Source organism: Planctomycetaceae bacterium (assembly GCA_041398825.1).
Lineage (GTDB): Bacteria > Planctomycetota > Planctomycetia > Planctomycetales > Planctomycetaceae > F1-80-MAGs062.
The window spans coordinates 173015-230685 of the sequence record JAWKTX010000010.1 but is presented as its reverse complement, the minus strand read 5'-3'; the positions used below and the strand labels follow the sequence as shown (position 1 = coordinate 230685).

The 57671-nt window shown below is 54.8% G+C and carries 48 protein-coding genes and 1 pseudogene (2 of these 49 running past the window's edge); 25 read left to right on the top strand and 24 right to left on the bottom strand.

The features are described 5' to 3' along the window. The 4 genes from R3C20_18680 to R3C20_18665 form a co-directional block, all read left to right on the top strand. Positions 1-191: the 3' portion of a hypothetical protein gene (locus R3C20_18680; protein MEZ6042530.1), read on the top strand. The gene continues 550 nt to the left of window position 1, outside the view; the window shows 191 of its 741 coding nt (coding positions 551-741); its start codon lies beyond the left edge, outside the window; its stop codon occupies positions 189-191. Further along, positions 192-1487 (top strand): YkgJ family cysteine cluster protein, encoded by a 1296-nt coding sequence (locus R3C20_18675; GenBank protein MEZ6042529.1) that lies wholly within the window; start codon positions 192-194, stop codon positions 1485-1487. It begins immediately after the preceding gene. 302 nt (positions 1488-1789) lie between these two features. Then, positions 1790-2176 (top strand): VOC family protein, encoded by a 387-nt coding sequence (locus R3C20_18670; GenBank protein MEZ6042528.1) that lies wholly within the window; start codon positions 1790-1792, stop codon positions 2174-2176. A 40-nt stretch (positions 2177-2216) separates the two neighbouring features. Then, the gene (locus R3C20_18665) at positions 2217-3173 is read left to right on the top strand and encodes an amidohydrolase family protein (protein MEZ6042527.1); all 957 of its coding nucleotides are present in this window, start codon (positions 2217-2219) and stop codon (positions 3171-3173) included. Between the two features lie 47 nt (positions 3174-3220). Here R3C20_18665 and R3C20_18660 read toward each other — a convergent pair whose 3' ends face one another. From R3C20_18660 to R3C20_18650, 3 genes are all read right to left on the bottom strand, one after another. Further along, a complete protein-coding gene (locus tag R3C20_18660; protein MEZ6042526.1) occupies positions 3221-3619 on the bottom strand; it encodes a hypothetical protein in 399 nt (132 codons plus the stop codon). Further along, entirely contained in the window at positions 3619-4590 is a 972-nt protein-coding gene (locus R3C20_18655; GenBank protein ID MEZ6042525.1) for a TIGR01777 family oxidoreductase, read from the bottom strand. The genes R3C20_18660 and R3C20_18655 overlap by 1 nt, the downstream gene beginning before the upstream one ends. A gap of 82 nt (positions 4591-4672) precedes the next feature. Continuing rightward, the gene (locus R3C20_18650) at positions 4673-6142 is read right to left on the bottom strand and encodes a DUF1501 domain-containing protein (protein MEZ6042524.1); all 1470 of its coding nucleotides are present in this window, start codon (positions 6140-6142) and stop codon (positions 4673-4675) included. Between the two features lie 528 nt (positions 6143-6670). Here R3C20_18650 and R3C20_18645 point away from each other — a divergent pair. From R3C20_18645 to R3C20_18635, 3 genes are all read left to right on the top strand, one after another. Continuing rightward, positions 6671-6877 carry a hypothetical protein gene (locus tag R3C20_18645; GenBank protein ID MEZ6042523.1) on the top strand — a complete coding sequence of 69 codons (207 nt, stop codon included), beginning with the start codon at positions 6671-6673 and terminating at the stop codon, positions 6875-6877. Positions 6878-7338: 461 nt separating this feature from the next. Continuing rightward, the gene (locus R3C20_18640) at positions 7339-7800 is read left to right on the top strand and encodes an alpha/beta hydrolase (protein ID MEZ6042522.1); all 462 of its coding nucleotides are present in this window, start codon (positions 7339-7341) and stop codon (positions 7798-7800) included. A gap of 505 nt (positions 7801-8305) precedes the next feature. After that, positions 8306-8626 (top strand): hypothetical protein, encoded by a 321-nt coding sequence (locus R3C20_18635; GenBank protein ID MEZ6042521.1) that lies wholly within the window; start codon positions 8306-8308, stop codon positions 8624-8626. Between the two features lie 141 nt (positions 8627-8767). Here R3C20_18635 and R3C20_18630 read toward each other — a convergent pair whose 3' ends face one another. After that, positions 8768-9454 (bottom strand): FHA domain-containing protein, encoded by a 687-nt coding sequence (locus R3C20_18630; protein ID MEZ6042520.1) that lies wholly within the window; start codon positions 9452-9454, stop codon positions 8768-8770. A 118-nt stretch (positions 9455-9572) separates the two neighbouring features. Beyond that, on the bottom strand, positions 9573-10163 hold the full coding sequence (gene def / locus R3C20_18625; protein MEZ6042519.1) for a peptide deformylase: 591 nt from the start codon (positions 10161-10163) through the stop codon (positions 9573-9575). Positions 10164-10368: 205 nt separating this feature from the next. Between def and R3C20_18620 the strand changes: the two genes are divergently transcribed. Next, positions 10369-11109, top strand: coding sequence for a DUF1080 domain-containing protein (locus tag R3C20_18620; GenBank protein ID MEZ6042518.1), 741 nt, complete (start codon positions 10369-10371; stop codon positions 11107-11109). A 27-nt stretch (positions 11110-11136) separates the two neighbouring features. On the opposite strand, the gene R3C20_18615 is transcribed toward R3C20_18620, so the two are convergent. The 4 genes from R3C20_18615 to R3C20_18600 all read right to left on the bottom strand — a co-directional run bounded on the left by R3C20_18615 (position 11137) and on the right by R3C20_18600 (position 18729). After that, the gene (locus tag R3C20_18615) at positions 11137-12624 is read right to left on the bottom strand and encodes a hypothetical protein (GenBank protein ID MEZ6042517.1); all 1488 of its coding nucleotides are present in this window, start codon (positions 12622-12624) and stop codon (positions 11137-11139) included. A 226-nt stretch (positions 12625-12850) separates the two neighbouring features. Further along, complete coding sequence (locus tag R3C20_18610; GenBank protein MEZ6042516.1) at positions 12851-13927, bottom strand: agmatine deiminase family protein; 1077 nt, start codon at positions 13925-13927, stop codon at positions 12851-12853. Positions 13928-14187: 260 nt separating this feature from the next. Continuing rightward, entirely contained in the window at positions 14188-17322 is a 3135-nt protein-coding gene (locus tag R3C20_18605; GenBank protein ID MEZ6042515.1) for an efflux RND transporter permease subunit, read from the bottom strand. 78 nt (positions 17323-17400) lie between these two features. Then, positions 17401-18729, bottom strand: coding sequence for an efflux RND transporter periplasmic adaptor subunit (locus R3C20_18600; protein MEZ6042514.1), 1329 nt, complete (start codon positions 18727-18729; stop codon positions 17401-17403). Between the two features lie 401 nt (positions 18730-19130). Here R3C20_18600 and R3C20_18595 point away from each other — a divergent pair, with 401 nt between their 5' ends. Together R3C20_18595 and R3C20_18590 are read left to right on the top strand one after the other, a co-directional pair. After that, a complete protein-coding gene (locus R3C20_18595) occupies positions 19131-20777 on the top strand; it encodes a TolC family protein (protein MEZ6042513.1) in 1647 nt (548 codons plus the stop codon). Between the two features lie 258 nt (positions 20778-21035). Further along, positions 21036-22568 carry a hypothetical protein gene (locus tag R3C20_18590; protein MEZ6042512.1) on the top strand — a complete coding sequence of 511 codons (1533 nt, stop codon included), beginning with the start codon at positions 21036-21038 and terminating at the stop codon, positions 22566-22568. Between the two features lie 127 nt (positions 22569-22695). Here R3C20_18590 and R3C20_18585 read toward each other — a convergent pair whose 3' ends face one another. The 8 genes from R3C20_18585 to asnB all read right to left on the bottom strand — a co-directional run bounded on the left by R3C20_18585 (position 22696) and on the right by asnB (position 34515). Further along, complete coding sequence (locus R3C20_18585; GenBank protein MEZ6042511.1) at positions 22696-24396, bottom strand: response regulator; 1701 nt, start codon at positions 24394-24396, stop codon at positions 22696-22698. A gap of 270 nt (positions 24397-24666) precedes the next feature. Next, a complete protein-coding gene (locus R3C20_18580) occupies positions 24667-25728 on the bottom strand; it encodes a FemAB family PEP-CTERM system-associated protein (protein MEZ6042510.1) in 1062 nt (353 codons plus the stop codon). 57 nt (positions 25729-25785) lie between these two features. Then, complete coding sequence (locus R3C20_18575; protein ID MEZ6042509.1) at positions 25786-25917, bottom strand: hypothetical protein; 132 nt, start codon at positions 25915-25917, stop codon at positions 25786-25788. A 7-nt stretch (positions 25918-25924) separates the two neighbouring features. Beyond that, positions 25925-27007, bottom strand: a complete 1083-nt coding sequence (locus R3C20_18570) for a glycosyltransferase (GenBank protein ID MEZ6042508.1) — start codon at positions 27005-27007, stop codon at positions 25925-25927. A 49-nt stretch (positions 27008-27056) separates the two neighbouring features. Continuing rightward, positions 27057-28418: a glycosyltransferase gene (locus R3C20_18565; GenBank protein MEZ6042507.1), complete on the bottom strand. Its 1362-nt coding sequence runs from the start codon at positions 28416-28418 to the stop codon at positions 27057-27059. Then, positions 28415-29626: a glycosyltransferase gene (locus tag R3C20_18560; GenBank protein ID MEZ6042506.1), complete on the bottom strand. Its 1212-nt coding sequence runs from the start codon at positions 29624-29626 to the stop codon at positions 28415-28417. Before R3C20_18560 ends, R3C20_18565 begins: the two co-directional genes overlap by 4 nt. Before the next feature lie 64 nt (positions 29627-29690). After that, positions 29691-32411 carry a hypothetical protein gene (locus tag R3C20_18555; protein MEZ6042505.1) on the bottom strand — a complete coding sequence of 907 codons (2721 nt, stop codon included), beginning with the start codon at positions 32409-32411 and terminating at the stop codon, positions 29691-29693. Between the two features lie 136 nt (positions 32412-32547). Continuing rightward, positions 32548-34515, bottom strand: coding sequence for an asparagine synthase (glutamine-hydrolyzing) (gene asnB, locus R3C20_18550; GenBank protein MEZ6042504.1), 1968 nt, complete (start codon positions 34513-34515; stop codon positions 32548-32550). A 467-nt stretch (positions 34516-34982) separates the two neighbouring features. Here asnB and R3C20_18545 point away from each other — a divergent pair, with 467 nt between their 5' ends. Further along, positions 34983-36578 (top strand): MlaD family protein, encoded by a 1596-nt coding sequence (locus R3C20_18545; protein ID MEZ6042503.1) that lies wholly within the window; start codon positions 34983-34985, stop codon positions 36576-36578. Positions 36579-36655: 77 nt separating this feature from the next. Further along, entirely contained in the window at positions 36656-37324 is a 669-nt protein-coding gene (locus R3C20_18540) for an ankyrin repeat domain-containing protein (GenBank protein ID MEZ6042502.1), read from the top strand. 299 nt (positions 37325-37623) lie between these two features. Here R3C20_18540 and R3C20_18535 read toward each other — a convergent pair whose 3' ends face one another. After that, positions 37624-41526, bottom strand: coding sequence for a VCBS repeat-containing protein (locus R3C20_18535; protein MEZ6042501.1), 3903 nt, complete (start codon positions 41524-41526; stop codon positions 37624-37626). Positions 41527-42194: 668 nt separating this feature from the next. Between R3C20_18535 and R3C20_18530 the strand changes: the two genes are divergently transcribed. The 10 genes from R3C20_18530 to R3C20_18485 all read left to right on the top strand — a co-directional run bounded on the left by R3C20_18530 (position 42195) and on the right by R3C20_18485 (position 50895). Further along, positions 42195-42572, top strand: coding sequence for a hypothetical protein (locus tag R3C20_18530; protein MEZ6042500.1), 378 nt, complete (start codon positions 42195-42197; stop codon positions 42570-42572). Between the two features lie 166 nt (positions 42573-42738). Continuing rightward, on the top strand, positions 42739-43446 hold the full coding sequence (locus R3C20_18525) for a hypothetical protein (GenBank protein MEZ6042499.1): 708 nt from the start codon (positions 42739-42741) through the stop codon (positions 43444-43446). 217 nt (positions 43447-43663) lie between these two features. Further along, positions 43664-44968 carry a Gfo/Idh/MocA family oxidoreductase gene (locus tag R3C20_18520; GenBank protein ID MEZ6042498.1) on the top strand — a complete coding sequence of 435 codons (1305 nt, stop codon included), beginning with the start codon at positions 43664-43666 and terminating at the stop codon, positions 44966-44968. 109 nt (positions 44969-45077) lie between these two features. Further along, on the top strand, positions 45078-45851 hold the full coding sequence (locus tag R3C20_18515; GenBank protein ID MEZ6042497.1) for a DUF1559 domain-containing protein: 774 nt from the start codon (positions 45078-45080) through the stop codon (positions 45849-45851). Next, positions 45845-46417, top strand: coding sequence for a hypothetical protein (locus tag R3C20_18510; protein MEZ6042496.1), 573 nt, complete (start codon positions 45845-45847; stop codon positions 46415-46417). Before R3C20_18515 ends, R3C20_18510 begins: the two co-directional genes overlap by 7 nt. A 108-nt stretch (positions 46418-46525) precedes the next feature. Then, positions 46526-46777, top strand: a complete 252-nt coding sequence (locus R3C20_18505) for a hypothetical protein (protein MEZ6042495.1) — start codon at positions 46526-46528, stop codon at positions 46775-46777. 355 nt (positions 46778-47132) lie between these two features. Beyond that, positions 47133-47786, top strand: a complete 654-nt coding sequence (locus R3C20_18500; GenBank protein ID MEZ6042494.1) for a transposase — start codon at positions 47133-47135, stop codon at positions 47784-47786. 1003 nt (positions 47787-48789) lie between these two features. After that, positions 48790-49287 carry an IS30 family transposase gene (locus R3C20_18495; protein MEZ6042493.1) on the top strand — a complete coding sequence of 166 codons (498 nt, stop codon included), beginning with the start codon at positions 48790-48792 and terminating at the stop codon, positions 49285-49287. A 205-nt stretch (positions 49288-49492) separates the two neighbouring features. After that, positions 49493-49972: a transposase gene (locus R3C20_18490; protein MEZ6042492.1), complete on the top strand. Its 480-nt coding sequence runs from the start codon at positions 49493-49495 to the stop codon at positions 49970-49972. Further along, a complete protein-coding gene (locus R3C20_18485; GenBank protein ID MEZ6042491.1) occupies positions 49948-50895 on the top strand; it encodes a transposase in 948 nt (315 codons plus the stop codon). Before R3C20_18490 ends, R3C20_18485 begins: the two co-directional genes overlap by 25 nt. On the opposite strand, the gene R3C20_18480 is transcribed toward R3C20_18485, so the two are convergent. From R3C20_18480 to R3C20_18465, 4 genes and pseudogenes are all read right to left on the bottom strand, one after another. Continuing rightward, positions 50892-51287, bottom strand: a complete 396-nt coding sequence (locus R3C20_18480) for a hypothetical protein (GenBank protein MEZ6042490.1) — start codon at positions 51285-51287, stop codon at positions 50892-50894. The two genes, R3C20_18485 and R3C20_18480, sit on opposite strands and share 4 nt — an antisense overlap. Before the next feature lie 125 nt (positions 51288-51412). Then, positions 51413-52576, bottom strand: a complete 1164-nt coding sequence (locus tag R3C20_18475) for an RHS repeat-associated core domain-containing protein (protein MEZ6042489.1) — start codon at positions 52574-52576, stop codon at positions 51413-51415. Further along, a complete protein-coding gene (locus R3C20_18470; protein MEZ6042488.1) occupies positions 52576-53358 on the bottom strand; it encodes a hypothetical protein in 783 nt (260 codons plus the stop codon). The genes R3C20_18475 and R3C20_18470 overlap by 1 nt, the downstream gene beginning before the upstream one ends. Beyond that, positions 53338-53877 (bottom strand): annotated as a pseudogene (locus R3C20_18465) (hypothetical protein). Before R3C20_18465 ends, R3C20_18470 begins: the two are co-directional and overlap by 21 nt. 74 nt (positions 53878-53951) lie before the next feature. Here R3C20_18465 and R3C20_18460 point away from each other — a divergent pair. Then, positions 53952-54110: a hypothetical protein gene (locus tag R3C20_18460; GenBank protein ID MEZ6042487.1), complete on the top strand. Its 159-nt coding sequence runs from the start codon at positions 53952-53954 to the stop codon at positions 54108-54110. A 178-nt stretch (positions 54111-54288) separates the two neighbouring features. After that, positions 54289-54516 carry a hypothetical protein gene (locus R3C20_18455; protein ID MEZ6042486.1) on the top strand — a complete coding sequence of 76 codons (228 nt, stop codon included), beginning with the start codon at positions 54289-54291 and terminating at the stop codon, positions 54514-54516. Positions 54517-55563: 1047 nt separating this feature from the next. Here the strand turns inward: R3C20_18455 and R3C20_18450 are convergent. Then, positions 55564-55872, bottom strand: a complete 309-nt coding sequence (locus R3C20_18450) for a hypothetical protein (protein MEZ6042485.1) — start codon at positions 55870-55872, stop codon at positions 55564-55566. Positions 55873-55965: 93 nt separating this feature from the next. After that, complete coding sequence (locus R3C20_18445) at positions 55966-56190, bottom strand: transposase (protein MEZ6042484.1); 225 nt, start codon at positions 56188-56190, stop codon at positions 55966-55968. A gap of 497 nt (positions 56191-56687) precedes the next feature. Here R3C20_18445 and R3C20_18440 point away from each other — a divergent pair, with 497 nt between their 5' ends. Then, on the top strand, positions 56688-57671 hold the 5' portion of the coding sequence (locus R3C20_18440) for a sigma-70 family RNA polymerase sigma factor (protein ID MEZ6042483.1). It continues 555 nt past the right edge of the window; the window shows 984 of its 1539 coding nt (coding positions 1-984); its start codon is at positions 56688-56690; the stop codon falls past the right edge of the window.

Genomic DNA, 57671 nt, shown 5'->3' with positions numbered 1-57671 from the left:
TCGATTTGGCACTTGATGATTGGCATCAGCTGTCGGTTCAGATATCCGGAGACCAGATGACTGTGACCATCGACAACAAGCTGGTGGGTAAATTTCAGTCGGAAGGTATTGGTCATCCAACCAAGAGTCGATTGCGGCTGGCGGTGAACAAAGCCGCGTGGGTAGACGACGTTCGAATCACTGGAAGGTAAATGGCACGCAATCCATTGCAATTGCCTGTGATTCAAAACTGGAGCTGCCACAACTGTGGTGGCTGCTGTCGCGAACACATGATCGAAATCACTGAGGACGAGAAGAAACGCATTGATCGTCAGGGCTGGACGTCCGAAGATGGCATACCAGCCGGGGTTTCTGTCACACAGTCTGTTGGGAAGGGCCGCTACCGTCTAACTCATCAGGCCGATGGGGCGTGCATCTTTCTGGATTCGGATGGGCTTTGCCGTATCCATGCAAAGTTTGGTGAACCTGCGAAGCCGCTGGCCTGCCGTGTCTACCCCTTTGCGTTTCATCCCGCCGGCAATCAGTTGGCTGTAGGGCTGCGATTCAGTTGTCCGTCCGTCGTTCAGAATCTGGGACAACGTGTCGTCGATCAGACCAGGGACTTGCAGCACCTGGCCTCACAGGTTGTTCCGGATGGGCATCGTATGCCTCCGCCTCCGGCAATCCACGGTGATCAATGCGTCGAGTGGCCTGACTTTCATCGCTTCATTGTCGCCTTTGACGAGAGTCTTACGGACGACGCCGTGGACTTCGCCACCCAGCTGATGCGAGTGTTGTCCTGGCTGGAACTGGTTGAACAATCGCAGTTTGAAACAATTCGAGGGCCGAAGCTTCAGGATTTTCTGAACCTGGTGACCAAAGCGGCTGCACGTGCGCAGCCGGACAGTGACTTACCTGTGCTTCAGCCGTCGCGCACAGGTCGAACCATGTTTCGTCAGATCGTTGCTCAGTTGCTTCGCCACGATACCGAAGCGACAGTGAAGGCCGGAGTGGGCGAGCGGTTCCGGCAGTTGATGAATGGTATCCGGTTCACAACTGGCATTGGCAGTATTCCCCCTTTACCGGATCCTGTATCAGCACGTGAAGTGTTCGGAACTCACAACGGCAGTATTCGTCCGGGGTTTGCTGCGGCAGAGCCGGGAATGAAAGGGCGAACGCCGGAGATTGATCGACTGATGTCACGATATTTTCGCGTGAAGATCCAGGCGCTGCATTTCTGCGGTGCGGCAAACTTCGGGCTTTCTCTAGTCGAAGGTTTTCGCTCACTCGCGCTGATGTATCCGGCTACGCTGTGGGTCGCCCGTATTCGCGCGTTGAGCCATGGTCGTGACGTAATTAGTCCTGAAGATGCTCAGGCGGCTCTTACCACAGTAGACCACAACTACACGTATTCACCCGTCTTTGGTATGTCCGCGTCGATCAGGCGTCTCAGGATACTTGGGGAATTGCAGCAGGTCACCAGACTTTGCGGCTGGTACAGCCTGTGACAGACGGTGTTTTTATCCACGCGAAAGAGTTTTTGGTCGCTCAGGACAGGTCTGAATCTGAGTAGCAGGGGACACGTTTTGTATGTCGGTGATTCCAGTCGCTTCGCAATTCGGTTAGCGTTTGCAGATGTTGGTTTAAGACTCGTCTTTTCGTTCATTCAAAACGCCAATCGGCAGTGCACGCAGATGGACTGAAAGGGGGATTCTGAAAGTGTTGGAACGTGTACGACGCGGTTTGAAATGACGATGAATTCTTGCATCAGATCACCCGAAATACCTTTGCCTTTTCCGATAGTAAAAGCATGAAGATAGAACACCTAGCAATCAATGTACCAGACCCTCTGAACGCTGCTCGCTGGTATGTCGAACATCTGGGACTGGTTGTAAAGCGGCGAATGATGGAAGCTCCCTGGGCGCATTTCCTCGCAGATGACAGTGGTACCGTGATGCTTGAAATCTATGGCAATACGGAAGCTGCTCTGCTGGATTTTCCATCAATTCAACCAGCTGCCATTCATCTGGCGTTCGTGTCAGCCGACCTTTCTGCGGATGTTGCCCGACTTCGAAAGGCGGGTGCTACCGTGGTCACTGACGTTCATTCGATGCCAGGTGGAGATACATTTGCCATGCTGCGGGATCCCTGGGGCGTTCCGGTGCAGTTGGTCAAACGTAAAGAGCCAATGATCTGAAAGCAGACAAATCCAGTGATTGATTGAGGAGCCAGGTCGCATGACGTTCAGTCGAGCAATGAATCGCCGAGAGGCTGTAGTAACCGCCACCGGAATCGCAGCCGGGATCTTGTCACACATGTCTCTGACTGCTGATGAAGGTAACCAGATTCCGGGTGACTTACCCTGGATCGATGCCCATTCGCATATCTGGACGTCAGATACAAGTCGTTTCAAACTCCGTGAAGGGGTGCGCGTTGATCAGTTGGCCCCCCGCAGCTTCACGGATGATGAGCTGATGGCCGTCGCTATGCCAGAGGGTGTGGGACGGGTTGTGCTCATACAGCACTATCCTTACCACGGTTGGGATAACGGCTATCTGATTGATGCCTGGACCCGACATCCGGATCGTTTTCGGATTGTCGGAATGATTGACGACTCGCTGCCGGATGCCGATCTTCGCATGAAGGACTTGCTTCAAAAAGGTGTGACGGGTCTTCGTATCGGCCCCCGCGACAACAAGACTGAGTGGCTCAGTTCACCGGGAATGAAGTTGATGTGGAAAACGTCGGCAGAGACCCGGCAGTCAATGTGCTGCCTGATCAATCCATCGGATCTGTCATCTGTGGATGCAATGTGTGCTGCTTATCCGGACACCCCAGTCGTGATCGACCATTTCGCGCGAATTGGGATCAGCGGAAACGTTGAAGAGAGCGACCTGGTTTCTCTTTGTGGGCTTGCCAGGCATAAACACACGAAAATCAAGATCTCTGCCTACTACGCATTGGGCAAGAAACAGTCACCACACCACGAATTGATACCGATGATCAGACGCTTGTTTGAAGTGTTTGGTCCGGACCGACTGATGTGGGCGAGCGATTGTCCATATCAACTGGGGCAGGGCAGCACTTACTCGTCCTCGATTCGCCTGATCCGGGATCACATCGATTTTGTGACAAAAGAAGATCGCCGAAAGTTACTTTGCTCAACTGCTGAGACCACGTTTTTCTTTCGATGACGAAGAGAGAATCTCTTCAGTATCCAGCAACGGCGTGATGCATGGCTTCACGATTGAGGGAGCGTTCCGGATACATGATCGCTGTGAATACCCTGTCTCACGATGACCGCGAATGGGTAAATCCAGATGAGGTCGTTCACCGGGATCAGGTAGAGCGTAGATACCGGGACCTCACCCTGAAATGCAGAAAGAGCCAGTCCAGCCGGGCCAAGAAGTTTTGCTGCCAATCCAATGGCAACCGAAAGCCAGTGTTTGCGGGGATCCGTCGAAGCAACTCCATATCCGACCCCCAGCAGGAAAATGATCAGCCCGGTGCCCTTCCAGAGGAAGATGTCGGTCAACGGTTCGGTGAACCCGTAAACACGCGCCGCAAGCTCTGGGAGAAGAATGATGAACCCTCCCCATAGGCAGGAGTGAATGCAGGACAGCTGCAGGACTCGCTTCATTAACTCTCCTTCAATTGCAATTCATGCTTCAGGCAGGATGCCAGTTCGGGGTGCTCGAACTTGAAACCAGCTTTCAGAAGTTTCTGTGGCACAACGCGTGCGCTGGCAAGCAACAGTTCGTTGGCCATTTCTCCCAGCACCAGTTTTGCCATGAATGCGGGCAGCGGAAAGATCGTGGGGCGATGCAGAACGGCTCCGATATTTCGGGTGAATTCTGCATTGGTCAGTGCGTTCGGGCTCACTGCGTTAACGGGGCCGGTCAGCTGCTGGTTATCGACACAGAACTCAAGGACTCTGGCCAGGTCGTTCAGGCCAATCCAGCTCCAGAACTGGTCGCCAGCGCCGATATTTCCCCCGACCCCAGCCTTGAATGGCAGCATCATTTTCGCCAGCGCGCCGCCTTTCGGTGAAAGGACGATACCGATGCGAACGCAAACAACTCGCATGCCCAGTTCTTCGGCTTTGATCGCTTCAGCTTCCCAGTCGCGGCAGAGATCCGGCAAAAATCCATTGCCGGCGCTGGCATCTTCGGTGAGTGCTGCGTCGCCCCGATCTCCGTAGTAGCCGATGGCCGATGCACAAACCAGTGTGCGTGGTCGGTGCTTAAGTTTGCTCAGGGATTCGACGAGGCTCCGCGTTCCCTGAATCCGACTTGATCGGAGCCGCTTCTTGAGACTGTCTGTCCAGCGTCCGCCGGCGATGTTTTCCCCGGCCAGATGGACCACTGCATCAATGCCCTCCAGCCGGGCTGGATTGACGAGCCCGGTCGATGGATCCCAGCGTACAGAATCGTCAAAGCCGTCTCCGTCGCGTCGCGTGATCGAAAGTACCCTGTCGCCTCGCGACTGAAATCGCAGAGAGAGTGCCTGTCCGACAAGTCCTGTTGCCCCCGAGATCGCCACTGTCATTGTTGTTGATGAGTTCTCATTCACAGTTGTTTCTCGCAGGGTTGAATCGGTTGCAACGCTCATGATTTGTCGCTCCTTTTACGTGTTCCGTGATTAGATGCACGTCAATCGAACCGCAAAAGAACGGGCGTATTAACTCTGTGGGTCAGGCCAAAATGTCTTCAATGACGCGCCCGGCAACGTCCGTCAGGCGGAATCTGCGACCGTTGTATTTATATGTGAGTCGCTCGTGGTCGATTCCCAGCAGGTGAAGGATGGTGGCGTGAAGGTCATTGATATGAACTTTGTTGTCTGCGGCTTTGTAGCCGATTTCGTCACTTGATCCGTAGTCCACGCCACCCTTGACACCGCCTCCGGCCATCCATGCACAAAAACTGTGCGGGTTATGGTCGCGCCCCGGTCTGGCTCCCGTCTGGGCGATCGGCAAGCGGCCAAACTCCCCACACCAGATCACAAGTGTGTCGTCCAGCATACCTCGCATTGAAAGATCGGTGAGTAAGCCTGCCACAGGCTGGTCGGTTTCGCCTGCAAACTGACGGTGATTTCCCTCGATGTCCGAATGTCCGTCCCAGGATCGCTGGTTTTCCATTCCACCCGAATAGATTTGAACAAACCGCACGCCTCGCTCGACTAACCGCCGAGCCACGAGGCATTGCCGGGCGAAGTGATCACACCGTTCTTCCCCAATTCCATACAGCTCCTGAATGTGTTTTGGTTCGGAAGCGATATCCATGGCTTCCGGTGCGGAAGACTGCATTCGATAGGCCAGTTCGAAGCTTTCGATCCTTGCGGCCAGCTCTCCCTCTGCCGGGTGCTGTGCCAGATGCAGCGCATTAAGGTTGCGGAGCAAATTCAGCTCGTTTCTCTGGCCGGACTCAGACATCGTCAAAGGGCGACCCAGATTGTCCACAGGCTCGCCCGAAGGCTTCAGCCAGGTTCCCTGGTAGGCGCCTGGCAGAAAGCCGGCGCTCCAGTTGGCCGCATTTCCCTTGGGGAGGCCTCGTCCTTTAGGATCGCTCATGACGACAAATGCAGGCAGATTGTTGCTTTCGCTGCCCAGTCCATAGGTCACCCAGGATCCGACACACGGAAACCCCATCCTCGCGAATCCGGTGTTCATCGCGAACAACGCGGGAGAATGGTTGTTGGATTCTGTATAGCCGGACAACAGGAAAGACATCTTGTCGACGTGTTCGCCCAGACACGGAAAAATTTCGGGCACCATTTTTCCGCATTCGCCTCGGGGAGTGAATGAGAATGGTGATTGCATCAGGTGCCCGACGGCGTTTTTGAAGAAACCCGTTTCGTTGCTGAACGTCGGATCAAAATCCCGGATCGATTTTCCGTTCCACCGGGTCAGTTCGGGACGGTAGTTCCAGGTGTCCACGGGGCTTGGCCCGCCATTAATAAATACCCAGATGACACGTTTGGCTCGAGCAGCGAAATGGCCATCCTTCGATGCAAGTGGGTTCAGAGAAAGTCCGTCGTCCGCGACGGCTGACGAGCCTTCCAGCCACCCTTGTTCTTCCAGCAGTTGAATCAGGCCAAGTGTTCCGAATCCGCACCCGGCTCGGTTCAGCAATTGCCGGCGTGAATGAAGTGAAAAGCTGTCCATACGGGAATCTCGGTTTCTGATGGCGGGGGAATTCCTGTGATCGGGCTAACGGATGCAAAGCCCCGCGTGAATACCGGCGATCCCCAACTCGTGAAGTCGGGTCGCCGGAAGCCGCTCCAATGCCTCTGCGGGGGCCGTTTTACAGAGAAACTGATTTGTAAGGTTATTCCCCGGAATTGTCAGAGTTGCACACGAAAGATGCTCTGGATGGCAACTTATTCAACCAAATGAGCACTGCGCGCCGTTGGTGGCCAGGAACGGCGAACCTTCCCCAAAAAATGCTGTCCGGATGATGACACGTGATCTCAGGCTGATGACAAGAGTCTTGCAGATTGTCTGCTCCGTGGCAAAAGCTGCCGCTGCAGATACTGCCGTATTTCGTTGTTTTGTCGAGACTTATGACCTGGCAAGAGATTCTGTCTTTGCGGGTCCGGCTTCGGCGCGCGGTATGCGAATCTGTAACACATCGTCCCAGAGTTCGCTCAGGCTATGAACAGCCGCAGAAACGGATACGAAAGGAATTGACCAATGGGAATCGGCAATATTCAACTGGAACAGACACTCCTTGAAACTTCCGCCGGTCAGGCAGTTTACGATGCACTCGTTCAGGCAAATGTCGACTTACGCACGGTTTCGCTCGAACTGGTCAAGGATATGCTGACCGCTGAGTGCAGGCACCGCCAGATGCTGGGAATGCCCTGTAATCGAAGCGCGGCCTTCGCCTTTGTTGTCTGAGAATCTGTGCCGTCTGAGAATCACGCACTTTGATTCGATCTTTTGCAGCCGGTTGAAAACGGGACTGGCTTGAGCAGGAGACCATAAAACACGATGGTTTCCAGTCGTTCTGCATGCCTGTCCCGGTTTTTCAACGGACAGGTGGCAGACGCCTCCGGTTCCGGATTTGGGCACGGCGACGCGTCAAATGTCAGCAGAAACGCCGGCCATCAATGTGCATTGCCGTGCTGATGAAATGCCCCGATAATGCGTCCCAAGTTTCCGGCTCGCTGGACCATTGTAAGGAACGGGGGAACGCATGCGATGGCGCTGCGTCGGCAGAAAACTTGCGTTTCGGTCGTTTCTGATTGTGGCGTTGCTTGCCACTTCGCTGGTGATTGTTTCGTGGTTGACAGGTTCGTACCTGACAAAACCACGACGACAGGTTATCGGCGAAGCGCCAGCAGACTTGCCCATCGTTCATGTTTCTTTTCAAAGCGACTCGGGCGAAACAATTAAAGGGTGGCACTGCCGTTGTCCTGATAGCCGGGGCATTATCGTGCTGGTGCATGGCATACGAGATTGCCGAACCCGAATGGTTGACCGCGCTAGACTCCTGCAGGCTTGGCAAATGGCCTGGCTACATCCCGGCTGAATTGTTGTTGCTGCAGCTGGCGCCTCGTCTCGGAATCTCTCGTGACGATCTACGGCCAATTGATCGGATCGGTGAAGCAGGATGCCCCGTCTTTGTGATATCCGGAAGTGATGACCCCCATACGACACCAGCAGAAACGGTCAGTCTGTTCAACGCGGCCAAAGAGCCCAGGAGAATCTGGCTGGTGGAGGGGGCCGGGCATGTGGACTTGCTGGCCGCCCATCCCGGCCAGTATGAGCAGCAAGTTCTTACGTTTCTAAACCTGCACCTGAATCAGTCGAATCGCTGACGCTGATTTTGTTGCTGGTACAGAATGTGCGGAATAACATATCTGGATGGATTATGCTGGCTGTGAGGGTGGTGTCGCCCCCGCAGAAATCCAAGTCGCCGCAGGAATTAGGCTCTGTGCAGGCACCCAACTGCAAAGATCCCCTGGCAGCCTGAGAAGACGTTTTGTAAACGTCGCTTTACACTCAGGACTGGCTTTTTGTGCGCTTGCTGTTCGTCGCAAAAATAATCAATCATTGCAACTCCCGCATTGACAGAGACTTACGCCCGCCGCGCCTCGCCGTGGCCGTTGTGGCATTGCAGCAACAACCCGTGCGGACTGTTGCTTGCAATCAACACATGCGTTCACCGAGTGAAAAGATCGAGGTCCACGAGCCTGATCTGCACTGAAGCCAATCGGTGTTCCACTCACTTCCGTGGGTGCTTCGCGGCCGCGAACTCAGCGAATTTTCATATTCGCAAATCTCTCTCTATCTCTCTCAAAAAAATACAGAAAGAAATCAACAATGCTGAAGTCTCTTTGGAACGACGAAGCTGGGGTTATCCTGTCAGCTGAGCTGGTTCTCATCGGAACAATTCTGGTTCTGGGTATGATCGTTGGTTTGGTTGAACTGCAGTGTGCAGTCGTTGCTGAGCTGAGCGACCTGTCTTCTGCTTTTGGCAACTTCAGCCAGAGCTACCAGACAACTGGTTTCATCAGCCGCAAGGCAACCGGCGGAATCAAAGCCCGAACCTATGGTGCGTCTTACAACGATCAGGCTGACGCTTGCGACTGTGACGCAAACTTCGGTCTGGTTTGCAACGACGCTGGCGAACAGGCTAAGTAATCCGCCGCGTGCAGTCGGCACGCACCGGATCAAAGTCATGGAAAGGGCCGCGAGCAAAAGCTCGCGGCCCTTTCTTCATTTGTCGAACGAATATTTCTGCCGTGCGATTGTGTTCTGGGTTCCGGACCTAAGGACTGGACTCTAATCCTCGGGGTTGGCTACCTGTTGCAACCATTGAGCGAGGTCTCGCTGAAGAAGCAGGAGATTCTGCCAACGTTCCCAGGGGACATGCATTTGTCCCTGACTGGGTTCGTCCGCTTCCCGACCTGTTTGCACGATGCAGTTCAAATGTTCATGGATATATGTCAGCACATCGGATAACCGAGCACGCTGTGATGTTGAAAGTGCATCCGGAAGCGGTGGTCCTTCCCCGAAGAACAGTGGAGCCATCATGTTATCGATGGTTAAATTATCAGAGAGGCTGAATTCCGCATCGGGCAGTCCCCCCGCCGGGACGGACCCATTCGGTGGTCCCTGCCATGGCAGAAGTGCGCGAACATCCACTCCCAGCCGCTTAGCGCGGTCTTCGATTTCTTCGTCACTGCCGTAAAGAAGTGTACAGCGGCCAATCTGGATATGATCGCCGGCCCGCAGGACCCGAAGCTGCACCGGGTGACCATTCACTCGACTCCCATTTGTGCTGTGCAGGTCGGTGAACAGAACAAGCCCTTGATCTTCCTGTAGTTTCGCGTGAAGTCGGCTGACGCGTTCGTCATTCAACTGAATGGAATTGTCTTCTTCGCGACCGATGCTGATGGGGGTTTCGAGGTTGCGATAGACGCGCCCCCGTTCAAGACCTTCCAGCACCGACAGTGTAACGCGGGCCATCTCTGATTCCCCACCCTCTCCAGTGATTGACTGCGCCCACGAACAGCCGCGGGCGGGCACTATTCTCACAGGCTTATCGAAAAAATGCGAAGGATCTTCGGGACGTTTTGTCCGCTTTTCAGGTCCGCGCCGCCTCCAGTTCAATCAGCTGCTGTTTCAGTTTCTCGTCGGAGAGCACTTGTCCCGCCTGTTGCCGCTGTCGAAATTCCCGCTCCAGAGCATCCATCAAAGGTGCGATTTGCTTTTGTGATTCGGGGTTGATTCGATCCGGGAACAGTATGCCGTCAAGGTGGTCATTTTCGTGTTGTACAACACGTGCATCCAGCCCGCCCAGTTCCATTTCGAATTGCTGACCGTCAAGGTCAAATGCATCCACGACAATCCGGGTTGCTCGGGGGACAAGACCATGAATCTCTGGAAGACTCAGGCATCCTTCTTCTGATTCTTCGCTGCCATTACGACGGACAATCTCCGGATTGATGAAAACAAACTCTTCATCCTTCAACGCCGGATCTCCGGAGGGGTTGATCACGAACAGGCGGTATGGCAGTGCAACCTGATTGGCAGCCAGACCGATGCCTTTCGCTTCGTACATGAGCTCAAACATCTGCGCGACCATGGTCTTCAGGTCGGTGTCAATGCGGCGAAGTTCTTTCGATTTCCATCGAAGTGCAGGATGCGGATGCGGAACAATTTGAAGTGACGACATAGGACAGACTTCGCACGGTGAGTGATGGATTTGGCGACTTCGTTGCGCCCATCATTGCTATGGCTGCGGAAGTATGTCAGCCTGCGGTGAGAGGGCAACCTAGCAGCCCTCATTTTCCTGATCCTCGCCAGATTCCCTGACCTTTATTCTGATGGAGCTTTCGACCATGACTTTTGGGTTCGATCATTCGTTTCAGTGGTGCAGAATGGCGTCCCCGAGCGCCTCCGGTTCGTGGATACCGTTGATTCTCACCTGGTGGATTGTTGCCAGTGGTGATTCCATCGTTGTCGGGCAGGATTTGGCCGTCGCCTCGGCACGAATCAACGGAACGGGGCCGGGTTGGGTGTCATGGCATCAGGAGGACTTCATCAATGCAAACTGCAACGAGGACACCTGGACCTGGAAGGACGGAGGCATTCAGTGTACCGGACAGCCCGTTGGGGTCGTGCGTTCTGTTCGGCCGTTGACTAATTTTGAGCTTGTGATTGAATGGCGACATCTGAAATCGGCTGGGAATTCCGGGGTATTCCTTTGGGCAACCAAAGAGTCGCTGGACTCGCTGGTTCCGGGCCAACTGCCAATGGGCATTGAAGTTCAGATTCTGGACCATGGGTATTCGGACCAGTATCGTCAGCGCACCGGAAAGGAACCCGACTGGTTTACAACCAATGGTGACGTCTTTCCGACAAAGGCTGCGACAATGACACCTTTTCCACCCGTCGCGCCAAATGGCAAACGCAGCTTTCCCACGAAGAACCTCAGCCGTGGGGTTGGCGAATGGAATCACTACTATGTTCGAGCTATCAATGGCGAAGTGCGATTGTGGGTGAATGGCGAGGAAGTCTCCGGAGGCACAGGTTGCTCTCCGGCTTCCGGGTACCTGTGTCTGGAATCCGAGGGTTCACCAATCGAATTTCGTAACCTTCGTATCCGCGAGTTGCCATGATGCTCTGGCAGTGCTGAGAACGGTAAGTCAGGAACGTGGAGTTCGATTGGGCGGGCTGTAGACCGCAGCAAAACCAATTTCTGTTTCCAGTGGTTCTGCTGCATCAGATCGCCGCGCTTCGATGCGAATTCCGTAGGACTGGCGTACCGGTACCTTCAGACGAAGTACATCGGATCCGACAGCTTCACATTCCACTTCCGGAATACCCGGAAGTGGAGGTGAGAATGGGACGTGGACGTTGGCCTTTTTCTGCCCTGCAAGAAAGTTCACCCGCGCCGTGCCCTCCACCATCTCGCTGCCGTATTCGTCGGTCATTCGCTCAAAATGAATGCCCGTCAACAATTGATCATCGACGCTGCGAAGTTCACGAGGTTGCGATTGTTCCGGTAGTATGACCGGTGGTGGGTCTCGCCTTTCCGGAACGACCGTTTTACCATCCGGAATCCTTGGCCGCGTACTGCCGCGGTGAGATTCCGAATCGAATGATTCACGCTGGAATGCCGCCGCACCTCCGGTAACGGGCGATGCGAGGTTGTTCTGCGCGATCGATTTCAAATCCTGTGTCTTACTGTCCTGTGTCCCCCAGTCGGCAAATGCCGAATCATTGACTGCATCACGGTCGATTTGTTCACTTCGGGGGGATCGGGTAACTTCTGGTGCAGCAGATCCGGCTTCCGGTGGCCTGAATCCGAACGGTGCTGCGGGCGGGTAAGCCTGTTTTGTATGAATCGGTCGTGAAGGCGATTTCAGACCGGACTGAACACTCGTAGTTGAGCCCGTTTTATTGACTGCTTCTTCGTTTGAAGGATAGCGTGCCGAACCCGGGTGCGTTTCGGATACGTTTTTCTCAGCAGTGCCGTTCGAAGAACGATTCCGTCTTCGGGCTCGGGCTCCTGCGACGACCGGCGCAATTCCTGTCCCGTAAAACGGATCCTGCCAGGGATCGCGTCCATCTGTTGGCCACGATGTCGGAGCAGGTGTCGTGGGCCGCGGTTGCGTTTGGCGTCGGGCCGGGACTTCAGTCAGTGCTTCGAATGACGTCGCCGGATTATGAATTGTCAGGCCCGCGAATGCGGCATTCGAGATTGGTCTCAGGTAAGTTGCCCGATCGCGGGGCACGGCAAAGAATTCCTGAGGCACTGGCGTTGTAACCGCAAGCATCGCCAGACAAAAGACGCCCAGGGTCAGCCATCCTCGAAAAGCAGATTCCGGAGGCAGCAGGCAGAATGCAATGATACAGGGTGGCAACAGAGTGAAAGCTGCAGAAAGGAATAGAGCGGGGGACTGTTCTGAAGATCGTCGATTGGGGGAGTAAAGCATCCATGCAAAAATGCTGGAGAGCGTTGCATACGCTGCTAGAAGGAATGCTACGGGTTCAGCAATCGACGAGTTCGGCATCCCTTTTGCGCGGCCGTACCAAAGAAATGCTGCTCCCAGTGTCAATCCCGACCACGTCAGTGTGGCAATGGTTCGACGGCTGCGTGAGCCTTTGGTTGTGATGACAGGTTCTCGCATGACTTCGTGTCCTTAACAGCCCGTTGAACAACCTTACGAAACGTATCCGACGCATTCGCGAGGGACGTTTTCCAAGGCTTTCACGGGCCATCAATCCCTCGCAGATGCGTCGGGTTCCTTTTTTCACGGGCTGTTAGCGTTCTGTTCCGTCAGAACAGGCTTCACTGAAACTTCAAGATGGGCAATTTCAGTGGTTCGGCGAATCTTATCTCGTTCGGCCGCATTTTCACAAGCCGAAGCGAGGCTGTTGCTGGCTCATACAATGAATCGCTCCAAGTCCCCAGACCAGATCGAGAGCGTCGACCCCGACAACGGTGCGATCGGGATAGCAGTCCTGCAGGACCTGCAGGGCCGCATCATCGGCAGAAGGGTCCTGAAAAGTAGGGACAATCACGCCGCCGTTTACCAGCGCGTAGTTGCAATAACACGCCGGAAGCCGACTCCCCTGCTGAAACTTTGGTGATGGCATCCTGAGCGGGATTGGAAGCAGTGATTCGCCGGACTGGTTTGTGCTGTTTGCCACAGCGAACCAGTTGGCCCGAAGGTCTTCGGCTTCCGGTGCATCCTCCTGCCATGGCGTTGCGAGCAGCACGCGACGTTCGTCAACAAAACGGGCCACCTGATCGATATGACCGTCGGTGTCGTCTCCGATGATTCCTTCACCCGGCAACCAGACGACATGCCGAGCCTGCATGTAGAAACACAGTGCTTCCTCCATGGATTGCTGAGTTGCCTGCGGGTTACGGTTGGGATTCAACAGGCAGCTTGTTGTCGTCAGAATTGTGCCGTTCCCATTGCCTTCAATCGCGCCACCTTCCAGAATCAATCCGGGTCGAATTGTCGGTACCTGCAGCATCTGGGCGACGCGACGAGCGACGAGGGCATCATCGTCCCATGGCGGATACTTTCCGCCCCAGGCGTTGTAGTCCCAGTCGATGATCACGGCATTTTTCGCTTCGGGCGAGCCCTCTATGCCTGTCAAAAAAACCGGGCCGTGATCCCGGCACCAGGAATCGTTGACGGGGATATCAATGAATTCAACCGCAAATGCGCTGCCTGATGCTTCACAGGCTTCGTAGACCAAAGGGGCGGCGGATGCCAGCACACCGTCACCGCCAGCAAGGAGCTTGACGGGTTCGAATCGTGCAATCGCAGCGACCAGCTTTGCATAAGCTGCCGGAATTCGTTCAAAGATCCCCGGCCAGGTTTCTTTGCTGACAGGCCATGCCAGCCAGGTTGCGTCGTGTTCTTCCCATTCAGCTGGCCAGCGGTAATTCGGGAGTCGATCACTAACAGACGGCATTGCACGAGACCTGGACGCGAAAGTTCGAAAGAGGGGTTTCCGATTGCGCGGAAGTCTATCGATTATCAGTCTGTCAAGAAATCAGCCGCTGCTGATCGACGTTGATTTCATTGGAATTGAATGATGCCGTGTGGAATCGGGGTTTGCCGGTTGAGTTTCGATTGTTACCACATCAGCCTGCTGCCACAGCAATCTGTTGACGGCCAAGGCCTTACGGCAATGCCTGAAGCGAACAGTCTTTCTGCCCTGCTGACCGACGACTATCCGGCTGACGGCAGCAGCTTTCGGTTGCGATGGACGATGGCGTAGACGCATGGAACCAGCAGCAGTGTCAGGCCTGTCGAAACCACCATGCCCCCAACGAGTGCCCGAGCCAGCGGGATCATGGCTTCGTTGCCGGGGGCCAGCTGAATAGTCAGCGGCAGCATCGATGCCACCAGTGTCAGGGATGTCATCAAAATAGGTCTTAACCGTGTCTGCGCGGCGGAAAGAGCGGCTTCGCGGGATGAGAGGCCGAGCGCCATCTGTCGATTTGCGAATTCCACCAGAAGGATGGAGTTGTTGACGACGACGCCGATCATCATGAGTGTGCCAATCAATGACTGGATGTTGATTGTTGTGTTTGTGAAGTACAGAACCAATAGCACCCCCCCAATACCCAGAGGGACTGCCAGCATGATGATGAGAGGATCGACAAAGGATTTGAATTGCGCCATCAGCACGAGATAGACCAGCAGCGAACCGACGGCGAGTCCGGTGCTCAGCATGCGGGTTCCCGATTTCATGGTATCGACGGGGCCGCGGATTCGCAGGCTGACTCCTTTGCCTGTCTCAATGCCAGCCAGCGCAGCTTCAACGTCTTTCGCAACAGATCCCACATCGCGGCCACTGGTGTTGATGTGGATGTCGTGAACCGGGCTGATGTTGTATCGGGCGATTTCTCCCGGGATGGTAATTCGCTTTACCTCGGCGATGTTCGACAGCGGAATCGTCACCGGACCGTTGCTGGTCTGGAGGGACAGCGGAATGTTTCGAATATCCTCCAGACTGTCCAGTTGATTGGTTTCATATTGCACACCCATGAAAAAATCCGTGCCGCTCGGATCAATCCAGATCGTGGAGGAATAACCCAGACTCGAACCCAGTGATGTCAGAATTGTTTCTGCAACCTGTTGCTGATCGATCCCCAGGTAACGAGCTCGAGTGCGATCAACCTGAATATCGAACTGAGGGTATTCCAGCGACTGAGCAATCTGGACATCGACGGCTCCTTCCACGTTCTTGATAGCCGCAACGACGCTCTCCGCCGTCTCACGCATGACGGCTGCAGAGCCTCCGGAGACCTGAACGCTGATTGGCGCGGGAATGCCTTCGCTGAGGGCCATGTTCACGATTCCGCCCGAGACAAACAGGAACTGCTCCATCGGAAATTCGGCCTGCAGTTTCGTTCGCAGTCGGTCAACATAAGTCGTTGTGCTGGTCTGACGTCCCTGCTGTTTCAGGTTCACTATCAGGTACGCTGTGTCGGGCCCCGAGTTGGAACTCAGCACTGTGGAAAACCCGGCACCCTTGCCGACGGGCAAACCGATATTCGCAATCAGGGCCTCAATTTCGTCTTCGGGGATGATTTCCCGGATGGCTGATTCAAGCTGAATGACCAGCTCTTCTGTTTTCTCCAGCCGCGTTCCTGGCAGCGTCTTAATGCGTAATTCGAATGAACCAGAATCCACTTGTGGAAACAGTTCTGAACCCAGCATCGGCCACAGCAAAGCGCAAGCGCCAGTTCCCAGCAGCAGCAACGTGGTCACCAGCACTGGTACCTTCAGTGCGGCGGAAAGCAGATGACCGTAAAGGCCTCGAGGCTTCGCCGATTCAGCAGGTGCGTCCGCGGGTTGGTCCGGCTGTACCTTCTCCCGAATAAACGATGCACAGAATGCGGGGACCACCGTCAGCGCCAGAATATATGAAGCACCGATAGTAAAAGTTGCTGCAAAGGAGAGCGGTTCAAACAGGTACTTGATGATGCCTGTCAGGAATACGGCCGGCAGAAAGACGGCCAGGGTCGTCGCGGTGCCGGCCAGAATGGCCCCGGAAACTTCCTGTGTCCCTTCGGCGGCAGCATGTAATGGAGTTTTGCCCATGCGCTGATGACGGATAATGTTTTCTACAACCACAATGCCGGCATCGACCACAGTGCCAATGGCAAGAGCCAGCCCGCCCAGCGTCATGACGTTGATGGTGTTGCCGGTCAGTGCAAATCCCAGTGCACCGATCAGAATACTCAAGCCAATGAGCGAGACGATAACGATCGTAGGCACGACGCGGCGAAGAAATATCAATACAACGACTGCCACCAGAATGGCGCCCAGAACAATTTCGTTGTAAAGGTTCTTCATTGCGTTGCGAATATAGCCGGACTGATCTGCGACCATGGCAATTTCTGTGGCTTCCGGGATGTCCCCGTTGGCTTTCATTTTCGGGATTTCGCGCTTGATGCCTTCGTAAATCCGATCAACAGTCTCAATGGTGTTTTGACCGGGTTCCCGCAGCAGTGGGCAGTAAACACTGCGAACACCGTTTACGCGGACAATGTTGTACTGAAGCGCGGCATCGTCAACGGCTCTGCCGATATCACGAATGAAGATCGGCTTCTGATTGCGAACGGCAACGACGATGTTTTCAATGTCGGCTGTTGTCGGCAGCGTGTTCACGGGATGGATCTGATAGTCGATGTCACCGATTTCTGCCGTCCCCGCTGCCAATACCAGATTGGCCTTCCGCATAGCGTCAACAACGTCGGTTGCGCTGAGCTGGTGGGCCATCAGTTTCACGGGGTCGACATAGACCATCATCTGACGAAACTTGCCACCGAATGGATGCGGAATCTGAACTCCCTGCAGCCCACCCATTTTGTTTCGAACGGCATAGTAGCCAATCTTGTACAGTTCGGTTTCTGACAAACCTTCGCCGGAGATGGCCGCAAGTACAACAGGCAGATTGGACGGTTCGCTGCGCAGTGTGAATGGCCATTCAATGCCTGGTGGCAGATGGAACATGTCACTGGCTTCCAGATTTACGATGTCATTCATCGCGGAGCTTGGATCTGTCCCGGGCTGGAAGAACACTTTGATCACTGCAGCACCGGAAACAGTTCTTGACTCCTGATGTTCGATGTGTCCGGCCAGAGTAAGCGCGCGTTCAACGCGCGCGGTCACGGATTTTTCCATCTCCGGAGTTGGAAGCCCGGGGTACGAAAAGAAGCTGACCACAACCGGTTTTTTGAAGTCGGGAAGAATGTCAACAGTGATTCCCGGGATGACGGCTGCTCCCAGTAGGCAGAGTGCGATGGTCGCAGCCAGAACGGCAAAAGGATTTCGCAGCGAAAAATTGATCATGAATGGGCGGCCGACGATGGAAATGGTTGACTGTGTTGCGGATTCGAAATCGGTCTGTTGCAGCCGTTTGTGAAGCGGCTACGGGCTGAGCACCCGAACCTGTTGTCCGTCCACAAACCGCTGCAGATGCGCATCAATGACTCGCTGGCCCGGTTCGACTCCTGCAACCTGAAGCATCTGGCCGTCGTCCGACAATATCTCAATCTCCCTGACCGCGACGATGTTGTCTTCGCTGATCAGGAAGACTCGGGCGTTTCCCTTTGCATCAAACCGAACCGCTCGAGATGGCAGGACACTTACGGTTGCGGGGGCCTGCAACGAAAGAGTGGCCTGTCCAAACATACCCGGCAGCAACTTTCCATCAGGATTCGGTATTTCTGCCTCCACAAGCATTGTTCGAGTTTCGTGGTCGAGGCTTTGATTCGTTCGCGTGACTTGTGTTTCGAATGTTTCACCGGCGAATGAAGGTAACCTGAGCAAAATCCTGTCGCCGCGACGAACGAAGGCTGCATCTCGCTCAGGAATAGCAAGGTGGCATCGCACCTTGTCAATCTGGTTGATCACGAATAAGGGCCTGGCAGAATGGGAACCGTTTCCGGAACTGACCAAATCTCCAGGATTGACGTTTCGTTCAGTGACGATTCCCGAAAACGGCGCCTTCAGTTGAGCAAAGTTCATCGTTACCTTCAGTCGGGCAAGTTCTGCGATCGCGATTTCTGTTTCGGCTCTCGCGACATCATCGCTGGCCTGGGCCGCCGCTTTTTTCGATTCAGCCACAACGACATTCGCCTGTGCGGAGGCAATGGCGGACATTGTCGCTTGTCGGCTTGCGTTCGCGGCATCACGTTTGCGGACAGCTTCGTCGAGTAGTCTCGGTTCGCTGGCTCCGCGGCTGACCAGATCTTTCATACGGTCCGCTTCGGCAGTCGCTGCCTTCAGCAACGCATCATCCATCGCAACCTGTGACTTTGCCTGTTCCAGCAAAGCCAGGGCGGATTTGATCGACGCCTCTGCCATTGCGATACCGGCTGCCGCGCTCTGCTCTTCTGCCCGCAGCCGCCTGATGCGAGCCTGAATGATCTCAGCCTGCTTCGACATTTCGGGAATGTCCAGCGTGGCGAGAACATCGTCTTTCCTGACGACGTCTCCGATGTCCACTTTGACTTCCAGAACGTATTCGGCCAGCCTGGACCGAATCTCTGCCTGATAATACGGTTCGATCGTAGCTGGTTGAGTCGTCGTGCGGGTCACTTGTTGCCGAACAACAGCCACGGCTCGAACTGCCACAGTTTCCGGTTTTACTTCCTGTGCCTGCGAAAATGACGGCGTTGTCGCGAATGACAGCGTTGTCACAGCCACCACGAACGACCACAGTGCATTGCACAACCATCGCCATGCTGACGACATTGGGGACTTCCCTGCGAAGTCTTGGGGAATGTACATGTCTCTCTGCGATCCTTGGCTGAAAAATGAACTGTACCCGGCTTGATCCTGTCTGGCTTCGCCCGGTTGTACCTGACCTCACACACTCATTCTGTGTGTCGGCTGGCGGTATTGTATTGCCTGTCAGCAGCATGCCGAAAGAATCAAGCCGGATTCAGCCCGTACATTTGATGCAATCGGTCTCGCCCGGTTCAGACCGGTGCAATCGTCAAGAGTGTCAAATTTGCATTGCCTGACGATACCTGTTCGAAGGGGTAAAAGGTTGGGCTGTTCGGACGCAGCTTCTGCCTGCCGATTGCCGATGACGGTCGAAACGCGTCAAGGAATGGACGCCGCGTGCCCAGGTCGGACGGAGTCGAAAGCGAATGTCACGAATACTCAAGCAACGCCCGATCCCTGCGAGTTTGGTTTCGTTTTGCCTCGTTTTCTGTTCGCTGGCCGGTTGCACAACTCGCAGGCAATTTGCGTCCACTCCGGCCCTGCAGGGGCATCAACAGGCCCAATCCAGCGCAACGCCGTCCCTGACGGATACCTATCCGGATTCTGCAACAGCAAGCGACGCCGACAGCAGTAAAAATGTCGATGGTCGCGATGCCGGGGACCTTGTCCCAAGCGGTCAGGTGGGTGCGAAGTACATTCAACTGGTCTCAGGCAGTGTTGAGTTGCCCGGAACAGATAGTGGAACGGCGGTCTCATCTTCTCACGGCTCAGGCAGCACCCGCGCGATGGATCTGGGGACGGTACTCTCGGTTGTGGGGGGCCAGCACCCGGCTGTCGGGTTTGCTCGATGGAGAGCACAGGAAGCCTATGCCGAACAGTTGCGTGCTCAGACACTCTGGTTACCTTCGATTCAGGCCGGTGTAAGTTTCCATCAACACGATGGCAATTTGCAGGCCAGCAACGGCACCATTCAGGACGTGAATCGTTCGTCGCTTCAGGCTGGTCTGGGGGCTGGAGCTGTTGGTGCAGGAACGACACCCAATCCGGGGATCGTCGCCCGCTTTCATGTGGCCGATGCAATTTTTGCTCCTTCCATCGCGGAAAAGAGTTTGTGGGCGAGCAATCATGCCGCGACGGCAGCGGTCAATGATCAACTACTGAGTGCGTCTCTGGCATGGCTCGAACTTCTGACGGCCGAACAACGTGTTGCGATCCTTTCAGATTCGATGGGAAGAATTCAACAGCTTCATAAGATCACCGCAGATTTCGCGGAAGCCGGGCAGGGACTTCAATCGGATGCCGACCGGCTTGCCACCGAACAAACTCTTTCTTCATCGCGTGTTCTTGTGGCAAAGGAACAGGCGGAAGTGGCAAGTATTCGGCTGGTTGAAGCCATCAGCGCTTCCAGCAGTCAGAGAATCGTGCCGGCTGAGACAGCGTTAGTGCCAATCCAACTGGTGAATGCGTCCGATGATCCGGCCAGTCTGATTAGTCAGGGGCTGCATTATCGGCCGGAGCTAAAGGAGGCCCAGTGCCTGGTTGCGGCCGCCTGTGAACGTTTTCAGCGTCAGAAATACGCACCGTTTGTTCCGAGCGTCCTGCTCGGACTGAGCCACTCCGGTTTTGGAGGTGGGCAGGGCATGACGAGCGGCAACTTTGATCATCGGATGGACATGGACGCGGCAGTCACCTGGGAGTTACGAGGGCTCGGCTATGGCGAACAAGCGGCACGCAGAGGTGCGGTTGCTCAGGTCGAACAGGCTCGCTTTCGACAGGTTCGGCTGATGGATCAGGTCGCTCGTGAAGTCAATGAGGCCTGCATGCAGGCCAGGTTTCGGCTGGATCGGATTCACGTGGCGGAGCAGGGTATTGAATCTGCCGAAAACTCGGTCGCCAGGAACCTTGACCGAATTCGCAATGGGCAGGGGCTTCCAATCGAAGCTCTTCAGTCAGTTCGGGCGCTGGAAGATGCAAGACTGGGATATCTTCAAGCGGTGTTTGACTACAACGAAGCCCAGTTCCAACTCCACCGCGCTATTGGGCAGCCGGTTTTTTCACCGCTCGATCGTTAACCCTGAAGCGGAAAATTCCGGGGATTCGTGAACAAAGTTTGTACGCAGAACGTCATCCAGGCCCCGTGTTGGTCAGACTGCCTCCTCCTGGACCCGGCATCTGATGGTCACGAATTTGTGGTGATCTCATTACGATTTCCGCCGGGTGCTTTGATGAGTCGTGCCACGCTGCAATAATTCCCGCTGCAAAGTGAATCCAACTTTATCCTGCTGTCCCGGAATGGTGATACGCGGGAGACCTGCAGGGAAACTTGTCGAATGAAATGGCCAATCGTTGTTTCCGTTGTCTGCTTCTGTGTGGCTTTCTCGAACCAGCCCCTTCTGCACGCTCAGAAAATCGATTCTCCCGACGGTGCAGAATCATCGACAGCAGCGCCCACTGAAATGTCGCAACCGGTTGAAACAGACTTTTATCCGGCGGTTCGTTATACGGTGCCGAAAGACATTGTGCTGGAGGCAGGCGCTGTCGAACCTCTGCCCGACGGGACGCTGGCCGTCTCAACTCGTCGAGGCGACATTTACCGGATTCACAATGCCTGGAGCGGTGATCCTGATGCAGCTCGATTCGAGTTATTTGCCCAGGGGTTGCATGAAGTCCTGGGATTAAGTTTCAAAGATGGCTGGCTGTACGCGACGCAGAGATGCGAGGTAACGCGACTTCGAGATACAGATGACGACGGCGTGGCGGATGAAATAGAAACTTTCAACGACAGTTGGGGAATCAACGGTGACTACCACGAATACGCGTTCGGTTCACCATTCGACAAAGACGGCAACATGTGGGTTGTTCTGTGTCTGACAGGTTCGTTTGGAAGTGATTCGCCGTGGCGAGGCTGGGCTCTTCGCATTGACGAAAGTGGTCGGATGATTCCCACCTGCAGCGGCATCCGTTCTCCCGGAGGTATTGCCTTCAATGCAAAAGGCGACGTCTTCTACACGGACAATCAGGGACCGTGGAACGGGACATGCAGTTTGAAATGGTTAAGACCCGGTTCGTTCCAGGGACATCCCGCCGGCAACAAATGGTACGCCCGTACCGAAGGAGGTGCAGATTCTGCACCAAAGGAACCGGACAGCGGCAGCCGTATCATGATCGAAGCAGACAGGATTCCTGAATACGAACCTCCTGCAATTCTGTTCCCGTACCAGAAGATGGGCCAATCAGCCAGCGGAATTGCCTGCGACAACAGTGATGGAAAGTTCGGACCGTTCAGGGAACAGTTGTTTGTCGGGGATGTTACCCATAGTACCGTTATGCGCTGCTTCCTCGAACAAATCGACGGGCATTATCAGGGCGCTTGTTTTCCATTCCGCGAAGGCATGGCGTCAGGAAGTCTCGCTCTGCGAATGACGGATGATGGCAGTTTGTTTGTTGGTGGAACAAACCGTGGATGGGGGTCCCGCGGGACAGCTCCATTCGCGCTGGAGCGTTTGCACTGGACCGGCAGGATTCCTTTCGAAATTCAGGAGATGCGTGCACAGCCCGACGGATTCGAACTGAGCTTCACGCAGCCCGTAGATCCCGTGACAGCTGGCGCGGTTGAATCATACAGCATGGAAACATACTGCTATATTTTTCAGTCTTCCTATGGCAGCCCGGAAGTCGATCACACGAAGCCAACAATCACAAACGCTGTCGTTTCTGATGATCACCTGAAAGTGAAGCTGACCATCGATGGATTGCAGCGGGGCCACGTACACGAACTTCGTGCGGCTGGTCTGCGAAACATCAGCGCCCAGCCACTGCTTCACGACGTTGCGTACTACACGCTGAATTACATCCCACGTTGATATCACGAACTGTGAAACCACCAGCCGTGAAACCACCAGCCGTGAAACCACCAACTGTGATACCACGACCCCGGTTCTTCCTTGTCCGAACAACTGCTCGGCATCGGGGTTAAAAGTTTTCTCGCAGTCAGGCCTCTTTGAGTGAATTTGCTGCGACCGATTCCCATTCGCTTTTCGGAATGCGGTCTTCTTCATCCATGAGCAGCAGCTGGACTTCCACGATTTCCTCGGCACACGCAAAAAATGCGTCAAGTACCGCCGGATCGAATTGATTTCCACGGCCTTCGGCCAGAATATCAAAGCACTTTTGTCGAGGAAACGGCTCTTTGTAGGGCCGACGGCTGGAGAGTGCATCAAACACATCCGCAACAGCCACAATGCGTCCTTCCAGTGGAATATCTTCGCCCTTCAAGCCGAGCGGATAACCATTGCCATTCCAGTGTTCGTGGTGCGTCTGCGCGATGCGGGCCGCCAGCATCAACAACGATGAAGATCGCACATGCAGCATGCTTTCGCCGATGCGAGTATGCGTCTTCAGGATGCTCCATTCCTTCTCCGAAATCGGTTCGATGATCTGCTTGCCCAGAGCACAATGTCGCTTCATCAGGTTGTATTCATCCTGATGAAGCTTGCCCGGTTTAAACAGGATAGAGTCAGGGATCCCGATTTTTCCGACATCATGCAGCTGTGCCGCTTGTTCAAGCATCTCAAGCTTGTGCTCGGCATATCCCATTTGTTTTGCAATGATTGACGTGTATCGCCCAACGCGGATCACGTGGTTTCCTGTGTCATTGTCTCTGTGCTCGGCCGCACGAGCCAGGCAGAGGATCAATTGTTGTCGGGTTGCTTCCAGCTGACGAGTTCGCCGTTCTACCTGAAGTTCCAGCCGCGCAGCCTCACTGGCAGCCATGTCATAGTGTTTCTTGATAACGATGGCGTTGCGAACCCGGGGCAGAAGCTCATTCGGATCGATCGGCTTTTGAAGGAAGTCACTTGCCCCCAGATCCAAAGCCTGTTTTCTTGTTTCGGGATCAGTTGCGGCCGTCAGGATCAGCACAGGAATGTGCTGAAGAATCGGATCCAGACCGATGACTCGCAGAATGTCGAGTCCACTGATCTCAGGCATTCTGATATCGAGCAGCATGACATCCGGTTGCTCGGTGCGAAGCAGCCTCATCGCTTCCCGAGGATCACTGGTCGTAATGAAATTCTCATAGCCTTCCATCTTCAGATGCTGGCGGAACGTCATCAGGTTCAGAGGTTCGTCGTCAACAATCATGATCTTTGCTGTTTTGTCGACGGCCCGCAAACTGACGTTCGGAGTAATGATCGGCTTCGGCGTTTCTTCCTGACCTTTTTCCACAGCCTCTTTGTCCGCCGCGCGAGCAGGCTCTTTCGAAGAATGTTCAGCGGGCGCCTTCACAATCGGATCTGTTGCGTCCTGCTCGGCGTTGATGTTCACCTGTGCGTCCTGGCGATCAGGTTTGGTTTCTTCCTCGGTCAAACTGGAGCTGGCTGCAGATTCATGCAGTGTCGCTTTTCGAATGGTCGTGGGAATGGTGGGCATCTCACTAAAGACTGATCGAACTGGGGGGGCGACAGTCTTTCGAACTGCTTGAGCAGCCGCAGGCTGAGTTGCGGACTTCTCTTCCACTTTCTTCGGTGCCGTAATCTTAGCGAGCAACTGTGGAGCCGAAGCTCCACTGGAACTTCCCGGCTGTTCATTGCGACGCGCGCTGGCCGCACTTCGCAGAGATTCGAAGGATGCAATCGTCGATCGAATTTCTTCCAGGACAGAGTCTGTCGATCCTGATGAAAGAGGAGTCATGGTGAATTCCTGCCGGAGGGTGACACCCTCCTGCTCAAATATTGTGGCCGCCAGAAGAACGACAGCGTTGCGGTTGCGGACCGGGTGCCGCCATTGGTTCGTTCTGGAAGCATAGGTCGATCCGATCCAGCTGTGTGAGAAATGGACTCTTTGTCCGGTTCACGGAGGGCTTGAAACACCTGGAAGATGGAAAAATGCTTCCGCCCTCAAAATCTCTTTCTCTGAATGAATCGCGCAAACCGATGCGATCAGCGGTTCAGGACATTCTGTTTATGGGATTCCCCGCACGATCGTGGGGCCAATCACCCGGGTGAACCAAACAGGAAGTCGTTTCCAGATTTCAATAACGCGATTGAATCGCCCACTGCCTGGTCGCATGTCCCCGGCATCCCCGCGACGGCTGTAGTACTGCCAAATAGCGGGATATTCGTCAGAACCCCACTGCTGTTTGAATTTGTACGTCCCGCTGTTTTGAGAACTTCGTCCGAAGTCAAACACTTTCTGTCCACGCTCCACCGCGCGACTCAAAACATGCCAGTACATCAACAAGTTGCAACTGGTTTGATTGTATTCACGCAATGAACTGGCACTTGGAATCAGCGTGACTTCGGGGCCGTGCAACAGAAAGCCAGAGGCCACGGGATTGCCGTTCAGTGTTACGGTGCAGATTTCAGCATTGTCGCCAAACTTGTCGAGCATTTGTGCAAACAGCTGCCTGCTGAATGGCGGCGTTCCCAGGTCGCGCATATTGCGACAAAAGATGTCATAGAACTCATTCAATCGTTCGTGGCCACCAAACCCGACCCGTAGCTCAGGGTTATTCAGAGGCTTCCGGATCTGGCTTCGGAGTTTTGATTTCAGCCCGTCCCAAAGTTCATCGGTTGTGTTCGGCAGAGCCAGTCGCATGTGTACTTTTTCTGTACTCGTGCCATTCAGGGCAGGGTGATCGACATGCCTTTCATGACGCAATTCCAGGTGCCTGACATCCAGTTTGTCTGCCAGAATGATGGCTTGATCGATCAGGCGTCGTTCAATATCACCAGTGTCTGCCAGAACCCCGCCTGTGTTCAGGTACGGCTGGCTCGCCAGAAATCTTCCGAAGACAGGCCCCTCGATGTACATCAGCGGCAACACTCCAACGATTCGATCGTCCTGTTCTACCCACAAGTACCAGGGTTGATGTCGTAGTGATAATGAGAAGACGTCTGCCCACTCCGTCCGAAGATGGAATCCGTCATAACTCCACTTCTGAAGATAGCCGTTCCATCCGGCTGGCGGAGAAGTCTCGCACCTGACACAGGTTGCGTTTGCTGTTTGAATCGTAGTAAACATGGCGTTGTTGTCTTGAATGCAATGGGTGATTACGCAACGTGAAAAATCAAAGCCGTCTTATCGTTGTGTGACCACAACGTGAGACGCGCAATCATCGGTGGTTCCAGACGCTTCCTGTTTTGCCTGAGAAGCAATGCGAGACGACAAGCCACTGTCGAGTTGCCTGTAGATATCGACAATCTTCTTCATGCGTTTGTCAAAACAGAATCTTTTCTTCAAGGGTGCGGCGACCTGCAGCAGTTAGGCGCGAGCAGTCAGTTCTGCTGACTGCACACACCTTGAATCGCACGAAAGCTGCCTTCGGATTATCGGGCTTCACAATCAGTCCGTTTTTTCCATCGGCAATCAGTCTGGGGATTCCATTGCAGTTGGTAGCGACCACTGGGCGTTTGGATGCCATTGCTTCCAGAACGACATTCGGCAGGCCTTCTCTTAAACTGCTCAGCACGAACAAGTCAATGGCCTGATACAATTCCCGAGGGTCAGCGAGAAAGCCAACAAGTCTGATGGAATCGGGCAGCTGCAGATCGTCAATCTGGCTCTGCAACTGAGCTCGAAGATGTCCTTCGCCCGCGATCAGAAGGCGGACGTTCATGCCGTTTCGGATCAGCTGGCCCACAGCATCAATCAAATGATGAAACCCTTTTTCTTCAGACAGTCGTCCTGCGGCACCAATCACAAAGGCCTGAGAATCCAGTCCGAATCTTGCACGGTCCGGCAGTCCGGGAGGCTCTGTCTTGTAGTCCTCAAGGACAATCGCATTGTCGACAAGGTGCAGTCGAGAATCTTCGATCGGCAGTGATTCACACTGGTCATACAGGTCAGACGATACACAGATGACTTTGTCGTATCGTTTCATACAGAATCGGTCGATCTTGTAGTACAACGGCGTCCGCGATGTAAATCGGACCCACCCGTGCGCTGTCGTAACCAGATGCATCGGATGAAAACATTTCACGACAAGCCCGAGAGCGTTACTCTTGTAGTCGTGCGCATGCCAGATGGATACATTGCGTTCGCGGCAGATTCGGATGCACTGGCGAATAACGCCAAAGTCAAGCGGGCCGTTGTCATCGATGCCCAGTACCTCTGCATCCGCAATCGCTGCCTTTTTTTCGATCGTTTCGAAGCCGGGGTCACCCGGTGGTCGCATGAATAAGCAGGCCGAATCGATTCCGTAACGCTTGAGATAGCGGGGAGAATTCAGGATCGTCTTTTCCGGTCCACCACCTGTCCCGGTGACGACTCGCGTGTGCAATACAAATGGTTTGTTTTTCATGAAATGATTCTCTGACCGCAAAATTGTTTCTTCTGATTCATGGCGTCGTTCAGACGGATTCTGCCGCTCGAATGCTCGCTCCGGATGTCTTGCCTGATCCGTAAAGCCCGGACGTTCGCGGACAGGGGCTGGTTGTGTTGAACGGGCAGAAGTCACGCATTGCGGCTTCCAGGTGTCTCGCTTTCGCCTGCCAGTTTTCATCAGCGAGTCGCTGGCGATCTGACAGTTGCTGTGTTGTGACCCCCGTCATTTTTCGCAGGCGGACAAACCGGCTGAATTCTTCCGGTGAGCTGGCAACGTCCATGCTGTTTTCCCACTCGTCGGTCGCCGGAAGCTTGTTGACGACCACTGGCTTTCCTGTGGCAAGGTATTCCTTCAGCTTCAGTGGCTGCATAGCGCGAGTTACCGGAAGGTCGGCATACGGCATGATCAGTACGTCCGCTTCCTGCGCGATGGCTGGCAGATGCTCCAGCGGTTGGGCTGCCAGCGACAGGACATTGGGAAGAGCCAACAAGGCCGGATCCGGATCCTGTTGAGGTCCAATCAGCACAATTCGAGTTGCCGCCTGACGGCCTTGCGAAGAATCTTCCGCGGCAAGGTCCCGTGACAGCATTCTGACAGTCGCAACATCCATCCTCCGGTCGACAACGCCCCAGAACACGATCGATCCCTCGGGTAACAGGTGGGACATCGATGGTCGTCGGTCCGGAGAACGCCAGAAATCCTGGTCGACACCATGAGTGAGCAGCGTCGAAGTACGACCTTCATCTGCGATCATTCGCTGAAGATTTTCACTGACAGCGACCAGTGAATCCGCGGCACGAATCATGGCGCTGTCCATGCGTCGCAGAGTGTTTCCGTCCAGCCCCGGCCATTGCGAAAAGTCGTCGACGCAGTAATAGAGCCATCGATGCACTGGCAATACTGCCGGCAAATCGGCCGTCAGCGGCAGTGTCGTGATGGCATAAACCGGCTTGGGAAGTTTTTCGATCAGAGGTGAGAGCTGACGACAAAGCAGCCATTGATTCAGCTTGCGATCGAAGTCCCGTCCGAACCATGGCCACATTTTCGGATTCACGACGGACAAATTCGGGTGCGAGTGGGCGTGTGTTTTGCGGGTATGACCGAACTCGGGATCGTGTTCCGCTTCCGCTGACTTTGAGGAGCCCGATCGTGAAATGCCGGACCATTGTTTGAGTTTTTCTGCGACACGTGCCATGGTCGCCCAGTCCAGTCGCGGGGCGCGCGTGCCGATGGTGTTGACCCACAAGACTGAGTAGTCATCCAGAAGGTGTTTGACCAGATGCTGACACGATGATGGGTGTCGCCCCCAGTCATCAGAGAAGACAATCAGTGAACCCTGCGACACATTTGTTTGGGTGTGTGCCTGGGAATCGACAGCAGCGATCATGTGTTGACTCCGTTATCCGCAGCCCGGTTGATTTGGGGCTTTCTGATGGAAATTAATTCGCGATAGACCTGGCGATAGCTGTTCATCATCGCGTTCTGTGAGAACTTTCGGGTTGCGATCTGCGAGCCAGCTCTTCCTGTGGTCTGCCGCAGGTCGCTGCCAGATGCCAGGTTCAGAAGGTGACTGGCCAGCCCTTCGAAGTCTCCCGCCGGAGCCAGGAATCCGGACCGGCCGTGTTCTACCATTTCGGCGATGCCACCAACGGATGTCGAAACGACTGGTCGTTCGGCCGCCATGGCTTCGATCACCGTCAACGGGATACCTTCGCTGATACTTGTCAACAGGAATGCATCGCTGGCACACAGCAGCCGTCCGATATCACTTCGGGTACCGGCGAGAATAACATTGGATTCCAATCCGAGTGCTGCAACGCTGCATTCAATTGCTGCGCGTTGTTCTCCGTCGCCAACAATTAACAGTTTGGCCGTGGGTTGACGGCGGCGAACCACATCCATGACTTTCAGGGCCGTCTGGTGATCTTTGAGTTCGTGGAGTCGAGCAATCTGGACAATGAGGAAGTCGTCTTTTCCAATGCCAAATTCCTTTCTGACGGCAGAACGCGCGCCTGGATCGAGGATTCGCATGGCCTCCAGGTCAACTCCGTTGTAGATCGTCTCCACCCGTGACGCAGGAAGTCCTTCGTTGTCAATAAGTGCCTGACGAGTCGCCTCGCCAACGCCGAACAACCGGTCATGTTTTCTCAGCAGCAGACGGTTGACAAGGCTTCGTTTACGGCTGGGGATGTCAGGGAAATGCCGTCCATGTTCTGTGAAAACAACCGGTCGGGTTCCGGTCAGCCCTCGGCTCAGTACAGACTGAAAGAATGGCGTGTACTGATGAGCGTGCAGGATTGCGGCCCCGTGCTTATCCGCGAACGCCTTCAGTCGCCTGGCACAGCCGCGATCGATACCCGGCTGACGATGCAGGTGCTCAACGATGATTCCATCCCGGATCAGTTGATCACCGATTTGGCCAATCTCGTCCAGCACTGCCACGATGCATCGAAACTCGTCCGACAGACATCGCACCATGTTATTCACAAGCACTTCTGCTCCACCCACACCCAGTGCGTGGATGACATGGCAGATCGTGGGACGATCATCCGTTTGCGGAATGTCGTGAATGGTTTTCCTGACAGCCTGAATCATGGATCGGGGTACTCGTTTTCGATGAACTCATGGACCGGGCAAAGTGTGCTGCTGATCCGATAAATCAGATTTGTCGACGGAAGGCCTGAATTGCCCGGCGACAACGGTTGGGATTGAGTGCGCGAACAACGGCTCCGGCCAGGTGAACAGGAGATTTCAGAATTCGCCGCACTCGTTCTTTTTGAGGAATAAACATTGACCACTGTGCTGCACATTCCGGCGATTGGCGCCACTGGAGTTCACCAGACGGGATGGGTTGCGGAGCACACGTCCGATGGAACAGATCCCGCTGTCCTTCCGTCATCAGAATCGAAAGGCATCTTGCTGTCAGGTGGGCCTCTCCAAAGTCGTACAAGTCACTCCACGCGAAGTTGTTAAGTTCCCTCGCTTTCGATCGCATCGCAGCTGCCAGACGCGGTTCGTCCTCGCAGTTTGCGGCGAGTCGAAGAGTGTTGGCTTTTCTGAAATCCTGTGCGGCCCAGGCTTCTGTCGGATATTCGAGCTTGTCCGGTTCACTCAGGGTGCGTTTTTCATGGACGACCATCCAGCGGCCGTAATGTCGCATCGTCTCCCGAGCGTACGAATACATTTCATCCAGTTGATCTGCTTCCTGCTTGATAAGCAGGTATCGCCCGAGCGAAGTAAGAAACACACTGTAAGACCAGTGTCCCTCGGCATCAGTCAGATGCAGGGAGTGCAAGTCCTGCTCAGGATGAACGCAGCGTCGAATCAGCTCTTCTGACTTCAGAAGATATCGGTCGTCTCGTGTCAGCAGCCATGCATCCAACAGCGCGTTGATCGAATTTCCGGCTCCGCGGCCTGGCCCGTGAAAATCTTCAAACACAGTGGCAGAAGCATGTCCCGTCGGCCCATCATCCAGAATCCCGAAGATTGTGTTTCTGCCGTCGTCCATCCGCAGAACCCAGTCCGCCAGCAGCAGAACAGATTCGCGCGCTTCCGGGTTGCCAGTCAGATAGAAATAGTAAAGCAATCCGGTCGTGTAGTTATGTTCGTTGCCAGGTCCGCCACCATAAGGACGACCCGGTTTTTGATTCTCACGGGAATACGTGCGGTGAGTCGCAGTTCTGGCATCGACATAATGGTCGGTGTGCCAGAATAACCCGCCATTGAAGACCTCGCGATCCTGCGTGGTGTGATAGATGTCGATGTCCATCACGTGCCTGGCGAGCGGATCAAAAAGATCGATCCACCGTAAATCGGCTGACGCGGCAAACTGAAGAATCGCCCCAAAGATCAGATCAAACTGATTGTTGTAGTGAGAAACAATCGTATTCGAACCTTCGTAGTGGGTTTGTTCGTGGTCAGCGGGAATGTCCCCAAAGTTGCGCCAGCCGAATTCATCAATTTTTCTTCGACGTGCTTCCAGAGAAAAATCACCACTCGTTGCATCAGCCAGATAAGAACTCAGTCGACGGAGATCGTCATCGACCGGGCGCTCTGACCCTGATGTCGGAAATCCGGTTCCAGTGTCGGCATCTCTTGCCGGATAGTCGCCAGGAAACCATGGCAAAACGTTTGCCTCGGCGAACGAAGCTCCGGATTGAATGATTCGTGTCACAGAGCAGACATGAGCCAATGCACCCGTCGGCAGGATGTCACGTTCTGAAGAATGGTCGTTGTGCAGGGCAATCCAGGTGGTTTTTGTTTTCTGCTCGCCTCCCTGCAGTTCGTAGTGCGCGTCGCCGGCATGCTCGGGCAGGACTCCCCAAATCAGTTGACCTTTATTAACTTCAATGGACGACGGGAACTGCTGCCAGAATTCCGGCTGACTAACCGAGAACGAGCCGGTTTCAGAAACAAGCACCACCGTGGGCTGTGCGTGATAGCCTCGAAACGTCCCGTTGCTGCTTTGAACCTGATAGCCTCGATCTGCCACAGACGTCGTTGCCTGGTCTGTGCGATGATTCGTCGAGCTCCAGTTCCGGAAGCCACTGCCATTCTGCTGGACCCTGAGAGTCTCTTTTGCGGTGTGTCGCCGAAAATTCTGATTTGGTTCGGCCTGCCAGTAGACGTCGTTGGATACGCCCAGTTCGTCCAGCTGCAATTCGAAATCCAGTGATCGAAAACAAAACGATCCGGAATCGCCCAAATCCCAGAGTCCCCCTTTATGTCGAGCTCGGCGACTATTCCGCAATCGCGTTTCCACCTGCAATTGCCCGATCTGAACCCAATGCGTCAGCCGAACCTGAAGCATCACGTCCGGACATTCGCGGACACAGCCGTTGACCACGAACACCCGACGAACTTCGCCCTGAGTTTCCTGCCGAACGGATTTCCACTCAACATGCATTGGTTGGTTGCTGGTGTCGGAAAGCCTGGACGTGAGCCGCAGAGTTCGCTCCTGCAGATGACGGTCGCAATCGTTCCGAATGACGACAATGATCTGGCCGCCAGAGTATTTGACTGTGGTGGTGATTTCGGCGGCCGCTGCCACACTGGTGAGCTGTCTCTGGTCGCTTTCCTTTTGGTGATCTTCATCACACGACAAATCCAGGATGACAGGAATTCTCTGCCCTGTTTTCGACGTTGGTGGACTTCCTGCAACACGAGGGACGACCAACGAAGCCAGTAACCAGCGGATGCTTCCGTCGCTCCATCGATCCAGCACCTCTGTCTGCGCTGTTCCGCCCTCCCGACCATCATTCGGATCGGAGGGCACTCTGAACCTTGCCCTGGTCACGTCTCGCAGAGTATTCCGGGGAAAGCAAACGCCGCCGCAGACAGGAACATCCTGCAACTCATGCTGCGCATTGGAAACGATCATCGCCTCCATTCGAACGGATGATTGCTGAGTGTGAATGTTTGAATTTGCTGACGATGCCTGCACGATTCTGAAAACCTCAAAAAGGGATGGATCACTCCCGGCGTAGTCAATGACCAGGTACAGTTGACGGACAGAATTACCTGCAATGTCCCGTCAGCGCATCGTCTCCTTCCGCTCTGCTTTTCCTTCGTCCGGATTCAGGTGGTGTAGGCGTGATGCCTTTGCCCCAGGTGTTCAGCCAGCATCCCAGCACCAGCAGTGACCATAGCAGTTGTCCGTATCGTCCCCGTCCCCGGCAGTGGTCCGCAAAGAGCCTGGAAGCGCGTTTGACATCGATGTACTCCGCGATGGAAGCACTCGGGCTCAGCACCAGCTGGTGAATCTGATCTTTCAGTGGCCCTCGCATCCATGCGTCCGTCGGCAGTTCAAAACCCTGTTTGCGTCGGTGCACGAGTTTGTCAGGCAAACGGGACTCAAAAATCTGTTTCAGGATCCACTTCTTTGATCCGTTCCGGACTTTCATTGAAGATGGCATCGAAGCCGCGAGCTCCATCAACTGCCAGTCGATCAGCGGGGGCCGGACTTCCAGCCCGAAGCCCATGCTGGCCCGGTCGACTTTCGTGAGGAAATCATCCGGCAGCAGGACAGCAGTATCGGCCGACAGCATTCCGCTCAGTACGTCGCGATGCCCTTTTCGAAACCCATCTTCGATCAGCGACTCCGGATGATGATTGGCAAGGCGAGCAGCAAACTGAGGATTCAGCAATTGTGACCGCATCGCCCGACGGCAGGTGGAAACGGTATTGGCATAAGCAACAGCAGGTTCCGATGACAGATTCTGCAACAACGTCTGTAGACGAAGCGGACGTGGTAACCAGTCTGCTTTGGGCCAGACAGCTGCCATCCGACCCAGAATCTGCATCCGCAGCCAGGCAGGTAAACGATCGCGCAACGCTGCTTCTTTCAGATCGTGCGAATACCGGGCATAGCCGCCAAACAGTTCATCACCGCCGTCTCCTGACAACGCGACCTTCACATGATTCGATGCCATTCGGGCAACGGCCATGGTGGGAATTGCTGAGGCATCCGCGAACGGTTCGTCGTACAGATAGGTCAGTGCCTCCAGATCCCGCGTGGCTTCCGGAGTCACAATTTCTTCTGTGTGCAGGCAACCAAAGTGATGAGCGACCGATTCGGCGTAAGGCAGTTCGCTGAATTTCTTTTCCTGGAAGCCAATGGAGAATGTCTGCAGTGGCTCATTCAACAGGCCGGAAACCGTGGCCACAATGGCGCTGCTGTCCAGGCCCCCGCTCAGAAAAGCACCCACTGGAACATCGGCAATCAGGTGGGCTTTCACACTGCTGCGAATGGCTTCATCAATGCGATCCTTCCATTCGTCCTCTGAGGCATGAACTTCGGTCGAAAACGATAACTCCCAGTATCGCTGAGGCCTCGAATCCATCCGATCCGTCGACACCAGCATCCAGTGTCCGGCGGGAAGTTTCTGAACCCTTTGCAGGATGCTTCGCTGACCAGGGATGAATCCGAATGTCAGGTAGTCTTCAATCGCTTCCGGTGAAATGGTTCGTTCAACTTCGCCGTGCGCGAACAGAGCTTTCAGTTCGGACCCAAACAGCAGCTTCTGACCGTCACGGTAGATGAACAGGGGCTTCTGGCCCAGGTGATCCCGCGCAAGCATCAGTTGTCGGGATCGGGAATTCCAGAGTGCAAAGGAGAACATGCCACGAAGACGGGTGCACAGGTGCGGTCCGTACTCTTCAAACAAATGAACCAGAACCTCCGTATCCGAGTTGGTCTTAAAAAGATGGCCCTGAGACTCCAACTCTGCCCTGAGTTCGCGGTAGTTGTAGATTTCTCCATTAAAGACAACCTGAATCGAACCATCTTCGTTTCCGATGGGCTGACTGCCGCCTTCGAGGTCAATGATCGAGAGGCGACGATGAACCATTCCGAAGTTGCCCGAGCGGTAGAACCCTTCCCCGTCGGGTCCGCGCAGCGCGATCGCATCGCCCATGTGTTTGAGCGATTCTCTCAGAACGGGTCTGTCGGAATCAGAGTAGAGGACACCAGCAATACCGCACATGGCGGGCTCCATCAGGTCTTTCGAGTGCAGTTTTCGATCACGTACCGCGATCGCGGTGCAATGAGACGCACCTGTCTGTCCTCAAAACCTAGGTCACCTCACGACCTTCGCACCGCACAACTGCAACACTCCGTGGTTTTTCCCGCACGGTTGTGCAGGGTGAAATCAGATGTTGCTGAAAAGCACCATCGCGATGCCGGAAGTCTGACGCCTCCGCAACCAATCGTTCGCACAGCGTTGCCTGATTTTTCCGTTGTCACGAACAAACCAGTTGAAGCGATTGCACCAGATATGTGTTTGGTCACGTTGGCGCAGATAATGCGATGGCACGCCACGGCATCAGAGGACCGCCATGCCAGCGCTGGTGATTTCAATTTATGGCGCTGTGTTGCCTTAATTGTTCCTGACCGATTATCCTGCGGTAGAGCGAAAATGTTTCACCAGGCCGTGAAGGGCTGAGCAAAGGTATGTCGGAAGAAGAGAAAACTGATGCGGCTGCAGAGCAGGAGTCTGTTCTTTCTGCGGAACGAAACATACCAAAGGCCATCGTGCGAGATTCTTCCGGCAGTCCGTCTGCGCTGGTTCGCGCTTCGAAGATGTGGTGGGTGACGTTGGTCTGCCTGGTGCTGGCTGTCTGGATGACGTGGCAATCGATCCCGGCGCACGGACCGCTCATTACCATCATTTTCCCGGAAGGTCATGGTTTGAAGACAGGTGATTTTGTTCGGCATCGAGGTATCGAGGTCGGGCAGGTAGAAACCGTGTCGCTCAGCGATGACCTGTCCAGAATCACTGCGACGGTGGTCCTCACCCCCGAAGCCGCCGGACTGGCGCGCGAAGGGACTCGATTCTGGATTGTTCGACCACAAGTCAGCCTGAGCGGGATCAGCGGCCTGGAAACAGCCGTCGGAGCCAAGTACATCGGTGTCAGTCCCGGCGAAACGGGAGCCGGATACCAGGCACACTTCGAAGGTCTCGCATATGCTCCGCCCGATGAGGAAACAGGACAGGGGATCGACGTCGTTTTACGGAGCGATTCGACGCATGGTATTAATTCCGGGGCACCCGTGACCTGGCGAGGTGTCGATGTCGGTCAGGTTCTGTCCGTCGGACTGTCGCCGGATGCTCGCTCCGTCGATGTTCACGTCCGAATTCAGGCAGAATATCAGCGACTGCTGCGTTCGTCTTCGAAGTTCTGGGTGAATAGCGGTCTGGGTGTGAATGTTGGGCTCAGCGGAATCAAGCTGAATGCCGACTCACTGAGCACCATCGTTCGAGGTGGCGTCTCTTTCACAACGCTTGTTTCCGATGGTGAGCCCGGGGCTGTTTCCAGCGGCCATCTGTTCACGCTGCACTCGGAGGTCAAAGAGGAATGGCTGAAGAGCGAAGCACTGCTGCCATTGATCGATTTTGAATTGCCGGAAACAGTGATTGTTCGAGCCGACGTTCAGTCGTCTCTTCTGGGGATCAAACGCAGCAGGACAATCACGCTGAATGGTGTCCTGGTTGGCGCTGAAGATGGAGCCATTCAACTGTTAACGGCTCCCGGCATACTGGATGCGATGCCGCACGACTCAAAGGATCCGGAATCTCAGGCTGCAGATGCTTCCCAACGGGCAATAGAAATCCCAGCCGTTTGTCAGATGGATGGCTTGTCTCTTGACGTCGCGCTGAGACCCGTCGGCAACTCAGAAACTGAAGACAGCACTGGAACGCATCGAACGTCTCATGTTCGACTTCAGATTCTGGCGGAAGGAAGTGCCATTACAACGAACTCTCACCCAAAGGCCGGGCCGCTTGCAAACAAAGCCTTTCGCAAGCCCGGTGATGTCGAAGATTGTTGCATCTGCAGGCACGTCTTCTCCGACGGCAATGTTGGTTCTGTGATCCATAGTCTGGGGCGGGATCAACTGCAGCCGACGGAAAAAGGGTGGATCATCACCAATGATACGGGCGATTTGACAGCATGGAACGGATCTCCCGTGGTCGCTCAACGGGACGGCAGTATCATCGGTCTTCTCTGTCTGACTCCTTCCGGGCCCATGATTTCACTGATTGACTGAAACTGATTGACTGAATAGGTCTTCAGCGTTCCGTTTCGGATACCGCTTGCCCCTGTTTTGTGTCCGCAGAGACTTCCATGAATCGTCTTGCAAAGAATGACGAACTTGTCCGGGCCGCAAATGGTGGTGATTTCGAAACGGTGAAGCGACTGATCGAACAGGGCGCTGACCCAAACAGCGTGGACCAGTATGGTATGGGGCCGCTGTTGACCTTCCATCCTGATGTGATGCGCTATCTTCTGGAGCACGGAGCTGATCCGGATGTTCAGCGCAACGAAAACATTGCGCCGGTGATTCTGGGGGTTTGTGGACACTTCGAATGTCTGCGTTTGTTGGTTGAATCGGGAGCCGATGTTAACCGGGCCAGCGACCATAACGGTGAGACGGCGCTTCACGGCGTCGCCGGTCATAGTGACACTCGAGCTGTCCGGTTATTACTTGATCATGGCGCGAACCCCAATGCTCGAACGAAGCCCGGTATGAAAACGTATATGCTGTGGAGAGATGCGCGTGTACGCGGAGAGACGCCGCTACACAGAGCCGCGGCCTGGGGCAGTGGAGAAGTGATTCAATTATTGTTGGATGCTGGTGCCGATCCGACCATTCGTGATGCCAACCAGGACACGCCACTAAGCTGGGCGAGCTGGCACCTGCGAGACAAGACAATCATCGATCAACTCTCATACGAAGGCTCGGGTGTCGGTCCTGACTTTCCGCCAATTGGAAGCTTCCGCTTACCACCATAGCAAACCCGGCAGTGCACCATGGCCGCATCCCCCCTGGATTTCCATGGCCAACGGTCCGCAAACATCACTGGGTGGCCTGGGAACGGCTGCAATTTTCGGTCCTGAATCGTCGCTTCGACCCCGAGGCAGGCCAAGGCAACAGGAAAAGCAGAATGACCCCTTTTTCGTTCCCCCGTCGGGAAATCAGCGTCTTTCCCCGATCAAGCACGACAGCGTTGAGTCGGCCACTCCGCCGGGGCTGCCCTGCCGACAGTCTTCTTCTCTTTATAGTTGGACATCAGCTTACGGGGCCAATCGGCTTACCGGGACAGCACATTGATCACAGTACTGGCAAAGATTGACGAGTCGTCCAGGTTCGTGAAGAACAGTGTCTGAGGACCCGTTGCTTTGATTGTGTACTTGAACTCGTGCACTCCCGCATCCTTCGAACTGAATGTGTACTCCGTCGTCTTTCCGGCTTTGGAGTCAGAGCTGTTCAGTCGAACGGTTCCTGCAAAGTTCGTGGCGATGTTTCCGTATGCGTCATACACCGTCAGTCGGACCGTGAAGCTTCGGCCGGAAGTAACTGTTGCCGGTGTCGAAATCGCAAAGCGAGCCGCAGAGCCTGGTTCCACCGTGATGCTGGCGGAAGAGCTGACAGCAGCGGCAGAATCGGTCACCTGCAGCGACTGTCGCCCTGCTGTCTTCAGCGTTACGGAAAACGCATGGGATCCACCGTCGGCCGCGGTGAATGTATAACTGGCGGGAAGCCCGGCCTGCTGGTCACTGCTGCTGAAGGAAACGGTTCCCGTGTAACCGGAAATGACATTGCCGGATGAATCTCGCGCCGCCACCACCACAGTCAGAGCCTGTCCCGCGGTGGCCTTACCACTGGTGATGGAAAAATCGGCAACCTGAGATCTGAGCGGAGTGACTGAGATGCCGCTTCGCGTGGTTGAGATTGACGGAACATCGATGTCGATCACTGAAATCGACTGGGGCCCGATCGTGTTGAACGTCGCGCTGAAAACCTGTGTGCCTCCATCCTTGTTGCTGAACGAGTACTCCTGCGGCAACTGTGCCTGAGGATCGCTGCTGGCGAAGCGGACAGTGCCGGTGTAGTTGTCGATCAGATTTCCATAAGCATCCGTCGCCGTCACTGTGACTTGTTGGCTGACTCCGACACTGGCGTCGCTTGTGGTGGAGATTGTGAACCTGCTGAATTCACCAACTCGGACGTTCGTCCCCGCCTGTCCGCTGACAGCGATGTTTGCCGTGTCCGACACGACGATTGATTGTGCCCCGGCCGTTCCGATCGCGAGATCGAACGCATGAACACCTCCGTCCTCAGCCGCAAACGTATAGTTTGCCGGAAGGGTAGCCGTGCCTGCCGTTGTGGAGAAGTGGACGGTCCCGAAGTAGTTCTTCGCCGTGTTTCCAAATGCGTCCAGTGCGGTGACTTTGGATGCAAAGACCTCCCCGGCACCAATGTTGGTCGGCGTGGAAACGGTGAATACGGTGGCAATTCCATTCACGACTTCAAAGTTCGTGACTGTCGCCGCCGTCAATGGGTCCGTGACATCGGTCGCGATGAACGACCAGACGATCCCATTGGGAGTCGATGTCCGTAGTTCAACGGGAACAACCACCAGACCGTCATCCGCCGCCGTGAAATTCACGATTGAGGGGAAGGCAGCCAGCCCGTCGGTACTGGACAGCTGAACGGATCCGGCGAAACGGGTGACTGTATTTCCAAAGGCATCGGTCGCGCGGACGCTCAACTGAATCGTTTCACCGGCAGTCACCAGAACGTGGCCCTGGCTGTCTCGACCGTTCGGAACAGAAAGCTGCAGATCGGAGTACTCGGCTGCGCTGACGGCAACCCCGGCCAGGGATCCCACGATCGTGCCATCACTGCTTCGGGCGGAGACCGACTGAATTCCGGCGGTGCGAAGTGTTGCTGTAAATTCGTGGATCCCACCATCCTCCGTGGTAAATGTATAACTCTGCGGCAGTCCTGCCTGCACATCGGAACTGGTGAAGAACACGGTTCCGCGGTAGTCCGTGGCAGTCTGCCCGATGGTGTTGAGGACCTGTACGACGAATGTCTGGTTTTCACCAGCCGTGGTGGAATTCGCACCGGTGATGCTGAACGCACTGGCAACCGGGGGCGTCGCGTCACTCGTCAGGGTCCCGTTGATCGAAGGTGTCACCAGATCTGTTGCGGTGAGCGTCTGGGTGCCGACGGTCAGGAACGTGACCATTGTCGTTCCGACCCCGTTTGACAGCGTCAGATCATCGGGGACCAGTGCGGCAGGATCAGAACTCGTGAAGTGGATCGTATCGGAGTAGCTGGTTGCGGTGTTTCCATAGATATCCCTGGCAACGATGGTCACGGCCCGGGATGTGCCAATTGGCCCCGAGGAACCGGCCAGGGAGAGACTTGTCGCGGCCAGTGGCGTCACATTGACGCGGCCGGCCCCGCTGATTTTTCCGCCGACTTCGGTTGCCTTGATGACAATATTTCCCGCGGTTCGGAGAGTGACAGTGAAGGTGTGCTGGCCGGCATCTTCCTGGGTAAACGTGTAGTCGGCTGGCAATCCCGCAAGCGCATCGCTGCTCGTGAAAAAGACCATCGACGAATACCCAGGAGCCAGAGCTCCTGCTGTATCGACTGCACTGACCGTGATTTCAAAACTGTCGCCGGCCACTGCTCCGGCCGGAACAGAGATCCCCAGTTGTGATACCTGACCGGTGACTTCGACATCCACGGAGGCAGCCTGCATGTTCGGGGCGGACACGGTGACAGACTGCATGCCACCTGTGATCAGCCGGATCGCCCCGACAAACGAATGCGATCCGCCATCTGCCTCTGTGAAGACATAGGGAATGCCGGCATCCAGGGGATTAAAGGCATACCCGCTGGCTGTGCTTGCCTGAGGATCGCTGCTGCTGATGTACACGACGCCGCGGAATCCCGCAGCGATGTTTCCATCCGCATCAATGGCCTCGATGGTCATCGGGAGCACGGACCCCGAAGTGGTCGAAGCCGGCGCGGAGACTCGAAAGGTGACTGCTCCCGCCAGATTCTGGTAATCGGCGTTGTCGTTGGTCACAACCGTCACACCCCCGGCGCTGGGGTATGCGAGGTCGACCGCGCCATCACCGTTGAAATCTCCGTGCGTGCCGGATTCGAATCGTCCGCTGGGAGTCGGATAGTCAATCGATGGGTAGAACGTTCCATCGCCTCGGCCATGACTGATCATGTATTTGCTGGAACCGCGGACAGCAAAGTCGTCATAGCCATCGTTGTTGAAGTCGGCCACCTCAATCTCGTAGCCTGTCTGAGCGATCCCGTAGGTGTGTGGCGCTCCATATGTCCCATCCCCATTGTTCATCAGGATGCTCATGGACGTGGCAACGTATGAGTTGGGGACGGCAAGGTCCACGTAGCCGTCGTTGTTGAAGTCACCGGCAGCCAGATAAACGGGGGCGGAAAATGCGTAATAGCTGCTGGGGGGATCGAAAGAGCCATCGCCGCGACCGCGCAGGATACTGACCGTTCCGATACTGGACGTATTGGACGTTGCCATGTCCAGATTACCGTCGCGATCGACATCCGCCAGCACCAGATTGATGTTGTTGCCCGGGACCGCGACATCCGAACGCGGTTGCATCGTGCCGTCACCAACACCCAGATAAACACTGGCACTGTTGGTATTCATGGTGCCGACATCAAGGATCGCGTCGTTGTTAAAGTCTCCGATACGGACCGAATGAGAACCTGGCGCGGCAGGGTACGCCACAGGACTGTCGAATGTGCCATCGCCATGCCCGTAAAGCACGTTCAGGGCGGTCCCGATGACGGCAATGTCAGCGAAACCATCTCCGTTGAGATCGCCTGCATCCGCATCGAAAGCACTGGTACCAGCCGGGAAGCTCACTGGCAGCTGAAACGACCCGTCCGGATTGCTCAACATGACCGAGATCGAACCATCGACTGCATTGTTGACGACGGCCATGTCTGATCGACCATCGGCGTTGAAGTCGCCAACGGCAATTCCGGCGGGATTATTTCCCGTCAGATAAGTGATGGGAGATGTGAATGACAGCACCAGTCTTGCTTCCAGTGATTCCGGTGCCAGTCGACCGAAGGCAGAAGCATGGCGGCGGTTACGAACAGATTTTCCCTGAAAGAGACCCCGGAGAAATGAAAGTCGCATGAATCGATGTCCTTGTGCCGCCGCACCGGACGGTGTCAGGCAGCGAGTATGAAACAGGCCCGGATCAGGAATCCTCAGGGAAAATCCGGAGTGACAAGGAGAAGCCGTTTTGAAGACCGTGCTCCGCCACAGGAAATTCAAAGATTGCCTGCGGGCTGTTTCTGACAGGCAATCGCCAGCAACCAGGGAAATGAGTTTGATTGCAGGCTTGAAGGGAGTTCACGGCTGCGACGTTGGACAAGGCACATGCTGAGGCCAAAACATCCAATCCAGAGCGACTGCCATTTCTGGAGAACTTCACCTTTGTGTCCCCGCAGAAACCAAAATCGCAAGAATCGAATTCGAAAATCCTAAAACGAATCTGTCATTGACCTCGTTCAGGACCGTCGCTGACCCCTTTGTGTTCCGCCCCTTGAAACAGTCTGTTGCGGGTGCACCGCTTCGCGTGTGGAGCAATCCGACAACTGGCGACAGGGGAAGAGAACGCTGGTCGGAAATCCGCGGCCTCAGTGATCTCTGACGTTTTTTTAGATTTTCTCTGGCGGATGGACGTCCTGCAACCGGCTCTACGAATACTCACGGGCAGCACTTCGGAATGCCGCATTGGCACAGTGCAGTTCGACACACAGAGAACGCCATCATTCCGGCTAACCTTGGAAGGGTATCGAATGTTTCAAAGAATAGTGCGTCCATTCGTCTTGTCAGTCCTCAGTCTGTTCCCGGCGGTTGCATTGAGCATTGTTGTGCAGTCGGCGGTATTTGCCAAAGAATCGCCAGCACCGACGGGCTCGTACACCTTGATCACCAACAATGTCTATGATCGAGGCGATCAGACAGGGTTGAAGGCGGGAACCGTTTCCGTTCGGGCCTATCAGTCGGGAGCGCTGGTCTTCGATTCGCTGACTGAAGAGAACGGATGGGTTGCCTTTGTCGCCAAGGATGGTGGGACCAGTAGTGGCGACCGCGTGGTCGTAGAATTCGATCACCCTGAACTGGGTGGCCTCGTTCGCTTCATGATTGAACCGGGCAAGTTGGATATCAGATAGAATCTCTTAGACATTCTCGGCGGCAAAATCCCCGTAAGGCACAAAAAGGTGCAGTCGCGGATGGTTGCGATTTTGGATAGCTTGAAGGGGGAATCGATAAAGGGGGACATTGTACTTTTCGGAACCCAAACGCGGCCAGAGTTGCTGAAGTTTTTGGAGTCAAACAATGAGAGTTGATGCGACAGGATGCCGTGTCACCGAAGAAGGAGCCTGGCGAGATATTGATTCGAGTGAACTTCGAATGTTTTCTGTGGTCGCGGAAGCTGTCGGAGACCACATCGGTGTCGATGGTCGGTTTGAAGACGGATTCACAAAAGGTGGCAGAAATCATTCTTGTTTATCGATCAACTCTCATACGAAGGCTCCGGTGTCGGTCGTGACTTTCCGCCAATTGGAAGCTTCCGTTCACCATCATAGCGAACCCGGTAGAGTACCATGGCCGCATCCACCCTGGATTTCCATGGCCAACGGTCCGCAAACATCACTGGGTGGCACGGAACGGCTGCAATATTCCGTCCTGAATCGTCGCTTCGACCTCGAGGCAGGCCAAGGAAACTGGAAAAGTAGAATGACCCCTTTTGCGCTCCCTTTGAGCCACGGGGCACTCTTGTTGCGTCGTCTGCCCGGCTTCGCTGCGCCGCTGATGACTCTTCAATCGCCGCCAGCCAGTCACTCAGCCCGAACTGCCCCCGCTCGGTACTCAAACCGCCGAATCAAAAAGACTCGCGACCCGCCAATCAACCAAAGCAACTACAGTGCCGAACACCACTGGGACATTGTACTTTATTGGGGATTGCCGCTGAGAATCACACAGCTCGGTCGTGTATGGCTTTTGCTCGCGAATGAGCCCCGATTCTACGCAGTCATTCTCTGAATTGCAGCCTGTCAGTGTCGAGCAATTTCCGCCATTCGACTGAATGACTTTCCGGCGGTGGTCGCCGCCGGTACGATCGGTCAAGCGGTTTCACTTCCGTTCAGTGTCACCGCAACAAAATTACCGACCTGCACTGCACTCCGGTTAGACAAATCTGACAGCGAGCGTTGTCTAAAGCCGGGCGTGTTAAAACAACGGCCAATCATGGAGAATTATCATGGCTCACACACAGCGAAGGCGGTTTTTGAAGAATGCGGCGGCTGGTGCGTCAGCCATTGCTCTGGGTGGTTCACTTCGAGCGGCGAATTCTCCGATTGATCAGGTCGTGTTGGGAATCATCGGGCCTGGTGGAATGGGCATGAATCACGTGCGTCAGTTGTGTGAACGCGACGATGTTCGAATTGCCGCCGTGTGTGACGTGGATCGTCAGCGAACCGCTGCAGCGGCGGAACATGTGGCGTCCACGGGCAGACCAAAACCGCGGCAGGAATCGGATCTTCGCAAGGTGCTGGACGATGCTGCCATCGATGCCGTGTTCATCGCCACGCCCGATCACTGGCACGCACCGGCGGCTGTCATGGCTTTGAATGCGGGTAAGCATGTCTACGTTGAGAAGCCCTGCTGCCACAATATTAAAGAGGGCCGGATGATGGCAAATGCTGTCGATCGTAGCGGCAAACTTCTTCAGGTCGGCACACAGAGCCGAAGCACAGACTGCGTGCGCGAAGCCATGCAGCGCATTCATGAAGGTGAAATCGGCGACGTTCTTGTTGCCAAGGCGTGGAACAGCCAGCGTCGACGCAGCATCGGAAAGACTCAACCTTCCGAACCGCCCGATCACCTGGATTTTGACACCTGGCTGGGGCCGGCTCCCGTTGTTCCGTATCGCACCAATCTTCTGCCGAGCGTCTGGCGATGGTGGTACGACTTCGGCTGTGGTGATATCGGCAATGACGGTGTTCATGACATCGACGTCGCTGTTTGGGGCATTCAGGCCACGACGCATCCGGAGCGAGTGAGCTGCCTGGGAGGCAAGTACTTTTTTGACGACGACCAACAGTTTCCGGACACCCAGTATTCGGTTTCGGAATACGCCACCGAAGAGGCCTCGCGCAGGAAGCAGCTGATCTTTGAACAACGTGACTGGACGCCCTATGTGCAGGAAGGATATGAAAACGGAGCCGCATTTTACGGCATCGGCTGCCTGATTATCGGACACACAAAAGGGTGGAAGCTGTACGGAGAACGTAACAAACTTCTCGCAGAACGAACGGGACCAGCAGATTTGGTGGCTCACCACACCAACTTTCTTGACTGCATCCGAGGTCGCCAGAAGCAGCTGAACGCGCCCATTGAAGCGGGTTTACTGGGAGCCGGCATCGTTCACCTGTCGAACATCTCTGCGAGGACGCGCACGACGCTGGAATTCAATCCGGCCACCGAACAGATCACCAATCACAAAGAAGCGGCCGTAATGGTCGGTCGACGATACCGCGAACACTGGAGCGTCCCCTCGTTGTAGATTCGGTCGCGTGCCGTGCAGAATCAAGCAACAAGCTCCCGAGGCTGTTAAACGAAACGATATCTGTTGAAAGCGGTTAGCGTTCAGCGCGAAACACCAGGAGGCACTCATGAGAAACAACCCGTTTGATGCACCGGAAGCGGCTGATGTTGCTACTGCGTCTCCAAAGCCAGGAGGGTGTATGTTGAGGCTCTGGAAGTTGCTGGTGGTCGTGACCATCATTTTGATTCTGATCCTGCTGCTGTTACCAGCAACGCGGAGATCCCCCACACGCCAGGCAGCTCGACGAATGCAGTGCAAAAACAATCTCAAACAGATCGGTCTTGCACTGCACATCTACCACGACGTCTACGGAAGTTTTCCGCCAGCCTACACGGTCGATGAAGACGGGCGTCCATTGCACAGTTGGCGAACCCTCATTCTGCCATACCTTGAAGAAGCGGCCCTCTACAATTCCATCGACTTGTTGAAGCCGTGGAATCATCCGGACAACTCGGTCGCTCTGGAAGCCATGCCGGAGGCTTATGCGTGTCCGTCGGTGAATTTCGATGTCGGACACACGACGTATTTGGCACTCAACGGTCCGGAATGTATCTTCAACGGTGCTACACCTCGGCAACTCACGGAATGTCAGGACGGTACGCCAAACACGATTGCCGTAGCGGAATTCCCGAACAATCAATCCGTCCCGTGGATGGCTCCACAGGATGCAGGTATTGCCACATTCATCGGTCTCAATGACGAATCAGAGACGGCTCACACGGGCGGATTTCAGGTGCTGATACTTGATGGTTCTGTTCATTATGTTTCGAACACACTGGATGTAGAAACTCGCAAAGCTCTGGCCACCATCGCGGGCGCAGAAAAGATGGGCGAATGGTGATGCAGAAGCGGGATGATGCGAAAGTGTCGAGAGAAGACAGTCCGTTTGTAGTGTCCGAAACGTGCCGCGGCGGAGCAGCCTCAGGTGCGGAACGGCAAGAGACTCATTATTCCATCGAAGGCCATCTGTTGGTCTGCGGAAAGGTGGTCATTCTTCCGGAAGTCTGCGTGCTGACGGGATCTCGCGACGATTTGGCGCGGCAGAACAAATCGGTGGAGTACGCGTTTTGTCGACCTGCTGTGTTCCGAAGAATTTGCCGCGTTCAGTATTCGCTGGCTCGGTCTGTGCTGACCACGCGGCGCCTTGTTCGATGGATCGGTGTTGGAGTTCTTGCACTTGGCATCGGCGGTGTCATGGGAGCCGTGGCATTACAACGTTCATGGATGGCCTACGGTACGCCCTTCTTCGGACTCATCTATCTGGCGATCGCTGCGTGGGAATCGTTTCAACGACCTCGCCTGCGACTATCGCATTATCAAAGCCCGGACAAGTACTGCATTAGTGGCTTCTCGCCACAGTATTTGAAGACGCTGCACGACGAACTGACAGAACGCCGCTCGTTTTAGAATCGGAATTCGCCAGATGCACGCACACGAATAGAACCGCAACGGCATTTGCACCATCAGCAGGCAGTAGTGGCGAGTTCCGGGTCGAGCAGTTTTTGGAGTCAAACAATGAGAGTTGATGCGACAGGATGCCGTGTCACCGAAGAAGGAGCCTGGCGAGATATTGATTCGAGTGAACTTCGAATGTTTTCTGTGGTCGCGGAAACTGTCGGAGACCACATCGGTGTCGATGGTTCGTTTGAAGACGGATTCACAAAAAGGTGGCAGAAATCATTCTTGTTTATCGATCAACTCTCATACGAAGGCTCCGGTGTCGGTCGTGACTTTCCGCCAATTGGAAGCTTCCGTTCACCATCATAGCGAACCCGGTAGAGTACCATGGCCGCATCCACCCTGGATTTCCATGGCCAACGGTCCGCAAACATCACTGGGTGGCCTGGGAACGGCTGCAATATTCCGTCCTGAATCGTCGCTTCGACCTCGAGGCAGGCCAAGGAAACTGGAAAAGTAGAATGACCCCTTTTGCGTTCCCCTTTGAGCCACGGGGCACTCTTGTTGCGTCGTCTGCCCGGCTTCACAACGTAGTGCAGGCTGCCAGCCTGCAATCGCCCAATTTCCCTGACATGTGCAGGCTGGCAGCCTGCACTACGTGACTATGGAAACTATTCATTGGAGATCGCTTCCTCATTGGTACGTTGCGGGGGCGGCCCACTTCGTGACCTATCGCCTTGCCGGAACGCTGCCGATCGCGGTGATCGAAACGTTGAAACAGAAGCGCCAACAACTGCTGGCCGCCAAGACTGACAAGTCGCCAACCAATCACCGGTTGCACGTCCACAAGATGCTTTTCGCGGCTTATGAAAAACATCTGGACGCGACGTCAGACATCGACTGGCTTCGCGATCCGCGCGTAGCCTCGATGCTGCGGCAGAACCTTTACCATCACGACGGTGTCAAGTACCACCTGCATGCTTACTGCATCATGCCGAATCACGTGCATGTTTTGCTGACTCCCTCGCCGGATTTATTCAAACAGGACATCACGGCTGATGACACACCCGTCGGTGAAACGGCCGATAAACGCAGCCCGCTGTCGTCGATCATGCATAGCCTGAAGAGCTATACCGCGAATCGGGCCAACGAAATCCTGCGGCGAGAAGGCAAGTTCTGGCAGCCGGAGTCCTACGATCACTGGGTTCGCGATCATGATGAGTTGGAGCGCATCTTGAATTATATCCGAGCCAATCCGGTTAACGCGAGCTTAGTCGGTCGCCACGAAGACTGGCACTGGTGTTCCTGTCACGACCGATACCTGATCGACGGCGATACCTCAGGGTGGCTCCCCGTAGCACAGGCTGCCGGCCTGTGACACGCTCTCCCGCACCCTGTGACACGATTCAACAACCTTACAAAACATCAGGCAACTGAGGATAACAACAAATGCCACGTTTCCCGTTCATAGCCGGTGCGATCCTTGTGTTGTGTTGCAGGCTGGCAGCCTGCACTACGGTGGCCGCCGACCGTCCGAACATCGTGCTGATCATGGCCGATGATATGTAGTGCTATCTGGCGGTTTTTATTGAAATCCTGTGTTTTGGGCCGAGTACAGTGGCTTTCGTGGTGCAGCTTCGGATGGCAAATTGAGCGGAATTCACCTCTTGTGGGATGCAGTTAGTGCAATTTGCACTACGAACACGGGTTGAGATGGATTTGCCCTAATGGGGTCTGCCGCCAAACGAGAATCCAGTGATTCCCAACCTCCACGATCGAAACCACGGTGCTGCTGTGGCATGCGACGCGGACAAATTCTGCAACCGGGATGGACACTCCGATGGCAGCCCGTACAAAGTGGAAAGTGAGACTGGCGACCTCTCAACTGCTGCACGTCAATCCGAGCGAGAACAGGTCGCGTGGCCACTGCTGAATGATCTGAAGACATGGATCGACGGCGAAGTGTTTCTCCCGAAAGCCTGTCCGGCAAAGCGACGACGTACACGCTCAATCAATGGACCGCGCTGGATCGCTAGCTCGAAGACGGCGACCTGTCGATCGATAATAACGCTTCCGAACGAGCCATTCGTCCTGTGGCGATTGGTCGCATGAACTGGATGTTCGTCGGCAGCAAACCGGCCAGCCACCGAGCAGCCATCCTTAAGTCGATGATTGCCAGCAGCTAAGCCAACCTCGTGGAACCCTGGGCCTGGCTGAAGGACGTGCTGATCCAGCTTCCGCTCGGAGCCCCTCTCGAGTCACTGCTCCCAAACAACTGGCTCGCCTCCCACCCCAAACACCGCTGGACCATCGCGGAACGAAGAAAGCAGGAAAGACAACCCTGCTCAAACGAATAGAACGCTCATCACCGGGCGCTTACGATTGAACAGCGTCAGGTCGAAGCCAACAATCGAACCGAATGCGGGCACTGGGAAGGCGACACGATGGAAGGCGCTTCCAAAAGCGGTTACATCGTGACGATGACAGATCGAAGAAGCCGACTGGCATCCATTCGAGTCGTTCCAAACAAGTCGGCATCAATCGTTCGCAAAGCCATGGTACGAGGACTCAGGTCTCTCAACAAACCGCCCGTTCTCAGCATGACGACCGACAACGGAAAAGAGTTTGCTGAGCATGAACTATTTTCAGCAAGTCTGAACGTACCATGCTACTTCCCCAATCCCTATAGTTCCTGGGAACGTGGCTCCAACGAAAATATGAACGGCCTGCTTCGCCAGCACTTCCCCAAAGGAACCAATTTCAAATTGATCACCCCGGCGGCCCTTGCTCACGTCCAACGCAAACTCAACGATCGCCCCCGAAAATGCCTCGGATTCAAAACACCCATGGAAGTCCATTACACACCCAATAACCAATGACTCCCACCGTTGCACTTCAGGTTTGAATTCGCCTTGCGCTCCGCAACTCAGAATGTCCCCCCTATTGAGTCTCCCACATAGCAGCTTTGCGATCCACCCTTTGACCTAAGCCCTTAGCAGCCTGTTGACAAACCTGGCAGTAGCACCGGACGATAACTAAGATTCGGTGCGTTGGCGGTTAATGCGGACTGGTCAGGAGAAGATTGTGGCATTGAGGCGACGGCTGAGGGAATCGCAGGGCGAGTTTTGGGTCGCTGCCGATGCGGTGGCGAAAGCTCCAGGGCATGTGTTCTATGATCGACTGAATGATTTGCTGCGGGAAGCGGGATTCGATCAGTTCGTCGAAGATCTGGTGGCTCCGTATTACGCTGATGGCGGGCGGCCTGGAATTGCACCGGGTGTTTACTTCCGAATGTTATTCATCGGGTACTTTGAAGGCATTGATTCGCAGCGAGGAATCGCCTGGCGATGCGAAGATAGTCTGTCGCTGCGACGCTTTCTGGGAGTGAAGTTGACCGATTCAACGCCGGACCACAGTACTCTGACTCGGATTCGTGACCGATTTCCGATGGAAGTCACCGAACAGGTGTTTGCTTTCGTGCTGCGAATGGCTGCTGACAAGAAACTGATTCCGGTTCCCATGTGGGTGTGGATGCCACAATGCTGGAAGCCAATGCGGCGATGAAGTCGATGGTGCGGCGCGATACCGACGAAGACTGGAAGAGTTATATTCGCCGTCTGATGCACGAAGAAGGTGTTATTGATCGTGACGACGATCCAACCGATGATGACCTGCGACGTTTCGATCGCCGTCGCAAGGGCAAGAAGGTCTCGAACAAAGACTGGAAGTCTGATTCCGACGACGATGCTCGCATCGTGAAGATGAAGGATGGCAGGACGCACTTCGGCTACAAAGCCGAACACGTCGTCGATCTTGAAACCGAAGTGGTGTTGTCGTCCCGAGTTTGTCATGGCACTGCCGCGGACACGAGTACGCTGAGTGAAGCGATGGTGGATGCTCAACTCAACCTGATTCGCAGTGACAGCGATGTCGAACTGAAGGCTGTCGCAGCGGACAAAGGATACCATTCCAATACGCAGGTGACCGACTGCACGCATCTTGGGCTGACAACATATATCCCCGAACCGACACTAAAGAACAATCGGACATGGTCTGATAAACCGAGCGAGGTCAAAACAGCGGTGCTCAACAATCGTCGTCGCACACGGCGAAGGAAGGGTCGAAGGCTGCAGCGTTTGAGAAGCGAACGCGTTGAAAGGAGTTTCGCTCACGTCTGTGATTCCGGTGGGGCTCGGCGGACGTGGCTTCGAGGTCTCAGGAAAATCACGAAACGATATTCGCTGGTCGTTGCCGCGCACAACCTGGGATTAATCATGCGAAAGCTGTTCGGGAGCGGCAAACCACGGCAGTTTGCGTCAAATGGGCGGCAAAGCTGGCTCTGTTCCGCCCTGCTAACGATCACGGAACCGACTTTTCAAATACTCGCCGCACTTTCCCACGCAACGACCTCACCCAAGTCTGCCATCAAGCAATACAACGCGTCCCACTGGCGTCCAGACAACCTGTGTTTATCAACGGCCTGTTAGAGCGGAATTCTCGTAAGGACCTCCTTCCCATCTTTCAGCTCACGCATGAAATGCTCACGCTTTGATATTACCTCCCGTTCGCCGCCTCTATGCACGACACATACATGGATCTTCATTACTGAGAGATTTGAAACAGTGGGAGTTGTAAACCCGCCCCAAACGATGTCCGTTGTCCCGTCCGCGGATACTGCCCGCTGCGTCTTGAAGCCGTCCTTTTCTAGCCTAGCAATCACTTCCAGTGGACCATCAGCATCGGAAAGTAATTGCTCCAAATCACTGTTTAAATCTCCACGGTGAGGGGGAGCCTCTTTGCTTTGATGACCAACACAAACAGTAAAAAAGCTTGCAAGAAGAAGAATGCAGAGGATTGACTTTATGGCCACCGTTTTCATGTTTCCCTCGTTATTTGAGCATTTCCGCTTGTCCTGCCCAATGCGCACAGGCACTGGTGAGTCTTGCTGTAACAGACAGGTTTTCGCACTCTAAGGATCAGACCCATCAATTGATCAGTTTTTGCCTAACGACATGCAGGCGAACTCGAAACTGGGTTAGCAACACCCTTCATCTCCACGTCTGTGTATTTCTTGGCGGCGCAACAATCCCACTTCGTGTCAAGTACAATCTTTGCATGCGGCAAACCCAAGCCGCCACCCCAGAAAAGTGGTGGTTTTCGAGTAAACGGCAGTTGTCCAGCTGGGCATCGGGGAGGCTTGAATTCACACGGAGTATCTGCAGCAGCATTCACTTCGCTTTCGCTGCAGACGGTGAAACCACCTTGGCCACCATGAAGCCAGCCCGAAGGACGACTTCCACCGAAAACACAGTAGAGTCGAAGTGTGCCCGTAGTCTGCGATTTTCCACGAGAAGTCCTCATATCGGGCTGTATCCAAACGTCAGTAAAGCCGACTGCTTTTTGAATACCTGGCTGCGGGTCATCCGGAGAAGCTTGAGAGTGAATGTCACTTATATAGAATGCCTCCCAAAATGAGTCGGTCTCAGGTAACGTTAATGGAAACCTCCAGCTGGAGTCACAGCAGTCGCTATTACAGACAGCTTCCTTCTTGATATGTTGTACGATATATGCCGGTGTCTTCCCAGTGGACGGATCAGGTTTGCAGTGCTTCTTAGCAAAGTCGACATCCTTTCTTGTTAGCGTAAAATCCCAAGCGTGTACAACTTTACCACACGGACCCTGACATCCGCCTCTTTGGCGAGTAACGGTGATGAGGCCAGATGGGTCAATCGATAATATCGGATTACCGTGCGCATACGAATAAAGTGTGTAAGATTCGTCGGATCGAGCAGGGTCGGAACTGAGCCAGGTGGCTAAAGTCGACGAAAACCATCTCGCTCTGACATAGTTGACTTCGACTGCGGCATCAAACGCGTAGCCAAGTTTCCCAACGAACTGAAATGGAGTTGCAGTCGTTCCAGTGCGGCTCAGCACATTGCCCCATGCGTCGTAGGTCCACGAATCGGTGACAGCTTCTATTTCATCAGTGATTTGCCTTGTATCACCTCTTGCGTCGAAGTGGTAGAACCTCGTGTTGGCCCCATCGGTTTGTGAGATCAGGTCACCGTAGAGATTGGGCTCGTGGGTGTAATCCGTCCGACTCGTTCCGTCATCTTCGGAGAGAAGTTGATCGGTGACGGGATCCCATTGGTAGGTTGTCAGTGTCATTAGCTTTCCTCCCGGGAGACGCGGCGGTTGTCCGCGGTGTAAGACATGGTCACTCGTGTGGCATCCGGCAGTGCGACAGCCACCAAGCGGTTCTCGTAATCCCAGATGTTTGTCGTTCTGTCGCCGTTAGGTTGTTGAACAATCTGCTGGTTGCCGTCAGAGTCAAAGGTGTAGGTCGTTCGTCCGGATAAAGCTTCCGAATGTTGAATCTGATTGGCGTTATCGTATGTCGTGGTGGTCTTGGTTCCGTTCTCGTTCAAAACCAAGCGATTGCCAACTGGATCGTAAACGAACGTGTTGGCGTAACCACTCATCCCGCTTCTTCGTTCTCCTATTAACTGATTGTTGTTGTCGTAGGTCCACGTGATCCTTGTACCGTCAGCTTCCGTCACTCCATTTCGATTGTTTGCTTCATCGTAACGATAGGCGAATGAACTAATGACCGTTGAATCGCTCTTCAGGTTGGCAAGATCGGCAAGGTTCCCTGCAACGTCGAACGTAAATGATGCACGAGTACCAGACGACGATATTTTGGCCGTTCTTTGTCCTTTCGCATCGTAGATACTGGAGGTGACAACTCCACCAGGATTCTGCATTTGGACCAGTTGACCAGCTCCATCGTAGGTAAACGTTGTTCGGCCCGCTCCCTGGTTCTCGAGGACGTGTCGACTGCCAACCGGATCGTATGCGAATGATGCAGTCAATCCGTTTGGGTTGGCGGAAGATCGGACCTGTCCAGCCGCATCATACGTCGAAGTATACCTGCCCGTACTGTCGGCCATCAAGGTGCGATTGCCCAGAGAATCGTAGGCAAAGGTCGCTCGGCTTCCATCCGGGTATTTCCGACTTGTCAACTGACCATTCTGACTGTAAGCAAACGTCGTTCGATTCCCGCGACCGTCAATACGCAGTGACTGCTGACCGGCAACATCGTAGGCACTTGTCGTGCGACGATTCAGCGGATCGATCAACTGGGTCTGGGCTCCTGTGCTGTCATAGGTGAAGCTGTGACGGTTGCCACGGGCGTCTACCAGAGCCGAAGTCTGTCCCAGACTGTTGTAGATCGTCGTCGTTCGGTAGCCCAAAGCATTGATCTCTGTGATGCGTCGTCCGAGGGCGTCATAGACGCTGCTCGTTCGGTTTCCGTTGCCGTCAACTGTTGCCAGTGCCTGACCAGCCGCATTGAAGACCGTCGTTGAACGATGCCCCAGAGGATTGATACTGGCAATCACTCGTCCTGCGGAGTCGTAGACGTTCGTAGTCCGATTTCCCAGTGGGTCAAGTGAGGATGCGGTTTGGCCGACGTTGTTGTAGACGCAAAAGGTGTCAGGAACCGTTTATTGACAACTGCGAGTGAGTTGATTATCGTTTTGTAATGGGAAAACCAAAGCGAGCAGCTCCGGGTGGTTGGGTTTATCATGTGCTGAACCGTGCGAACGCGCGGATGCCGATCTTTACGAAGGACGAAGATTTCATCGCGTTCGAGACCGTGCTTCAGGAAGCCGTCGCCCGGACGGGGACTCGGCTGCTTTAGTCTTGCCTGATGGAAAGTCACTGGCACCTGGTGGTGTGGCCTCAGGAAGATGATGAGTTGTCTCGCTTTGTTGGCTGGCTGACACTGACTCACACCCAGCGTTGGCACGCCCATCGCAAATCGACCGGGTCTGGTCATCTTTATCAGGGGCGACTCAAGTCCTTTCCGGTGCAGAACGATGGACACTTTCTGCCGGTATGTGGAACGCAATGCTTTGCGTGCGAATCTGGTGAAGCGGGCGGAAGACTGGCGCTGGAGCAGTCTCTATCGTTGGTCGTCAGGAACGGCGGCAGAAAAGAACCTGCTGTCGGCATGGCCTGTGCGGCGAACTGTTGGCTGTTTGGAGCATGTCCATTCCCCTCAGACGGACGCCGAACTCGCGGCCCTCCGTCGCAGCGTCAATTGAGGCTCACCGTTTGGAGACGAAACTTGGGCGACCACAGCGACCCGAAAACTCGGCCTCGAAATCACTACCCGCCCCCACGGACGACCAAGACTCGAACAAACGGTTCCTGACACAAGCAAGAATCAATACGCTCATTTCATCCGCTCCATTCTGTATACCGAGACCATCTGGAGGCATCAGTTGCCCCCCCTCCAAGACTATGTGCTGTAACTTCGCGATCCAATTGTAACCGTTTCGGTCCACGTCCATGGTTGGCAGTCGATGAAACGTTTGAGCAGTGGCCGAGCATCGTGTCTCAGACGACTGCCTCACTTCCTGCACGATGGTCGATACGGTCCGTTAGACACTGGAAAGCGGGAAATCGGAAGAGGGGACATTTTTATTTTCCGGCTGTTTTGGCCGGGCTCGCGGTCGAAGCGAGGATTTAAGGCCGAGGATTGCAGCGGTTTTTGTCGGCCAGTGAGTATCACCGCATGGAGTGCCGTGAGCAAGGCTGCGTCGCAGGGAGTTGAGTTCCGTTTCGGTTTCAACTGCGTTGAAATGACAAGCCCACGAACGAAAAAATGGGACAGGCACCTCGCCCCGAAGCACGTCTGTCGTGTTCTGACAGAATACGCTCGGAGTCAGTCCCATCCTTGACACTTCTCGCTGATCGCCACCAGGACAGACTCCACCGAACTTGAGGGCCGTTCAAAATGTAGTGGGAGTCGCCAGACTTCCCCCATGCAACACTGGGATCTCTGGCGAGATCCACTACATCATTCACGCTCGTTGAACGGTATTGCCGTTAAACGACCACATCAACAAACCACAAGGTCGGTCGCGATCAGCGAGAAGCGGCACATTTTTTAAAGCTACTGAGCCGGCCTCCAGCAGACTGTCGTACCAGTGATCGAGCGACTCGGCGTTGGACAACTGTGGCAGGAACTGGTTCCGTCTCTGGATGGCCCCATTGAGACTCGGCTGACGACGAGAACTATCCGGGCTCTTTGATGCGTGCCTCAATCTGAGCAATGGCCTTTTTCAGGTGAGGTGTGCTCAAAAATGTCAGGTCTCTTTCTTTGGTCGCCCTCGTGGGCGAGTTGTGGATTCGAGCCCGAGACGAAGGGCGCAGCTTTGTGTCCATTGATTATCGCCAAACGGCAGGCCGCGTTTCACGCTAATGCGAAGTGCGTTCAACTCCGCCTCTGTCTCGACCTTGTTCACCCATGAACGCCAGTTACGCGGCAACGGGGGATCATCGGGAATCGCCAGCCATCGACGTTCGTCTGCAGGTCCTCGGCGAGCATGAGCGGAACCCCATTGCCATTCTTCGGCCAGGTTGGCTCCCACAGGATTGCGTTCGACGTATCTCATGACTGTCAGCAGGTGTCGGTCTGACTGGATAGGAGACGACTTGAAACGTCGCTGATACAAATGGCCGGTCCCGCCGGTCTTGTATTGAGCATGCTAACGCATCGTGTGCATGACAGTCAGTCGACGGAAGAACTCACTGACCTGATCACTGGTCTCGGGCCGGACCACAAAATGCCAGTGATTCGGCATTGCTACCATCGCATAAATTGGAAGTGGCACGATTTCCCACGTTTCCTGCACAACGCACATGAATGCGGCATAGTCTTCGGGCTTTTCAAAAATCGTCAGCCGAGCCACAGCTCGATTGAGAACGTGCAAGACTTCACCTGCCGGACAATTGCGTTTCGTGCATGCCGTGGCCAAAGTCCAGCAGGATACCAGACGCAACGCGATCAAAGAGACCTGTTTCTGTCCTGCTGCTGCCCATTGCTTCGGCGCTTTCGCTTTGGGAAAAAAGCGGCATCAAACCTGTGAACAACGTTGCCGTGGCATGTGGGGATTCTTCAAATGCCTGAACACGGATTGCCAGCCAACCCATATCGCCTGAAGTCGGGACCCCAACTGGCAACAAAGGTGAGCCGAGAGTATCGTTGGCAGGAAAAAAGGAAATATCCTGACGCGTTCTATTTCTCTGTGCGACCAGTGCCCTGACTCCGAGAGCATTTGGTAATTTGAGACGGAATTGCCTGAAGGAGTGATCCGCGCTTTGGCTTCACCTTTTGCCCTAAAATTCTGTCACATTTCGACTCGCTACTTCGACTTCATCGCGGCGGCGTTGTATCGCGGGGTTTTTCCAGGCGAAACGGGAGATTGCGGTGAGCGAAATTGATACTGCGGCACTGGTCAAATCGGCAGCCGCTGGCGATCGGCAGGCCTTTGAAGTGCTGGTCACTCGCCATGCAGCGATGGTGACCGGGGTTGCCTATTCGGTGTGTGGCGATTTCGCTCGCAGCGAAGACGCTGGGCAGGAAGCGTTCATCGAAGCGTGGACCAACCTGGCAACTCTGCGCGAACCGGAAAAATTCGTCGGCTGGATCTGCACGATTGCTCGCCGTCGCGCCATTGATGCCGTTCGAGCTGCCAGGACTCCGTTGTTAACAAGTTCGATCGACCGAGTGCCCAGCGAACCCAGTGATCCTCGACAATTATCTCCGGAGACTCAGATGCTGGAACGACAGGAACAGGCGGCGGTGTGGTCGATGCTGGAACGCCTTCCGGAGAATTATCGCGAACCGATGGTACTGTTTTATCGTGGTGAACAGTCGACTCGCGATGTCGCGATCGCTCTTGGTGAAAACGAATCCACAATTCGGCAGCGACTGAAGCGGGGGCGGGAAATGATTCGCCAGGAAGCGCTGGATACTGTTTGCAGAACTCTCAGCGAAACGGCTCCGAAGGCCGCGTTTGCGGCGATCGTTATGGCCGGTCTGCCGTCAGCGACTTATGCGGCTGGAGCGACGGCAACCACGGCTGCGACGACGGCGGTCACCGGAAAATCAAGCGGTCTGTTTGCATCCACTGCCTCGACGGCTATCGGAGGTGCCTTGTTTGGTTTGCTAACGGGACTAACGGGTGGCGTACTTGGGAGTTGGATGAGTTGGAAGAACTGTGAATATGTCAGTCAGCAGAAGTTTCTTGTTCAACAGATTCAACGGTTTGTTATTGCGTTTGCCATAGCTGCAATTCTGTTTGCCGTTCTGTTGTACGCTCGCCTGAATGGCTTCATCCCCAACAATACCACTTATGTCTGCCTGCTGTGCGGATTGCTGCTGGGTTTCCATGTCTTCAACATTCCGTGG

Bases quoted from the DNA above. Each gene is read 5' to 3' on its own strand.
- R3C20_18675 (MEZ6042529.1), top strand. From the start codon at position 192: ATGGCACGCAATCCATTGCAATTGCCTGTGATTCAAAACTGGAGCTGC.
- R3C20_18670 (MEZ6042528.1), top strand. From the start codon at position 1,790: ATGAAGATAGAACACCTAGCAATCAATGTACCAGACCCTCTGAACGCT.
- R3C20_18665 (MEZ6042527.1), top strand. From the start codon at position 2,217: ATGACGTTCAGTCGAGCAATGAATCGCCGAGAGGCTGTAGTAACCGCC.
- R3C20_18660 (MEZ6042526.1), bottom strand. From the start codon at position 3,619: ATGAAGCGAGTCCTGCAGCTGTCCTGCATTCACTCCTGCCTATGGGGA.
- R3C20_18655 (MEZ6042525.1), bottom strand. From the start codon at position 4,590: ATGAGCGTTGCAACCGATTCAACCCTGCGAGAAACAACTGTGAATGAG.
- R3C20_18650 (MEZ6042524.1), bottom strand. From the start codon at position 6,142: ATGGACAGCTTTTCACTTCATTCACGCCGGCAATTGCTGAACCGAGCC.
- R3C20_18645 (MEZ6042523.1), top strand. From the start codon at position 6,671: ATGGGAATCGGCAATATTCAACTGGAACAGACACTCCTTGAAACTTCC.
- R3C20_18640 (MEZ6042522.1), top strand. From the start codon at position 7,339: ATGTTTCTTTTCAAAGCGACTCGGGCGAAACAATTAAAGGGTGGCACT.
- R3C20_18635 (MEZ6042521.1), top strand. From the start codon at position 8,306: ATGCTGAAGTCTCTTTGGAACGACGAAGCTGGGGTTATCCTGTCAGCT.
- R3C20_18630 (MEZ6042520.1), bottom strand. From the start codon at position 9,454: ATGGCCCGCGTTACACTGTCGGTGCTGGAAGGTCTTGAACGGGGGCGC.
- def (MEZ6042519.1), bottom strand. From the start codon at position 10,163: ATGTCGTCACTTCAAATTGTTCCGCATCCGCATCCTGCACTTCGATGG.
- R3C20_18620 (MEZ6042518.1), top strand. From the start codon at position 10,369: ATGGCGTCCCCGAGCGCCTCCGGTTCGTGGATACCGTTGATTCTCACC.
- R3C20_18615 (MEZ6042517.1), bottom strand. From the start codon at position 12,624: ATGCGAGAACCTGTCATCACAACCAAAGGCTCACGCAGCCGTCGAACC.
- R3C20_18610 (MEZ6042516.1), bottom strand. From the start codon at position 13,927: ATGCCGTCTGTTAGTGATCGACTCCCGAATTACCGCTGGCCAGCTGAA.
- R3C20_18605 (MEZ6042515.1), bottom strand. From the start codon at position 17,322: ATGATCAATTTTTCGCTGCGAAATCCTTTTGCCGTTCTGGCTGCGACC.
- R3C20_18600 (MEZ6042514.1), bottom strand. From the start codon at position 18,729: ATGTCGTCAGCATGGCGATGGTTGTGCAATGCACTGTGGTCGTTCGTG.
- R3C20_18595 (MEZ6042513.1), top strand. From the start codon at position 19,131: ATGTCACGAATACTCAAGCAACGCCCGATCCCTGCGAGTTTGGTTTCG.
- R3C20_18590 (MEZ6042512.1), top strand. From the start codon at position 21,036: ATGAAATGGCCAATCGTTGTTTCCGTTGTCTGCTTCTGTGTGGCTTTC.
- R3C20_18585 (MEZ6042511.1), bottom strand. From the start codon at position 24,396: ATGACTCCTCTTTCATCAGGATCGACAGACTCTGTCCTGGAAGAAATT.
- R3C20_18580 (MEZ6042510.1), bottom strand. From the start codon at position 25,728: ATGTTTACTACGATTCAAACAGCAAACGCAACCTGTGTCAGGTGCGAG.
- R3C20_18575 (MEZ6042509.1), bottom strand. From the start codon at position 25,917: ATGAAGAAGATTGTCGATATCTACAGGCAACTCGACAGTGGCTTGTCG.
- R3C20_18570 (MEZ6042508.1), bottom strand. From the start codon at position 27,007: ATGAAAAACAAACCATTTGTATTGCACACGCGAGTCGTCACCGGGACA.
- R3C20_18565 (MEZ6042507.1), bottom strand. From the start codon at position 28,418: ATGATCGCTGCTGTCGATTCCCAGGCACACACCCAAACAAATGTGTCG.
- R3C20_18560 (MEZ6042506.1), bottom strand. From the start codon at position 29,626: ATGATTCAGGCTGTCAGGAAAACCATTCACGACATTCCGCAAACGGAT.
- R3C20_18555 (MEZ6042505.1), bottom strand. From the start codon at position 32,411: ATGATCGTTTCCAATGCGCAGCATGAGTTGCAGGATGTTCCTGTCTGC.
- asnB (MEZ6042504.1), bottom strand. From the start codon at position 34,515: ATGTGCGGTATTGCTGGTGTCCTCTACTCTGATTCCGACAGACCCGTT.
- R3C20_18545 (MEZ6042503.1), top strand. From the start codon at position 34,983: ATGTCGGAAGAAGAGAAAACTGATGCGGCTGCAGAGCAGGAGTCTGTT.
- R3C20_18540 (MEZ6042502.1), top strand. From the start codon at position 36,656: ATGAATCGTCTTGCAAAGAATGACGAACTTGTCCGGGCCGCAAATGGT.
- R3C20_18535 (MEZ6042501.1), bottom strand. From the start codon at position 41,526: ATGCGACTTTCATTTCTCCGGGGTCTCTTTCAGGGAAAATCTGTTCGT.
- R3C20_18530 (MEZ6042500.1), top strand. From the start codon at position 42,195: ATGTTTCAAAGAATAGTGCGTCCATTCGTCTTGTCAGTCCTCAGTCTG.
- R3C20_18525 (MEZ6042499.1), top strand. From the start codon at position 42,739: ATGAGAGTTGATGCGACAGGATGCCGTGTCACCGAAGAAGGAGCCTGG.
- R3C20_18520 (MEZ6042498.1), top strand. From the start codon at position 43,664: ATGGCTCACACACAGCGAAGGCGGTTTTTGAAGAATGCGGCGGCTGGT.
- R3C20_18515 (MEZ6042497.1), top strand. From the start codon at position 45,078: ATGAGAAACAACCCGTTTGATGCACCGGAAGCGGCTGATGTTGCTACT.
- R3C20_18510 (MEZ6042496.1), top strand. From the start codon at position 45,845: ATGGTGATGCAGAAGCGGGATGATGCGAAAGTGTCGAGAGAAGACAGT.
- R3C20_18505 (MEZ6042495.1), top strand. From the start codon at position 46,526: ATGAGAGTTGATGCGACAGGATGCCGTGTCACCGAAGAAGGAGCCTGG.
- R3C20_18485 (MEZ6042491.1), top strand. From the start codon at position 49,948: ATGCTGGAAGCCAATGCGGCGATGAAGTCGATGGTGCGGCGCGATACC.
- R3C20_18480 (MEZ6042490.1), bottom strand. From the start codon at position 51,287: ATGAAAACGGTGGCCATAAAGTCAATCCTCTGCATTCTTCTTCTTGCA.
- R3C20_18475 (MEZ6042489.1), bottom strand. From the start codon at position 52,576: ATGACACTGACAACCTACCAATGGGATCCCGTCACCGATCAACTTCTC.
- R3C20_18470 (MEZ6042488.1), bottom strand. From the start codon at position 53,358: ATGGCCGACAGTACGGGCAGGTATACTTCGACGTATGATGCGGCTGGA.
- R3C20_18460 (MEZ6042487.1), top strand. From the start codon at position 53,952: ATGGGAAAACCAAAGCGAGCAGCTCCGGGTGGTTGGGTTTATCATGTG.
- R3C20_18455 (MEZ6042486.1), top strand. From the start codon at position 54,289: ATGGACACTTTCTGCCGGTATGTGGAACGCAATGCTTTGCGTGCGAAT.
- R3C20_18450 (MEZ6042485.1), bottom strand. From the start codon at position 55,872: ATGAGATACGTCGAACGCAATCCTGTGGGAGCCAACCTGGCCGAAGAA.